Below are 57,671 nucleotides of genomic sequence, written 5' to 3'. Positions count from 1 at the left end.
CGGCGGCGTCATGAACAGCGCGTAGGGCACGGCCGCCCGCGTCGCGGTGCTGCGTTTGCCGTCGCCGTCCAGCTGTGACAGCACGACGCGGTAGTCGTCGAGCGAGATGTAGGTGAATTGCGGTCCGCCGTTGACGTCGCCGACGGCGAAAATGTGCGGCTGACTGCTACGCAGGTGGTGGTCGACGACGATGGCGCCCCTGGACGTGGTGTCGACCCCCGCGGCGTCCAGGCCGAGTCCGTCGGTGACAGGTTCCCGGCCCAGCGCCACCAGGATCGCGTCGCTGTCGACCTCGCGGCTGGCGCCGTCGACCTGGTAGGACACCGTGGAGCAGCCGGTATCGTTGCCGGACACTGAGGTGACCGATGCCGACGTGACGACGTCGATGCCGCGGGCGACGAGGATGTCGCGGGCGCAGTCGGCGACATCGGCGTCCTCGCGGCTCAGCACCCGCGGGCCGCGGTCGAGGATCGAGACCTGCGAGCCGTACGCGGCATACATCGCCGCAAACTCCAGACCGACATACCCGCCGCCCAGCACGGTCAGCCGCTTGGGCAGTTCGGCCGTGCCGAGCAGATCGGTACTCGTGTACACACCGGGCGCGTCGGCGAGCCCGGGAACCGGCGGCAGCACCGGCCGCGAACCGGTGCCGACCACGATCCATTTCGCGGCCACTGTAATTGCTTGTTCGTCAATGGTTTTGACATTCAGCGTATGAGGGTCGGTGAATTGCGCATGCCCGGTCAGCACCTTCACCGTGTCGATGCGATCCAGCGTCGCGAAGTTGATGTCACGCAAGGACGCGGTCAGCTGTCTGGTGGCGGCGACGGCGTCCCGGTAGCGATCGGGATGGGTGCTGGACGCGTCGAGATGCTCGGAGCGGAACACCATCGATTTCGTAGGGACGCAACCAATGTTGATACAGGTGCCGCCGTACATCAACGGCGACTGCTCGATCATCACCACCCGCCAGCCACGCTTACCCAGCGCGGCAGCGAGCGTCTTGCCGCCCTTGCCGAAGCCGACAACCGCCAGATCCACCTCGAGTGACGTCACGACAGCAGTGTATGGGCCCAATCCCTTTGATGCACAAGCTATTCGATTGGGCCGGAAAGCGCGGGTAAGGTGGTGTGCACCTGATGAACCCACGAAACGGCTTTCTGCGCCGCACGCCGACGCGATCCTTTAAGGACCGCCACGAAGCCGGTCGCGCGCTGGCCGAGCAGCTAACGTCTTACCGCGACAAGGACGACGTGTTGGTGCTCGGCTTGGCGCGCGGCGGCCTGCCGGTCGCCTGGGAGATCGCCGCGGCGCTGCACGCCGAGCTGGATGTGTTCCTGGTTCGCAAGCTGGGGGTGCCGCGCTGGTCGGAACTCGCGATGGGCGCGCTGGCCAGCGGTGGCGGCCTGGTGATGAACGACAACGTGGTCTCCAGCCTGCACATCACCGACGAGCAGGTGCGCGAGGTCATCGACAGCGAGACGGCCGAGCTGGCGCGGCGCGAGCACGCGTATCGGGGTGGCCGGCCCGTCGCCGACCCGCGGGGCAAGATCGTGATCCTGGTCGACGACGGCATCGCCACCGGCGCCAGCATGATGGCCGCCGTCCGGGCTATTCGGGCCGCCGGGCCGCAGTCCATCGTCGTCGCGGTCCCGGTCGGGCCGCAGTCTGTTTGCCACGACCTCGCGCGGGTGGCCGACGACGTCGTATGCACAACGATGCCGCCGGGATTCGAAGCCGTAGGACAGGTTTACGGCGACTTTCACCAGGTCAGCGATGATGAGGTGCGCCAGCTGCTGAGTACGCCGACGCGCTGAGGCTACTTGGCCGGATCCTCGCCGCGGGTGTCGGCCGGGACCGTCTCGTCGGCCGGCTGCTCAGCGGTTTCGTCCGAAACTTCTTCCGGGTAGTCGACTGCCTCTGCTTCGGCCTCTTCGGCCGGCTGCTCATCGCGCGCTTCGTCACTCGAGTCAGGGCGCTGCCGTTCCCGCAGTGCGTCGACGATCAGCAGCACGACACCCAGGACGCTGGCCCCGATGCACACCCAGGCGACCAGCTCGTTGCTCGTCACGACTGCGAACACCAGCGCGACAAGCCCGATCAGGGCCAATACCAGCGCAATGATCAGCATCGGTCATCCTCCAGCCGACGGGCGGGACTGCCAGGTCCAGTGCACATAAGTGTGCCGAACAGGGCGTCCGGCACTAATCCCGGCTAGTTATTACCCCGATTGAATTGGTCGAACCCACCGGCATCGGCGCTCGAGTCGACGGGAGCCGCCGATCCGCGCTGGCCGAGTTCCTCAAGCTGGGACTCGAGATAGGTCTTGAGGCGGGTGCGGTATTCGCGTTCAAAGGTGCGGAGCTGCTCGAGACGGCCTTCCAGCACGGTGCGCTGCTGGTTGATGGTGCCCATGATCTCGGAGTGCTTGCGTTCGGCGTCGGCCTGCAGAGCGTCGGCCTTCTCCTGCGCCTGACGCAACTGCGTCTCGGAGCGGGTTTGCGCGTCGGCCAGCATCGCGTCGGCGCGCTGACGAGCTTCGGTGACCGTGGTTTCGGCGGTCTGCCGGGCCTCGGTCAGAATCTGGTCGGCGTTGGCGCGAGCGTCGGACAGCAGCTTGTCCGACTCGGCCTGTGCGGTGCTGGTCAGCCGGTCCGCGGTGTCCTGGGCCAGGCTCAGCACGCGGGCCGCCTTGAGGGCCTGCTCCTCGTTGGTCCCGGTTGCGGCCGCCGGCGCGGGCGCCGCCTTGACCGGTTCCGGCTCGGGCTCGGGCTCGAAAACAGGGGCGACAGGGGCGGGTTGAGCAGCAGGGGCGGCAGCGGCGGCGCCGCCGCCGGCGGCCAATTCACGGTCCAGCTCCTCGACCCGCTGGCGCAGATCGGAATTCTCTTCGATGAGCCGCGTCAGCTCGTTTTCCACCAGGTCGAGGAACGCGTCGACCTCGTCCTCGTTGTAACCGCGCTTGCCAATAGGCGGCTTACTGAACGCCACATTGTGGACGTCGGCTGGTGTAAGCGGCATTGTTTCGTCCCCTCAAGTTCCCGTCAAACGTTCTCGAAAGTGTAGAACGGAGTGGCAGCGGTTGTGCAACTGCCGCCCATCCTGTCACACCAGACCCGGCGGTTGCCGATTAGCCCAATAAATAAGACCCAATTTCAAACACTAAGAGTCATAAAATCCCAATCCTTAGAATTTGCAAATCGCGCGCATCAAACCGAGGCCGATCCGTGGCCAAACCGTCGCTTAGGGCCGCCGACACATAACGCGGCTCACGCCGCAGCGCCGAAAGCGAGCTGCATGCCGATGAACGCGACCAGCAGCAGGACCATGATGGACAGGTCGAAGCGGACCGCTCCGATGGTGAGCTGAGGGATCAGTCGGCGCAGCAACTTCACCGGCGGGTCCGTGATCGACATGATGATCTCCAGAATCACCACGGTGAGGCCGGTGGGGTGCCAGTCACGGCTGAACGAGCGGATGAACTCGACGACGACCCGCGCGATGAGCAGCAGCCAGAAAATGAACAGCGCAAACCCAAGGATCTGAAAGAACAGCACCAACGAGAGCCCGACCTTAACCGATGAGACGTCAACCGCCGCGCGATAGCGCGGACATCGCAAGAGTACCGACTCACCCCTGAGCGGACATCTCAGATGCACCGCATCGGCGGCCGGGCGCCAACCATCTGACCCCGCGCTCGCGCGGGGACGATGGGGCTATTGGTAAGCGTAGAAGCCGGTTTCGGCGATCCGGCGGCGCTCCTCCGGCGAGACGTCGACGTCGGCGGGCGACAGCAGGAACACCTTCGTCGCCACCTTGTCGAACGAGCCACGCAGGGCGAACGCCAGCCCAGCCGCGAAGTCGACGAGCCGCTTGGCGTCCGCGTTGTCCATCGACACCAGGTCCATGATCACCGGGGTACCGTCGCGGAACCGCTCGCCGATGGTGCGGGCCTCGCTGTAGTCCTTGGGCCGCAGCGTCGTGATCTTCGACAGCGGGTGGCCGTCCTCGAACATCATCGCCATCCGGCGCGGATCCATGGCCAGGGCGCCACGGGTGCCGCCACCGCGGAGGAAGGACCCCAGCCGCGGGCGCCCCATCTCCGGGCGGTCGAACTCACGGCCCCGGAACGGCGGTGGCTCGTCGGCGTACCCACCGCGGTAGCCGGCCGGCGCGTAGTCGCCGGGCTCGCCGCGGGGGTCGTCGTATTCGGGGCGGTCATAGCCGCGGCCGTAATCCTCGTCGAAGCGAGCACGAGGGAATCCGCGCGACGGTGCGCGGTCGTCGTAGTACTCGTCCTCGTAGTCGTCCATCGGGGCCATACCGAAATAGGCCTTGACCTTATGCAGTGTGCTCATTGCGTACGACCCCTTCTAGCCCCTGGGATTTCTGTTGTCTGTGATGAAGGTGTGACTACAGTGACTACTCACGGTGACGGTAGCCGCCGTGGGCCCAATAGCGCGGTACCGACACGCACACACGTCGAACCGTGTTTTACGGCAATTTCGAAATCGTTGGACATGCCGGCAGACAGACCGGCGGCATTCGGGTGCGCTTCCAGCACCCGGCGATGTTCGGATTGCAGCCGCTCAAAGGCCGGTTCGGGATCGGCGTCCAGCGGCGGAATGCCCATCAGCCCGAGCAGTTCCAGGCCTCGTGACTCCTCGACCTGGGCACAAAGCTCGTCGAGGGGCCCCGGCGTCGTGATGTCGATGCCGCCGCGCGAGACGTCGCCGTCCAGACTGACCTGAACGTAGACGCGCAGCGGGTGCTCCCGGCCACCTTCGGCCAACGTTGCCGTCACCGCCCGTTCCAGTGCCGTTACCAGTTGCGGGCTGTCGACCGAATGAGCGGTGTGCGCCCAGCGGGACAGCGCGCGCGCCTTGTTGCGCTGAATCCGTCCAACCATGTGCCAGTGCAACTCTCGCGAATCCGGCTGCCCGGAAGTCGCGGAAGCACAAGCCAAGCGAGTGAGTTCCGCCACCTTTGCGGCCGCTTCTTGTTCCCGCGATTCGCCTACCGATCGACAACCCAATCGAGACAAAATCGCGACATCAGTTGCCGGAAAGAATTTCGTAATTGGAAGAAGTTCAATTTCGCCGACATTGCGTCCCGCCGCTTCCGCGGCCGCCGCTAGTCGCGAACGCACTGCGGCCAACGCGTGAGTCAATTCAGTTTCGCGACTCCCCTGACTCGACGCCGAGTCCGCCATTCCAACCGCCATCGCGGTCACTCCATCCAGACCAGCGACGCCAGCCGCCCGGTCGGGGCGTCCCGGCGATGACTGAACAGGGCGGCGTCGGCAACCGTGCAGCGCGGATCGATGTCGATCGATGTGACGCCCAAATCCTTTAGCTGGCAAGCGATTCCGGCCCGAAGGTCTAGCCCTGGCTTGCCGTTCGCGGTGGTGGCGCGGCTGCCCGGCAGGGCCGCCTCGACCTCGTCGGCCATCGCCGCGGGCACTTCGTAGTTGCGCCCGCTGACCGCCGGGCCGAGCAGCGCCGAGATGTCGCCGGCCTGCGCGCCCAGCGTGCGCATCGCCTCCACCGTGCGCGCCACCACTCCCCGCGCCGCGCCGACCCGTCCGGCGTGGATCGCCGCGACCACCCCCGCGCGCGCATCGGCCAGCAGCACCGGCACGCAGTCGGCCGTCACCACGGCCAACGCCAGCCGGGGTGTGCGCGTCACCAGTGCGTCGGTGTCGTCGAAGGCGGTTTCCCGCGGCTCGTCGACGACCTCGACCCGATCGCCGTGGACCTGGTTCATCCACACCACCCGATCGGCGCCCAGGCCGATGGCGCGGGCCAGCCGGGCGCGGTTGGCGGCCACCGCCGCGGGGTCGTCACCGACATGGTCGCCGAGGTTGAAGGTGTCGAAGGGCGGTTTCGAGACGCCGCCCGCGCGGGTCGTCGTCACTCGCCGGATGCGAACGCTCACGTGACCAGTATCCGGAGCGTCGCGTCTGCGCTGCTTCGCCTCAGCGGCGCATGAAGGGCGGCACATCGACGTCGTCGTCATCGCCACCGATACTCAGCGTCGCACCGTTGGTGTGCACCGGGACGCTGACGGCGTCGACCGGCTCGAACAGCGTCGAGGTGAGCTTGCCCGCCTTCGCCGACTCGATCCGGTGGGCACCGCCGGCCTTCTCCCCCTTGTCGGCGCTGCCGCCGACCACGGGTTTGCGCCCGGGTCCCTGCGCATCGAAGCCCGCGGCGATGACGGTGACGCGCACTTCGTCGCCCAGCGAGTCGTCGATCACGGTTCCGAAGATGATGTTGGCGTCCTGGTGGGCGGCGTCCTGCACCAGCGACGCCGCTTCGTTGATCTCGAACAGGCCCAGGTCGCTACCCCCGGCGATCGACATCAGCACGCCCTGGGCGCCCTCCATCGAGGCTTCCAGCAGCGGGGAGTTGATCGCGATCTCGGCGGCCTTGAGCGACCGGCCTTCACCGCGGGCCGAGCCGATGCCCATCAACGCCGTTCCGGCGCCGGACATGATGCCCTTGACGTCGGCGAAGTCGACGTTGATCAGACCGGGCGTGGTGATCAGGTCGGTGATGCCCTGGACGCCGTTGAGCAGTACCTCGTCGGCGCTGCGGAACGCGTCCATCAGCGATACCGCGGCATCGCCCATCTGCAGCAGTCGGTCGTTGGGGATCACGATCAGCGTGTCGCAGCTCTCGCGCAGCGAGTTGATGCCGTTTTCGGCCTGGTTGCTGCGCCGTTTGCCCTCGAACGAGAACGGCCGGGTGACCACGCCGACGGTCAGCGCGCCCAGCTTGCGCGCGATGCTGGCGACGACGGGCGCGCCGCCGGTACCCGTTCCGCCGCCCTCACCGGCGGTCACGAAGACCATGTCCGCACCGCGCAGCAGCTCTTCGATCTCGTCCTTGGCGTCCTCGGCGGCCTTGCGCCCGACCTCGGGATCGGCGCCGGCGCCCAATCCGCGGGTGGAGTCGCGGCCCACGTCGAGCTTGACGTCGGCGTCGCTCATCAAGAGTGCCTGCGCATCGGTGTTGATCGCGATGAACTCGACGCCCTTGAGGCCCTGTTCGATCATCCGGTTGACGGCGTTGACGCCGCCGCCACCGATACCCACAACCTTGATGACGGCCAGGTAGTTATGCGGGGGGGTCATCATCTCGTCTTCCTCCCTGGTGGGGATTCGGTTCTTACCGGTAAAGTCGCGGTTCCCCGTGGCAAACTCTCAACCTCAACCATAGAGTTAGAGTTATGTCAAGTAGTTCCGCGCAACCAGAACGGTATGGGTACTACGCGCACTAGCCCCGCAGGCGCGCCGACGCGCCGCGCGCAAATTTTGGTCAATTTCAGGCCCCGAGCGCGGGTCGTTACTTGACCGTGGGCAGATCGGGACTGGACACGTCGTAGGTCTTACCCGGCTGCGTGAGCAGGGCGGCGAGCTTTTCGGCCTTCTCGTCCGTGCGGTCGGTCGTCCCCCAAATCACCACTCGCCCATCGCCGAGGGTGAGCGTGATCGAGGCCAGCGACGGCGCCGCGATCCGGCCCACCTGGCCCGCGACCTCGGGGCGCAGAGCCAGCAACACCTGGAGCGCGGCCTTGGTGGTCGGGTCGGCCGGCCCGGGGTTGGCGACGTCGATATACGGCAGCGCCGGCGGCGGCGGCCCGGTCGCGAAGTCGACGCCGTCGCGGTCGAACAGGTGTGGCCCGTCGGGAAAGTCCTTCACCACGACGGGAATTCGCTCGACGATCGTGATCCGCAGCGCCGACGGATACTGGCGCTGCACCCGCGCGCTGGCCACCCGGCGGATCGCGGCCACCCGGTCGGCGACCTGGTTGGTGTTGATCTGCAGCAGCGGCGTGCCGACCCGCACCTGCGCGGCGTCGAGGACCTCTTCGCGGGTTACCGCGCCGGTGCCGGTGACCACGATGTTGCGCGCCGACATCACCGGGGTGAAGTAGAGGACCAGCGCCAGCCCGACCCCGACGACGACCAACATCACGGTCGCGAGCAGCATCTTGAGGCCCCGGACGACGCCGCGCGCAGGCTTTTTGGGGGCGTCGGGTCCGCCGCCGATGCGGCCGCTGGCCCGGCGCTTGGCTTCGCGGCGCGCTTCCTCGATCGCGATGGCCCGCTCCTGCGCGGCGCGGCGCTCGGCTCGCTCGCGGCGGGCCCGGCGGCGCGGTCCCTCGAATTCGACGTGCTCGTCCTCGGCGCGGCCGGCAACCGGGCGGGACTCTTCGACGGGGATCGGTTCGGTGACCGCGTTCTCGTCGGCCGGCGGGGGGAGTTCACCCGCGTCGGCGGCCAGGTCGTTGGGCTCGGTCATCGCAATACCCCGGGCTGGCCGGGCGCGCTGCGATTGGCGCGCACCCGCAGCGCATTCACGATTTCGGGACCCAGCAGCGTCACGTCGCCGGCCCCCATCGTCACGATCACGTCTCCGGGGCCGGCGGCCGCGGCGACCTGCTCGGCGACCGCGGACAAATCCGGCAGATAGCGCGCGGGCACGCTGACGTGCTCGGCGACGCTGGCCCCACTGACACCGGCCAACGGCTGTTCGCGCGCGCCGTACACGTCGAGCACGAACACCTCGTCGGCGGCGTCCAGGGCGTGGCCGAACTCGGCAGCGAAAGCCTTTGTCCGCGAATATAAGTGGGGCTGAAACACCACCAGCGAGCGACCCTCGCCGCCCTGCTCGACGACCGTGCGGACCGCCGCCAGCGTGGCACTGATCTCGGTCGGATGGTGGGCGTAGTCGTCGAACACCCGCACCGAGCCGACCGTTCCGACCAATTCGAAACGCCGACGCACGCCCTCGAACCCGGCCAGCCCGTCGAGCACCTCGTCGGTCGGGGCGCCGACCTCGATCGCGGCCAGCAACGCACCCAGCGCGTTGAGCGCCATATGCCGTCCGGGCACCGACAGGCGCATGGCGCGCACGGGTTCGTCACCCAACCGGATATGTGCGACCGCTCCGGTGCCCTGCTGCTCCCAGGACAGCAGCGTGCCGGCCAACTGCTGGTCGGGCGCGGATCCGTAGCGCAGCACCCGGATTCCCAGTTCGCTGCTGCGCCGCGCCAGCGCGGCGGCGCCCGGGTCGTCGGTGCAGACCACCAGCGCTCCGCCCGGGGCCAGCCGCTCGACGAACGCGTCGAAGACCGCGACGTAGGCGTCCTCGCTGCCGTAGAAATCCAGGTGATCGGTCTCGATGTTGGTGATCACCGCGACGTTGGGTGTGTATTCGAGCAGCGAGCCATCGCTTTCGTCGGCCTCGGCGACGAAGCAGTCGCCGCTGCCGTGGTGGGCGTTGGTGCCGGCCTCGCCGAGATCCCCGCCGACCGCGAACGACGGGTCGCGCCCGCAGTGCTGCAGCGCCACGATCAGCATCGACGTCGTCGTGGTCTTGCCGTGGGTGCCGGTGACCATCAGCGTGGTCCGTCCGTCCATCAGCTTGGCCAGCACGGTCGGCCGCAACACCACCGGAATGCCGCGGCGCCGGGCCTCGACCAGCTCGGGGTTGGTCTTCGGGATGGCGGCATGGGTGGTGATGACCGCGGTCGGGCCGCCGGGCAGCAGGTCCAGTGACGACGGGTCGTGCCCGATGCGGATCTGGGCGCCCCGGGCCCGCAGCGCGTGCACACCGCGGGATTCCTTGGCGTCGGAACCCGATACCTGGGCACCGCGGTCCAGCAGGATGCGGGCGATGCCCGACATACCGGCTCCCCCGATGCCCACCATGTGCACCCGGTGAAGCTCGGGGGGCAACTGGTCGGCGCTCATCGCGCTCCCCTGGCTGCCTGCCCCCTAACACGTGCTTGTCGCGCGATGTCCAGGGCCGCCGCGGCGACCTGACGCGCCGCGTCCGGATGCCCCACCCGGGCTGCGGCCGCGGTCATCGCCGCCAGCCGCGGCGGGTCGGTGAGCAGCCCGCTCACCTCCCGTGCCACCAGGTCCGGCGTCAGAACGGCGTCCGCGATGACCATGCCGCCGCCGGCGTTGACCACCGGCAGCGCATTGAGCCGCTGCTCACCGTTGCCGATCGGCAGCGGTACGTAGATGGCCGGCAGACCCACGGCCGACACCTCGGCGACCGTCATCGCCCCGGAACGGCAGATGGCCAGGTCAGCGGCGGCATACGCCAGGTCCATCCGGTCGAGATACGGCACCGCGCGGTAAGGCGGATCGCCGTCCTGGGGTTCGCGCAGCTCGAGGGTGTTCTTCGGCCCGTGCGCGTGCAGCACGGATACGCCCGCGGCGGCCAGCTCGGCGGCGGCCCCCGAGACCGCGCGGTTGAGCGAGACCGCGCCCTGCGAACCGCCGAACACCAGCAGCACCCGCGCGTCGTCGGCGAACCCGAAATGCCGCCGCGCCTGGGCCCGCAGCGCCGCGCGATCCAGCGAGGTGATCGTCGCGCGGACCGGCACCCCGACCACCTCGGCATGTCGCAGCCCGGAATCCGGCACCGCGGACAACACCCGGTCCGCCGAGCGGGCCCCGACGCGGTTCGCCAGCCCGGCGCGGGCGTTGGCCTCGTGAATGACCACCGGGATACGACGCCAGACCTTGGGGAAACCGCGGGCGGCGAGGTACGCCGGCAGGGCCACGTAGCCGCCGAAACCCACCACCACGTCCGCGTCGACGACGTCGAGCACCGAGCGGGTCTCGCGCACGGCGCGCCACACCCGCGGTGGCAGCCGGGCCAGGTCACCGCTGGGTTTACGGGGCAGCGGCACCGGGGTGATCAGCTCGAGGTGGTAGCCGCGTTCGGGCACCAGCCGGGTCTCGAGTCCGCGCGAGGTGCCCAGCGCGGTGATGCGGACCTGCGGATCCAGCGCGCTCAGGGCATCGGCGACGGCCATCGCGGGCTCCACATGGCCGGCAGTGCCGCCGCCGGCCAGTACGACCGACAAGGCACCGGCGGGCGAGGGACTAACCCCCTGCCCGCCGGTCGGCTCCTTGAACGTGTGATTCACCCGTAACGCTGACCTTCCAGTGCGCGAGCGCGCCGTGTTTGGCGCTGACCGGCTCCCTGTCTGGGGTAGCGCTGATCAGATCCATGATGCCTTGACCGGGGTTCGGTGCGAACAGCTGTCCGCGGAAAAACCGGGCGCAGCGGCGGCTCGGGCTCGCGGCGTCCCTTACGCGCGGGTGGCTCGGCTTTCCGGGCGGGGGCGTTGCGCCCACGCGCCGGGGCCGTCGGCCGCGGCGCTCGCGGCTGCGACTTCTTGCGGTCGCGGAACGACTCGAGGCGCGTCGGCGAGTACGGCTCCGGCAGCGGCAGCCGCAGCAGCCGGTTCATCTTGTCGTCGCGCCCGGCGCGCAGGGCGGCCACCGCCTCGGGCTCATGACGCGCCGCGTTACACATGATGCCGATCATGAAAAGCGTTGCGGCCGTCGATGTTCCGCCCGCTGATATCAATGGCAACTGCAGTCCGGTCACCGGCAGCACGCCGATCACGTAGCCGATGTTGATGAAGGCCTGACCGAGGATCCACATCGTGGTGGTGGCGGTCAGCAGCCGCAGGAACGGGTCGGCCGACCGGCGGGCGATCCGCATCCCGGTGTAGGCGAACAACCCGAACAGCGCCAGCAGCCCGAAGGCGCCGATGAAGCCCAACTCCTCGCCGATGATCGCGAAGATGAAGTCATTGTGGGCATTAGGCAGGTAGTTCCATTTCGCGGTGCCCTGGCCGAGGCCGTCGCCGAAGATGCCGCCGTGAGCCAGCGCGAACTTCGCCTGACGCGCCTGGTAACCGGTGTCCTGCGGGTCGTTCTCCGGGTTGATCCAGGAGCGCACCCGGTCCGACCGGTAACCGGCCGACATGGCCAGCACCGCGCCGGCCATGAAGACCGCGATCAGCGACGTCCCGAAGACTCGCAGCGGCAGGCCGGCGTACCAGAGCAGGGCCAGCAGAATGATGCCCATCGACACGGTCTGCCCGAGGTCGGGCTGGGCGACGATCAGCCCGAGCGCGATGACCGCCGCCGGCACCAGCGGGATCAGCATCTCGCGCAGCGAGGCCCGCTCCATGCGCCGCGACGCCAGCAGATGCGCCCCCCAGATGGCGAATGCGATCTTGGCCAGCTCAGAGGGCTGCATCGAGAAGCCCGCGACGACGAACCACTTCCGCGAGCCGTTGGCGAGGTTGCCGATGCCGGGAACGAGCACCAGGACCAGCAGGATGATGGTGACGACGTAGCCCGGGAAGGCCACCCGGCGCAGGAAGCGCACCGGCATCCGCATCGAGATATAGGCCCCGATGACCCCGATGACCGTCCACAACACCTGCTTGCCGAAGATCACCCACGCCGAGCCGTCGTCGCCGTAGGACCGCACACCCGAGGCCGACAGCACCATGGTCAGGCCCAGGGTGGTCAGCAAACCGGCGATCGCGACGATCAGGTGGAACGAGGTCATCGGCCGGTTCAGCCACGCACCGAACCGGGCGCGCGGGCTGTGCTGTGGATCCTTGACCTGCACTTTCGCCGCCGCCGGGGCCTTGTCAGGCGCTTCGTCCGGGCTGGTTTCGCAGGCATCGGACGGCTCGACGGCTTCCATCGCGTCCGTCGACTCCTCGGCATCCGTTACGGTGTCGGCCCGGGTGCTCTCCGGGACGGAACCGGCCGCCTCGACCGGCTCGGCCGGCGACTCGATGTTCTTCTTGTTCCGGCGTAGGCGCCGGGTCAGCGCGTTACCCACACCCGCCTACCGCAGCGCCGCGCGTACAGCGGCGGCGAATGCGTCACCACGGTTGGCGTAGCTGCTGAACTGGTCGAATGATGCCCCCGCCGGCGCCAGCAGCACCGTGTCTCCCGACTTGGCCAAATCACGAGCCGCCGCCACAGCAGCGGTCATTACGCGAGCGCCGAGACTATCCCCCACACTGTCAACTTTTGTCACATTAGTATCAGCAGTCGCATGCATACCAGCATCCTCGCCTGTCACAACCTGGACGACGGGGACATCGGGCGCGTGTCGCGATAACGCCTCGGCAACCTCTTGGCGGTCTCGGCCGATGAGTACCGCCCCGACCAGGCGAGATGCCATTCGGGCGACCTCCGCGTCCAGTGTGGCGCCCTTGAGCAAACCGCCGGCCACCCACACCACCCGCGGGTAAGCCATGACCGACGCCTCGGCGGCGTGCGGGTTGGTCGCCTTCGAATCGTCGACGTAGGTGATCCCGTCGGCCACCGCGACGACTTCGCTGCGGTGCCGTCCCGGCTGAAACGTCGAGATGGCGTCGGCGATCGCGGCGGCGGGCACGTCAACGCAGCGCGCCAGCGCCGCCGCGGCCAGGGTGTCGAGCACGCCGACCGGGCCCGGCACCGGGATGGCCGAGACCGGCAGCAAGGTCAGGCCGTCGGCAAACGCGCGGTCGACCAGCTGACCGTCGCGCACCCCGAGCTCGCCGGCGGCCGGCTCGCCGAGGCGGAAACCCACCCGCACCGGGGCCGCCGCGGTGCTCAGCAGGGCGGCGGCCCGGCTGTCGTCCAGCCCGACCACCGCGACCCGGCCGTCCAGGACGCGGGCCTTGGCGGCGGTGTACTCGGCCATCGACGCGTGCCAATCGAGGTGGTCCTCGGCGATGTTGAGCACCACGCCCGCCTCGGGCCGCAGCGACGGTGCCCAGAACAGCTGGAAGCTGGACAGTTCGACGGCCAGCAGATCGGCCGGCTGGTCCAGGACGTCGAGCACCGGGTCGCCGATGTTGCCGCACAGCAGGCTGCGTCGCCCGCCGGCGACCAACATGGCGTGCAGCATCGAAGTTGTCGTGGTCTTGCCGTTGGTGCCGGTCACGACCAGCCAGCGGCGCGGTGTGCCGTAACAGCCCGCGGCGTCCAGCCGCCAGGCCAGTTCCACGTCACCCCAGATCGGGATGCCCGCCGACGCGGCGGCGGCCAGCACCGGCGCCGACGGCTGGAATCCGGGGCTGGTGACCACCAGCGCATAGTCCGCGATCCGCTGCACCGCGGTCGCGGGATCGACTGTAAGAACCCCGTTTTCGGCGTAGGGCGCCAGCATGGCCGGATCGTCGTCGCACAGGGTGGCCACGGCGCCGAACCGGGTCAGCGCCCCCAGGATCGCCCGCCCGGTCACCCGGGCACCGGCGATCAGGACGGGCGCACCCGCCGCCAAGGGTTCGAGCCCGGACATGTCATGCGCCGATCGTGGCGAGCCACTCACCGTAGAACAGCGCCACTCCCAGCCCGCACGCGATCGCGGTGAGCAGCCAGAAGCGGATGATGACCGTTGTTTCGGCCCAGCCGCTCAACTCGAAATGGTGATGGAAGGGCGCCATCCGGAACACCCGGCGCCCGGTGGTCCGGAAGGTGAGGATCTGCAGCACCACCGAGACGACCTCGGCGACGAACAGCGAACCCAGCACCACCGCGAGCAGCTCGGTGCGGCTGGTGACCGACAGACCGGCGATGATGCCGCCCAGCGCCAGCGAACCGGTGTCGCCCATGAAGATCTTGGCGGGCGCGGCATTCCACCACAGAAATCCGATGCAGGCGCCGGCGGTCGCGGCCGCGACCAGGGCCAGGTCCAACGGGTCGCGCACGTTGTAGCAGCCCAAGCCCGGGGCGGTGGCGCACGCGTTGCGGTACTGCCAGAAGGTGATCAATACGTAAGCGCCGGTGACCATCGCCATGCAGCCCGCGGCCAGTCCGTCCAGGCCGTCGGTGAAGTTGACCGCGTTGGACCAGGCGCTGACGACGACGACGCAGAAAAGCACGAACAGGCCGGGAGCCAGTGTGACAGTAGCGATTTCACGCACGTAGGAAATGTTCGCGCTGGCCGGTGTCAGGTTGTTGGCATTGTGGAACTGCAGGACCAGCACACCGAACAGCACCGCGGCCACGATCTGGCCGACGGTCTTGGCCGTCTTGTTCAAGCCCAGGTTGCGCGAGCGGCGGATCTTGATCAGGTCGTCGAGGAAGCCGACGCCGCCCAGCATGGTGGCCAGACCCAGCACCAGCAGACCCGAGGCCGACGGGCCCTCGCCGTCGAACGCCAGCCCGGCGAGGTGCGTGCCCAGGTAGCCGGCCCAGATACCCGCCACGATCGCCACACCACCCATCGACGGGGTGCCGCGTTTGGTGTGGTGGCTCGGCGGGCCGTCCTCGCGGATCTGGTGGCCGAAGCCCTGCTTGGTGAACAGCCGGATCAGCGCGGGGGTCAGCAGAATCGACACGGTCAGGGCGATCGCGACGGCGACGAGGATCTGCCTCACGGACGGACCTCGTCGGCGGGTGCGTCGGCGACCAGCGCCTCGGCCAGCGCGCCGAGCCCGGCGGCGTTCGACGCCTTCACCAGGACCACGTCGCCGGGCCGCAGTTCGGCCCGCAACACGTCGAGGGCGGCCTCGCCGTCGGCCACCTGCACGACCCCTCTATCACCGGAAGCGCCCCAGGAGCCCTCCATGACCGCAGCGTGGTGCATGGCGGTTACCGACCTCCCCATTCCCACGACAACAAGTCGAGACACATCTAAGCGCACCGCCAGCCGGCCGATGGCATCGTGCTCGGTTATCGCGTCCTCCCCCAGCTCGGCCATCTCGCCGAGCACCGCCCAGCTCCTGCGCTTGGTGGCGGGGTCAGCCCCGCTAGCGCGGGCGATCTGAGCCAGCGCCTGCAGTCCCGCGCGCATCGAGTCCGGGTTGGCGTTGTAGGCGTCGTCGATCACCGTCACCCCGTCGGCGCGATTGGTCACCTGCATGCGGTGGCGCGACACCGGGCCCGCCGCGGCCAGCGATGCGGCGATCTGCTCGACACTGGCGCCGCACTGCAGGGCGACCGCGACGGCGCACAGCGCGTTGGTGACCTGGTGTTCGCCGTACACGCCCAGTTGCACCTCGACCTCCAGCGCGCCGCGTGCGTCCATCGCGTGCAGGGTAAAGCGCGGCCTGGCCAATTCGTCTAGCGACACGCCCTCCGCCCAGACGTCGCTGGGCCCCGAATCGGTCTCGCTGGATCGGCTGACCCGAACCACCCATCCCGCGCTGACGTGCGCCATCGCCGCCACCGATGGGTCGTCGACGTTGAGGATGACCACTCCGGTGGGCGGAACAGCTTGTGGCAGTTCGGATTTGGTGCGCGCAATCGCCTCGCGCGAGCCGAATTCGCCGAGGTGCGCGGTGCCGACGTTGAGCACCACGCCGATGGCGGGCGGGGCGATCTGCGCCAGCGCGGCGATATTGCCGGGATGGCGTGCCGACATCTCCAGCACCAGGTAGTCGGTGCGCCGGGTCGCCCGCAGCACCGTCCAGGGATGGCCCAGCTCGTTGTTGAACGAGCCCGGTGGCGCCACCACTTCACCCAGCGGCTGAAGCACCGCGGCCACCAGGTCCTTGGTCGACGTCTTGCCTGACGAGCCGGTAATCCCGATGATCGTCAACCCGCCCGCCACCAGCTCTTCGGCCACCGCCTTGGCCAGCTTGGCCAGCGCGTCGAGCACCGAAGCGCCCGAACCGTCCGGGTCGTGCTCGAGCACCCCGGCCCGCGAACCCGAAGCACCTTGTGGGGCAACGACGATGGCGGGCACCCCGACCGGCCGCGCGGCCAGCACCGCGACCGCACCGGCCGCGACCGCCGACGCCGCATGGTCGTGTCCGTCCGATCGGGCGCCGGGCAGCGCCAGGAAGAGTCCGCCTTGGCCGACGGCGCGGGAGTCGAATTCGACGGTCCCGGTGACGCGCAGTTCGGCGGCGTCTTGCGGCGTGATGTCGGACAGCGTGCCGCCGACGATTTCGGCGATCTGCGCGACGGTCAACTCGATCATCGGCGGTCTTCCAGCGCTTGGGCGAGTTCGACGCGGTCGTCGAACGGGCGGACGACATCTCCGGCGCGCTGCCCGGTTTCGTGGCCTTTGCCGGCGATGAGCACCACGTCGCCGGGGCCGGCCCAGCCGACCGCGTGCCTGATCGCCTCGCGACGGTCGCCGATCTCGACCACCTCGGCGCCGAACCCGGCTGCTCCGTTAAGGATTTCACGGCGGATGGACGCGGGGTCCTCGCCGCGCGGGTTGTCGTCGGTGACGACGACCAGGTCGGCCAGTTCGGCGGCGACGGCGCCCATCGGCCCCCGCTTGCCGGGGTCGCGATCGCCGCCGGCGCCGAACACCACCGCCAGCCGACGGCCCGGCCGCAGCAGGGTGGTCAACACCGCTCGCAGCGCGCCCGGCTTGTGGGCGTAGTCGACGAGGGCCAGGAAATCCTGGCCGCGGTCGATCTCTTCGAGCCGCCCCGGAACACGGGTGTTGCGCAGCCCGTCCGCCGCCTGCTCCGGCGAGACTCCGACCGCGTCGAGAATGGCCAGTGCCACAAGACAATTCGCGATATTGTAGGCACCCGTGAGGCGGATACCGATCCGGTGCTGAGCGCCGGCGGGGTCCACGGCGGTGAACTCTTGTCCCACGGCCAGCGGCGTCACGTCCGTCGCGCGCCAGTGCGCCGGCGCGCCGGTGGCACTGACGGTGATCGGATCGATGGCCCGCTCGGCCATCGCGCGCCCGGCCTCGTCGTCGATGCACACCACGGCCTTTGCCGCCCGCAGCGGCGAATTCGCATCGAACAGCAGGGCTTTGGCGTCAAAGTAGTCGGCCATGGTTGGGTGAAAGTCGAGATGGTCACGGGATAGGTTGGTGAAACCCCCTACCGCGAACCGGGTTCCGTCGACCCGGCCCAATGTCAGCGCGTGACTGGAGACTTCCATGACGACGGTGTCCACCCCGCGCTCGGCCATCGCGGCCAGCATCGCCTGCAGCGCGGGGGCCTCCGGAGTGGTCAGGGCGCTGGGGATGTCGGCGCCGTCGATGCGGATGCCGATGGTGCCGATCAGCCCGGCGGTGCGGCCGCCGGCGCGCAGACCGGACTCGACCAGATAGGTGGTGGTGGTCTTTCCCGACGTGCCGGTGATGCCGACGACCGTGACGGCCTCGGACGGATTTCCGTACACGGTGGCGGCCAGCCCGCCGAGCACGCTGCGCGGCGCTGGATGCACCAGCGTCGGCACCGCGGCTGGGCCCATCTGGTCGACTCCGGCAGCGTCGGTGAGCACCGCGACGGCGCCGCGGCCGATAGCGTCGCCGGCATAGCGGGCGCCGTGGGTGGCCGAGCCGGGCAGACCGGCGAACAGGTCGCCGGGCCGCACGTCCTGGGCACGCAGCGTCACGCCGGTGATCGGCAGGTCCGGGATGGCGCCGCCGTCGGCCGGCACCGCGCCCACCTGCGCCGCCAGCGCGGGCAGTCGCACCGCCGCGGTGATGCGGGGGCGCAACTCGGTGGGTACCGACACTTCCGTCACACCTCCCTGGGACGCCGCGCGATCGCGATGATCAGCCATGACACCCTACCGAGGCGGGCCGGGGCCGCGGGCACACCCGCGTTGCACAGGCGCGTGACGGGCGCCCTGGACGCGCACGCGGCGCGGCGCTTAGGTGGCCTGCAGGGTCAGCGGCGGCCCGGGGTCCGGTGACAGCGGCACGTTCTCACGCTGCATCAGCCAGCCGGCGATGTTGTGGAACAGCGGGGCCGCGGAGTGACCGGGCGTGCCGTCGGCGTTGCGGTCCGGGTTGTCCATCATGATGCCGATCACGTAGCGCGGATTGTCGACGGTGGCCATCCCGGCGAACGTGATCCAGTACACGTTGTCGAAGTAGCAGCCGCAGCCCGGGTTGATCTGCTGGGCGGTACCGGTCTTGCCGGCCATCTGGTAGCCGGGCACCGCGGCCGCGGGTCCGGTGCCCTGCTGGTAGCCCATCGGGTCGTGCTGCACGACGGCGCGCAGCATTCCCCGCACGGTCTGCGCGGTCTGCGGCGAGACCACCCGAACACCTTCCGGGCGCGCTTCTTCGGTGCGGGTGCCGTCAGCGGCGATGGTGGCCTTGATGATTCGCGGCGGTATCCGCACGCCATCGTTGGCGATCGTCTGGTACATGTCGGTCATCTGCAGCAGGGTCATCGAAAGACCTTGACCGATAGGCAAGTTGGAGAACGTGCTGCCCGACCACTGGTCGATCGGTGGCACCAGGCCGGCGCTCTCACCGGGCAACCCGACGTTGGTCCGCTGCCCCAGCCCGAACTTGCGGACCATGTCGTAAAACCGTTCCGGGCCAACGCGCTGGGCGAGCATCAGCGTTCCGACGTTGGACGACTTCCCGAACACGCCGGTGGTGGTGTAGGGCATCACGCCGTGCTCCCACGCGTCGTGCACGTTGACGCCGCCCATGTTGATCGAGCCCGGGACCTGCAGCACCTCGTCGGGGTTGGACAGGCCGTATTCGATGACCGAGGACGCGGTGACGATCTTGTTCACCGAGCCCGGCTCGAACGGCGAGGAGACCGCGAGGTTGCCCAGTTGCCGATCGCCCTGACGCCCGATGTCCTGCGACGGGTCGAAGGTGTTGTCGTTGGCCATGGCCAGCACGTCACCGGTCTTGGCGTCCAGCACGACGGCCGAAACATTGTGCGCCCCAGACATGTTCTTGGCTTGCTGAACCTGCTGCTGCACGTAGAACTGGATGTCGTCGTCGATGGTCAGCTGGACGGTCGAACCGTTGACCGCCTTGTGCCGGTTGCGGTAGCTGCCAGGAATGACCACGCCGTCCGAACCGCGGTCGTAGGTGACCGAACCGTCGGTTCCCGACAACACGGAGTCCATGCTGTCTTCGAGTCCGAGCAGGCCGTGGCCGTCCCAATCGATGCCGCCGACGATGTTGGCCGCCAGCGATCCGCCCGGATATTGGCGCAGATCCTGCCGTTCGGAGCCGACCTCGGGGTACTTGTCCGAGATCGCGCTGGCGACCGCCGGGTCGACGGCACGCGCCAAGTAGGCGAAATTGTCGTCGGTTTGCAGCTTCTTGAGCACCGTCGCATAGTCCGGCTTGTTGTTCAGCCGGCTGGAAACCTCTTTGGCGATGTCGCGCAGCCGCGCCTGCGGATCGGGAGCGGCCGGGTTCTTCTTCTTGGCCTCTTCCAATTGCTGGCGGATCTTCTTCGGCTGAAACGTCAGGGCACGCGACTCGATGGTGAACGCCAGCTGCTGGTTGTTGCGGTCAACGATGCTGCCGCGGATGGCCTTTGAGACATCGGTGACCTTGAGCTGGCCCGCGGCCTGGGCGCGCAGCTTCGGTGCGTTGGTGACCTGCAGAACGAACAACTGGGCGGCCGCCACCAGCGTCAGCGCCAAGATGACCACATTGCCGGCGCGATGACGGAAGACGAACGACGAGCCCCGGACGCTTGCCCCGACGACCTGCCGGGTGCGCCGCTGATTGGCCGAATGGCCCAGCGGCGCCTCGCCGGATTTCTTGACCTTGCGAAATCCCGTTGTTTCCTTCGTGTCTCGGTCCTGTTGCGCCTTTTCCGGCTTCCGGGCGCGGCCGGCTTGCCGGACATCCCTGGCGCCCTGTGGTTTACCCGGACCGCGCGTCGGTCGCGACCGGCGGGTGCGGCCGTCCTCGCCGCGACTCACCGGGCGAGCCCTGGCAACACGGCGGGCGGCGCGACGCTATTCGGTGCGATCGGCCCCGGCAGTCCGGGCGCGACCGGGACCGCGGCCTGCGGCGCCCGTTGCACGGGGACCGGTACTTCCGCCGGCAACGGCGCGGGAGGTACCGAAAGGGGCAGTCCACCAACGGGAATCGGCACTTCCGCAGGCACCGGAGCGACCGGCGCGGGCAGCCCCGGCATCGGCAGGCCCGGCGTGGGCATCCCTTGGGACGGCAACGGCTGTGCCGGAAGTCCTTGCGTCGGAAGTAATTGCGTGGGAAGTCCTTGGGTCGGCAGTCCTTGCGCCGGCAACCCCGGCGTCGGCAGCATACCCGGGAATTGGCCGCCGACCGGGCCACCGGGCACCCCCGGCGCGCCGGGTACCGGCGGCGCGGCCGGCGGCAGGTGCTGGCCGCCCACCGTCGTCGAACCGTCCGGAGCGCGCAGCAACGCTTCGGGCCCACCCGGCCGGCCCGGCACCAGGGCAGCACCCGGATCCGGTTGCACGCGGACCGGAACTTCCGGCGGGATCGCCGCCGGTTTGGGCGGCGGCTGCGGGCCTTCGTCGGGCAGCTTGGCGTTCAGCGGCGGCGGCGGAACGCCGTCGGCGGGCTTGGGCGTACCGACCACCACCCAGCTACCGGACGGGTCCTGGACCAGGTGCGCGGTGTCACGCGTCGGGATCATGCCCTGCTTGCGCGCGGCCTCGGCCAGCGCCGGCGCGGCCTCCGCCTCGCGCACGTCGCGTTCCAGTGCCTCCTTCTGCTGCTGCAGCATCCGGGTCTTCTCCCGCGCGGCACTCAATTGGTAGGAGCGTTCGGCGGAGTCGGTGGACAGCCACAGCGTCAGCGCCAGCCCGGCGCCGAGCGCGCCGATGATCAGCACGACGAACGGAACCTTGGCCACCCACGTCTGCGGCCGCAGGTCGATCGAGGCCAGCCGGATCGCAATTCGTTCGGTCAGCCGGGGCCGAATAACCTTGGGCGCCTTGGCCTTGCGTGCCTTGGCGCGGGCCTTGGCCTGACCGCTGCTCTTGGGGCGGGCCTTGCGCTCGACCGGCCGCGCATTCGGACTGGTCTGCGGGCCGGAATTCGACGCTCGCGCCTCGCGGCCGGTCGCCGCACCCCGCGCCGGCCGGGTGCGCCGCGCCGTCGAGTCCGCCGCGTTGCGCCGGGTCTTGCGGGCCGCGACGTCACGCCCACCGCGACGGTCGCTGCCGCCCCGGCGTTTCGGCGCCTCGCGCTTGGCTTTCGCTTTCATGAGTCGCCCTTCGTAGTCACCCGCTGCTGTGGTTGTCCCTCGGATTCCAGCCGTTGCAGGGCCCGTAGTCGCACGGCGGTGCTGCGAGGGTTACGTTCGATTTCGTCGGCGTCGGCGCGCTCGGCACCGCGGGTCAGCGATTGGAATCGCGGGCCGCCGCCGGGCAGCTCGAACGGAAGATCCAACGGCGTCCGGGAGGCCACCGCATCGGCGAACTCGCGCTTGACGATCCGGTCTTCCAGCGACTGGTAGGCCAGCACCACGATGCGCCCGGCGACACTGAGCGCGTCCAGCGCGGCCGGAATGGCCCGGCGCAGCGTGTCCAGCTCATCGTTGACCGCGATCCGCAGCGCCTGGAAGGTGCGCTTGGCCGGATGCCCGCCGGTGCGCCGGGCCGCGGCCGGAATGGCCTGATACAGCAACTCGACCAGCTCGGCGGTCGTGGTGAACGGGGTGCGGGCCCGCCAGCGGACGATGTGGGTGGCGATCCGGCGCGCGAACCGCTCCTCGCCGTAGCGGTGCAGGATGGTCGCCAGCTCGGCCTCGTCATAGGTGTTGACGATCTCGGCCGCGGTCAGCGGCGACGACGGATCCATCCGCATGTCCAGAGGCGCGTCCTGGGCATAGGCGAATCCCCGCTCGGCGCGGTCGAGTTGCATCGAGGAGACGCCCAGATCGAACAACACCCCGTCGACCGATTCGTGTGCGGCATAACCGCATTCGGCCAGCGCCTCGTCGATGCCGTCATACCGCGTGTGCACCAGGGTGATTCGGTCGGCGAATGGCGCCAGCCGCGCGCCGGCGATCTCCAGCGCGCTGGGATCGCGGTCGAGGCCGATCAGCTTCAGACCCGGAAGGTCGGTCAGGAATCGTTGCGCGTGGCCGCCCGCGCCGAGGGTGGCGTCGACGAGCACCGCGCCCGACCCGTCGGGGTGTTGGCGGGTCAAGGCTGGGGTGAGCAGTTCGACGCAGCGCTCCAGCAGCACGGGTACATGCCCGAAGTCCTTGTCAGCCACCGCAACACCTCCCCGGGTCTGGAGAAACTCGTCAGAACGAGGGACGGCCTTAGAAAGACGCGCCCCTGCACCGAGGTCCCTGTCCGAAGTTACGAACCAGGCGTTGGGGAAGTACGCCAGGGTCGGTTCGGGCAGAGGCCACGATGCACGGGCATGCGCCTCAGATGATGTCGCCGAGTGCTTCATCGCTGGCCGCGGAGAAGTTCTCTTCGTGCGTTTGCTGGTAGTCCTGCCAGGCCTGGGCATCCCAGATTTCCAGGTAGTCGACCGCACCGATCACCACGCAGTCCTTGGAGAGGTTCGCGTAGCGCCGGTGGTCGGACGACAGGGTGATGCGGCCCTGGGCGTCGGGATGCTGCTCATCGGTTCCGGCGGCCAGATTGCGCAGGAACGCCCTGGCCTCCGGGTTGCTTCGAGACGTCTTGCTCGCCCGGCGGGCCAGCTGCTCGAATTCCGCTCGCGGGTAGACGGCGAGGCTGTGGTCTTGGCTCTTGGTGACCATCAACCCCCCTGCCAGCGCGTCGCGGAACTTGGCGGGCAACGTCAGTCGCCCTTTGTCGTCGAGCTTGGGCGTGTAGGTGCCGAGAAACACCAGCTCACCTCCTGTCGAGGCCGGTTCTCGGCTCGCCCAAACACTTCAGCCACCATACCCCACAGTCCCCCACTTTGCCCCATAAAAGGGGTGTCGCGGGGGTGTTTCGCTGCTGATCTGCCACTACCGGCACGTCTGGCCGCATCCGAAGGACGCCGAGCTCGTCTCGCGACCCGCTCATGAGCCCGCAAACCCCCACTTCACGGGCTTAAAACCGGCGCGTGGGGACCGGTGGGGCAAGAGGTGGGGCGCAGTGGGGCACCGCCCACATACCGAAGACTCGATTGGGACTCAATCGGGAATCAGCGGCGCGACACAGCGAGAACGGGTGGCACCAAAAAACGGGGCAGCCGTTGGCTACCCCGTCTGGTCTGGCGTCCGGTTAGTCGTCGAAGCGGCGGCGGAAGCGATCCTCCATGCGGCTCGTGAACGAGCCCCCGCCACCCTTGTTGCGGCGTTGGCGCGAGCCCTGCACCGGCCCAGGCTGGTTGGGGCGCCCGGACATCCGTGGGCCGGTGATGGCGAACACCACACCACCGAACATCACAATGAAGCCTACGACGCTGAGAATCGGGAAGCTGCCAATCATCGTGGCCTTGAACGCCACGCCGGAAACCAGCATCGCCAGACCGATAACGAAGAGCGCCGCACCCTGCAGACGGCGCCGCGCGGTCGGTGCGCGGAACCCCCCACCCCGTACGCTCGAAGCGAACTTGGGATCCTCGGCGTAGAGAGCGCTCTCGATCTGATCGAGCATCCGCTGCTCATGATCGGAGAGTGGCATTCGTCCCTCCTTGCCGACAGACTGACACGTAACTATCGATAGCACGCGGATGCCCATTGTATGGGCAACTAAGTCAAATGATACGAGGTCAATCTGACCCGTACCACTGGTTCGTCCGCGATTCTATCTCCGTTGCTTCCCGACAATCATCGGGCCGCAACGCCGATGCGTTACAACACCCTTGCCGAAACCGACGCAGCGGCCGGCTGGTTGCCACCACCGCCCGTCCGCCGATCGGTCCCGGACCCGATAATGGCGATACGGGCACGGGGCCGACGACGACCGCAGTGCGCCAGGCCCGCTCACTGCGACGAGGAGGACAGCGCGAGTTGGCGATATTCCTCATCGATCTGCCGCCGAACGATATGGAGCGCCGTCTCAGTGAGGCCCTCGGGGTCTACGTCGACGCGATGCGCTACCCGCGCGGTACCGAGAATCAGCGTGCGGGCATGTGGCTCGAACACATCCGCCGGCGCGGTTGGCAGGCCGCGGCCGCGGTCGAGGCGGACGCGGCCGAGGGCGCCGGTGTGCCGTCGGCGTCCGAACTCAGCGATGCGCCGCTGCTCGGGGTGGCCTACGGCTATCCCGGGGCGCCGGGCCAATGGTGGCAGCAGCAGGTTGTCTTGGGCATGCAGCGCGGCGGTCTGCCGGCTCACGAGATCGCGCAGCTGATGAACAGCTATTTCGAACTGACCGAACTGCACATTCATCCGCGCGCCCAGGGCCGCGGCATCGGCGAGGCGCTGGCCCGCCGGCTGCTCGCCGGCCGCTGTGAGCGCAACGTCCTGCTCTCGACGCCGGAAACCAACGGGGAGGCCAATCGAGCCTGGCGGTTGTATCGGCGACTCGGCTTCAACGACATCGTCCGCCGCTACCACTTCGCCGGTGACCCACGGGCATTCGCGATCCTGGGCCGCTCGCTGCCGCTCTGACGGCACCGCCCGGCGCACCGGCAGGCCGACGACGTGGGCAAGCGTCACACCTGATCTGGCACGATAACCTGGTGCGCGCCAGCTCTCCCCCACGCCGACGTCGAGCAACCACTCGCGTGCTGGCCATCGCGATGCTGATGCTCCTGGTTCCCCTGGCGACCGGATGCCTGCGGGCCAGAGCCTCGCTGACGATCTCGCCCGACGACCTGGTGTCCGGGGAGATCATCGCGGCGGCCAAACCGAAGACGCCAAAGGACACCGGCCCGCAGCTGGACACCAACAACCTGCCCTTCAATCAGAAGGTCGCGGTGTCGAACTACGACAGCGACGGCTACGTCGGGTCGCAGGCGGTGTTCTCCGACCTGACGTTCGGGGAGTTGCCGCAGCTGGCGAACATGAACTCCGACGCGGCCGGCGTCAATGTCTCCCTGCGCCGCAACGGCAACGTGGTGATCCTGGAAGGCCGCGCGGATCTGACGTCGCTGACCGACCCGGATGCCGACGTCGAGCTGACCGTCGCCTTTCCCGGCGTCGTGACGTCGACCAACGGCGACCGCGTCGATCCCGACGCCGTGTCGTGGAAGCTCAAGCCGGGCGTAGTCAGCACGATGACCGCCCAGGCGCGCTACACCGATCCGAACACCCGTTCCTTCACCGGCGCCGGGGTATGGCTGGGCATCGCATCGTTCGCGGCGGCGGGCGTGGTCGCGCTCCTGGCCTGGATGAGCCGGGACCGCTCGGAGCGGTTCACCACCCCGGGCAATCAGCCGCCGAGTTAGACGCGCTGGGCCGGCGACCAGTAATCGATCATCTCGGCGAAGGTCGCAAAGGCCGGGCCGGACAACCCGTACGTCGCCTCCAGGTGAACGCTCAGCGGAAAACCAAGCTCGGCGACGCCGTCGATCACCCGCTTGTACAGGTCGAGCATCATCTGGCGCTTCTGCGGCGGTTCGCGACCCGCCAGCTGCTTGACGAACTCCTGCTCGGCGGCCACCGCGGCATTGCCCGGATCCTGGATAAGCCAATTGATCAGCCCGGTTTTGTTCTCCATCTTCGGCACGAAGCCGAACGACAGCAAGATCTCGGGCCGGTGATCGGTCGTCTTGGCGAACTCGGTCAAAAAGCCCACGATCGCATCGGAATACAGCAACTGGGTCATGCCGTAGGTGGCGCCCCGGTCGCACTTGAAGTTGAACCGGCCGTGTTCACCCTCGCGGGTCGGGATCAGGATCACGCCGCGGTTGGGCACCAGGTCGCGATAGATCGACAGCGCGTCGGTCGGCGCGACGCCGGAGCCCTCGCCGTCGTTCATCGTGCGCGGGACGCCGACGAACACGACGCCTTCCATGCCGGACTCGGTGAGCGAAGTCAGCCGCCCACGCAGCGTCGATTCGTCCAAGAACGCGGTGACCTGCGTGCAGAGGCCGCTGATCCCCGGCAGTTCGGGCTTGATCACCGACCAGAAGTCCAGGACGTCGAACTTTGGCTTCATCGCGATAGGACGGTCGTCGTCCTCGGCGATGATGCCGGGAATCATCACATGACGGATGCGGCCGGCCAGACCGGATTCCGCGGAGTACTGCAGGACCTTGCGCGCCTCGTCCAGCGCCCGCTCCCGACCCTCGTCCACGTTCGGCGGCACCAGCTCGAGCGCGACGGTGTTGAGAGTCACGCGGCTCCTTTCCCTCGGACGAACAGCACCTCGCCAGCATAGGGGCGCCGGGTTACCGCCCGGCCTGGCGGGGACCGGCGGTCATGGGGAGACGGCCATCACTATGACGGCGAATACACTGGTCGGGCCTAAAGAACACCGGAGCATGCCGAGGGAGAAAGGGGCGCCGCGCTGAGCCTGAAAACCCCAGCAGCAGCGGCAACCGTCGAGTTGACCGGCGCGATCGGCGAACAACTTCGCCGGTACCTGCACGCGCGGCGTGCGGAGACCGCCTACATCGGCGCCGACTACGCCGCGTTGATCTCCGCGCTCGAAGACTTCGTACTCAACGGGGGCAAGCGGCTACGGCCCGCCTTCGCGTATTGGGGATGGCGCGCGGTGGCCGACGCGGAACCCGACGCGCACGTGCTGCTGCTGTTTTCCGCGCTGGAGCTGCTGCAGGCCTGCGCACTGGTTCATGACGACGTCATCGACGACTCCGCCACCCGCCGGGGCCGGCCGACGGTGCACGTCCACTTCGCTGCGACGCACCGCGACCGCCAGTGGCGGGGCTCGGCGGAGCGGTTCGGAATCTCGGCGGCCATCCTGCTCGGCGACCTCGCCCTGGCCTGGGCCGACGACATCGTGTTCGGCGCCGACCTGCCCGCGGATACGCAGCGCCGGGTCCGGCGGGTCTGGGCCGATATCCGCACCGAGGTGCTCGGCGGGCAATACCTCGACATCGTCGCCGAAGCCAGCGCCTCGGAGTCGATCTCGTTGCCGATGAACGTCGCCACGTTCAAGACGGCGTGCTACACCGTGACACGACCGCTGCAGCTCGGCGCCGCGGTCGCCGCCGACCGGCCCGACGTGCAGGCCATCTTCGACCGGCTCGGCACCGACCTGGGCGTGGCGTTCCAGCTGCGCGACGACGTGCTGGGCGTATTCGGCGATCCGAAGGTGACCGGCAAGCCGTCGGGTGACGATCTGCGCTCCGGCAAGCGCACCGTGCTGCTGGCCGAGGCAATGGAGTTGGCGGATAAGTCAAACCCCTTGGCGGCCAGCCTGTTACGGAGTTCCATCGGCGCACCGTTGACCGAGTCCCAAGTGGCCGAGCTGCGCGACGTGATCGAGTCGGTGGGTGCGCTGGCCGCGGTCGAGCAGCGCATCGCCACGCTGACCCAGCGGGCGCTGGCCGAGCTCGCCGCCGCTCCCGTCAGCGATGCGGCCAAGGCGGGGCTCTGCGAACTGGCCAGGATGGCCACCGACCGGTCCGCCTGAGCCGATGACCACACCGGACACCGGAGCGCCCGCAGCGAAAAGAACTGTTGCGCAGCGATTTTCGGAGCTGAAGGAGTTCGCCTCCGCACCGCAGGCCCGCACCGCCAAGCTGGGCTTCCTGGGTTCGCTGCTGATCACCGCCGGCGGGCTGGGGGCCGGAAGCACCAAGCCACACGACCCACTACTGGAGTCAATCCACATGTCATGGCTGCGATTTGGCCACGGGCTGGTGCTGTCGTCGATCATGCTGTGGACGGGTGTGGCGCTGATGCTGATCGCGTGGCTGGCACTGGGCCGCCGCGTGGTAGCCGGCGAAACCACCGAATTCATGATGCGCGCCACCACCGGTTTCTGGCTGGCGCCGCTACTGCTCTCGGTGCCGGTCTTCAGCCGCGACACCTATTCCTACCTGGCCCAGGGCGCGCTGCTGCGCGACGGTTTCGATCCTTATGCCGTTGGTCCGGTGGCGAATCCGAATGTGTTGCTGGACAACGTAAGCCCGATTTGGACGATCACCACCGCTCCGTATGGTCCGGTGTTCATCCTGATAGCCAAGCTCGTCACGGTGGTGGCCGGGAATCACGTGATCCTCGGCACCATGCTGCTGCGGTTGTGCATGCTGCCGGGCCTGGCGCTGCTGATCTGGGCCGCTCCCCGACTGGCTCACCACATCGGCACCAGCGGCGCGACCGCGTTGTGGATTTGTGTGCTGAACCCGCTGGTGCTGATCCATCTGATGGGCGGGGTGCACAACGAGATGCTGATGGTGGGTTTGATGACCGCCGGTGTCGCGCTGACCTTCGCCCGCCGCCACGCCCTGGGCATCACCCTGGTCACGATCGCGGTGGCGGTCAAAGCCACCGCGGCACTGTCGTTGCCGTTTCTGGTCTGGGTGTGGATGCGGCACCTGCGCGACCAACGCGGCTACCGCCCACTGCGGGCCTTCGCGACGGCCACCGCGATGGGCCTGGTGATCTTCGTCGCGGTGTTCGCCATCTTGTCCGCGGTGGCCGGCGTCGGCCTGGGCTGGCTGACCGCGCTGGCCGGCTCGGTGAAGATCATCAACTGGCTGACCGTGCCGACGGCCGCTGCGAATGTGATCCATTGGGCCGTCAACGGTTTCGTCCCGGTCAACTTCTATGCCACGCTGCGCGTCACCCGCTTCATCGGCATCGTGATCATCGCGGTGTCCCTGCCGCTGCTGTGGTGGCGCTACCGTCGCGACGACCGGGGCGCGCTGACCGGGATGGCGTGGTCGATGCTGATCGTGGTGCTGTTCGTGCCGGCCGCCCTGCCGTGGTACTACTCCTGGCCGCTGGCGGTGGCTTCCCCGCTGGCGCAGTCGCGACGGTGGATCGCGGTCATCGGCGGGCTCTCGACCTGGGCCATGGTGATCTTCAAACCCGACGGGTCGCACGGCATGTATTCCTGGACGCACTTCGGGCTGGCCACGGCGGCCGCGCTGATTGCCTGGCGGGCGCTGTACCGCGCCCCGGAAGCGCCCGCTGAACAGGCCGAAGAGCCGCTGGCCGTGTAGTAGGCCGCTCAGTACGCCATGGCCTGGGCCCGGCGCAGCACCTCGCGGGCCTGATGGGCGTGCAACGCGTCGACGGGACGAGCGTTGCTGAGCGCATCCCGGCTGCCGTCGCGCGTCACCGTCAGCGACGCATCGGGGGTGAACAGCCAGCGGACGATCTCGGTCTCGTGATAGCCGCCGTCGTGCAGGATCGTCAGCAACCCCGGCAGGCTTTTGACCACCTCGCCGGAATTTGTGAAGAAGACCTGCGGTATCACCACGCCCCCGGCGCGTCGCACCGCAAGCAGGTGACCTTCTCGCAGCTGCTGCTGCACCTTGCTCACCGGCACGCCGAGCAACTCGGCGACCCGGGGCAGGTCGTAGGTTGGCTCGTCGGGATCCAGAACATCGTCGCCGGCCGGAATGCTGCCCACGGCGCAAGTGTAGGCGGTGGTAGCCGGTGCGGAGGTGCCTTGAGCGGATGTTCTCCTCGCCAACCGCCGGCCCGCACCTACGATGGCCCCGTGACCAGACCCGCGACGGGCGACCCGTTGGACGGCGCGTTGCTGGAGGGCCGCTACCTGGTCGAGGGCAAGATCGCCAGCGGCGGCACCTCGACGGTCTACCGCGGCATCGATGTCCGGCTGGACCGTCCGGTCGCACTGAAGGTGATGGATTCGCGGTATGCCGGCGACAGCCAGTTCCTGCACCGGTTTCAGCTCGAGGCACGCACGGTAGCCCGGCTGAAGAACCCGGGACTGGTCGCCGTCTATGACCAGGGCCTGGACGCGCGGCACCCGTTTCTGGTGATGGAGCTGATCGAGGGCGGCACCCTGCGCGAGTTGCTGGCCGAACGCGGCCCGATGCCACCCCATGCGGTGGTGGCGGTGCTGCGGCCGGTGCTGGGCGGGCTGGCCGCCGCGCACCGCGCCGGGCTGGTGCATCGCGACGTCAAGCCCGAGAACGTGCTGATCTCCGACGAGGGCGACGTCAAAATCGCCGATTTCGGGCTGGTGCGTGCAGTCGCGGCGGCCGGCATCACCTCGACCAGCGTCATCTTGGGCACCGCGGCCTACCTGTCGCCCGAACAGGTGCGCGACGGCAATGCCGGCCCGCGCAGCGACGTCTACTCCGCCGGGATCCTCACCTACGAGCTGCTGACCGGCGGTGTGCCGTTCACCGGCGACTCCCCGCTGTCGATCGCCTACCAGCGACTGGACCACGACGTCCCGCGTCCCGGCAGCGTGATCGAAGGCGTGCCCACGCAGTTCGACGACTTCGTGGCGTGCGCGACCGCGCGCGACCCGGCCGAGCGCTACGCCGACGCGATCGAGATGCTCGCCGACGTGGAGGCGATCGCCGAGGAGTTGGACCTGCCCGACTTCCGGGTGCCGGCACCGCGCAATTCCGCCCAGCACCGCTCGGCGGCGCTGCACCACAGCCGGCGCAGTGAACAGCCGCCCCCGGCGCCGCCTGCGCCGGCTCCGATCCGGCAGCCCACCCGTCAGCTGACGCGCGGACCCGCCGACTGGTCGGAGCCGCAACCCCGCGCCGAGGCCGACGCCGAACCCGAGGACGATTACGAAAACCAGCCCGTCACAGGCGAATTCGCCGGCATCGCGTTGAGCGAATTCGCGGTGGCACGTCAAAACAGCCGCCGTATGGTGCTGATCTGGGTGGCGCTGGTGCTGGCGTTGACGGGCCTGGCCGCGACGGCCGGATGGACGCTGGGCAGCAACCTGAGCGGCCTGCTGTGACCGGAGACGCGCGACCCACGGCTACTGGATACCTTTTCAATATCGGTTGAAATGATATGGTTCGCCCGTGTCCTCACCTGGGGAAATGACGAAGCGACGCGGCCGGCGCCAAGGTGAGCCGGTGTCGCGCGACACGGTCTTACGCGCGGCAAAGCGCCAGTTCGCGATCAACGGCTATGACAGGACGACCCTGCGAGCGATTGCCGACGACGCGGGAGTCGATCCGTCGATGGTCCTCTATCTGTTCGGCTCGAAGGCGGAGTTGTTTCGCGAGTCGATGAAGTTGGTGCTGCCGTCCGATCTGCTGACAAGCGTGCTCGCCGAGAAAGACGACGACTTGGGCTACCGCGTGCTACGGGCCTACCTGAGTATCTGGGAACAGCCCGATAGCGCCGCGAGCATGGCCTCGATCGTGCAGTCGGCGACGTCCAACAGCGATGCCAACGAAGCATTTCGCGGTTTCCTGCACGACTACCTGATGACCGCGGTGTCCGGCGCCATGGGCGGTGGCGACGAGACACGGCTGCGCGCGATGCTGGCCGCGACCAACCTCGTCGGCACCGCGATGCTGCGCTACATCATGCGCGTGCCGCCGCTGTCGTCGCTCGGGGTTGACGACGTGGTCCGGTTGTTGGGGCCGGTGGTGCACCGGTTCTTAACCGCCCCCGCCGATGAGCTGGGGCTGGACCTGCCATCGCAACAGCCGGCCAAGGCGCCGCGAAAGAAGGGGAAGCCGCGCGCGGCCACCCCGGCTACTCCGCGATCGCCTCGATGATGCTGAGCGGCGACACGGTCTCGACAACCCTGTTCAGCCGGAAACCGGCCTGATCGAATAGCCGGGCGTACTCGGCCGCGGTGCGTTCGCGCGCGCCGGCGACGACCAGCATCTCGATATCCACCCACTTGCCATGGAAGTCGCGGTGGTGGTCGGGAATGACGAACTCGCAGAGCAACAGTCGCGCGCCGGTGCGGGCCGCGGCACGGACGTTCTTCAGGATGCGTACCGCGTCTTCCTCGGCCCAGTCGTGGATGACGCTCTTGAGCACGTACGCGTCGGCGCCTTCCGGCACCGAATCGAAGAACGACCCCTCCTCGATCCGGACGCGGTCGTCGACTCCGTACTTGCGGAACAACGCCGGTGCGCCCGCCACGACCTCGGGAAGGTCGAACAGCACGCCGCGCGAATTCGGAGCAGCTTGGAGAATCGCCGCCAACAGCCGGCCGTGTCCGCCGCCGACATCGACGATCGTGCCGAAGGCACTGAAGTTGTAGGCCGCGGTCAGGGGCACGATCGCGAACTCGGACAGATTGGTCATGGCCGAGTTGAAGGTCTCTGCCAGCTCCGCCTCGTCGGCCAGGTATTCGAAAATCGGTTTTCCGCGAAGCTCGGGAACCACCGGCTGCCCGGTCCGGATCGCATCGGTCAGGTGGCTCCAATGCTCCCGATGCTGCGGCGACCCGACCCACCGCGCCATCCCCGCCATCGACACGGGCGCGTCGGTGCGCAGTGTTTCCGCCAGCGGAGTGAGTGCGTAACGCCCGTCGCGGCGCTGACGGAAAATGCCGATGCCGATCAGCGCCCGCAGGAGTCTGCGCACAGCGTCGGGGTCGGCGCCGACGCGGTTTGCCAGTTCCTCGGCGGACAGCGGGCCACCGGCCAAGGCGTCCGCCACGCCAAGATCGGCCGCCGACGCGATCGACTGAGCGACCCACGCGTTCAGAATCAATTCCATCATCACCGCCGCATGCGGAGCGGAACGTTGGCGCAGCCGCGACAGATGGTGGCGGGCCCGCTCAACGACTCGGGCAACCTGGGCCGGCGGAACCTTAGACGTCACGTGACTACCTTCCCTTTCACTTCCGCCACGATGACCAATCCCGTGGCCGAGTTCTCTGGTGGGCTCGGACAGCGGCGACAGTGCCGCGATGCCGGCGCTCGGCAGGCGTCTGCACCGCGGACCGAGCGCCAACGCGCCCAAAGGTACTTGTTCACCGCAACGCCCAGACGGACCCGTCCGCGTAGCACTATGCCCGCAAACTTTTCTTATTTCAATGGCTATTGAAAAAAAGGGGCGTTTGAGCTACCGTCCTTCCAGGAAGTCAGATGAACGGAGTCGTCATGTCAGGTCTAGCCACAAAGATCGTCGTCGCGGCGGTGCTCGCGTTCACCGCCGTCGCCGCGACCGGATGCGTTCCCACCGCGGCCAGTGTTGAACCGCCACTCGGGGTTGCAGCCGGGTAATCTGCTCCGCACCGAATACCTAAGCGGCACTTCGCAATACAGGAATAACACTCCCTTGACGGCTGCCCGCCCCTACCCCGGGCGGGGTGTACACCTCAATCGATCGAGCGTTCACCTACCGGGTGTCACCCGGTAGGTGAACGCGTCTTGCTCGCGGAGCACTTCGCGTCCGGTGTGACCGTCGACAGTCGACCGAGGTATCCGTTGGCCCGCGATCTTGAGCGTGCGGCATCGGTGAGTTTGAGCAAATGATCTTGACCGACCTACCTCAACCGGCAACCGCTTGCGCCCATTCCAGCAGCCCATCCACATTGAGCTGCGGCTGAATGGCCGCGGTGCCCGCCAGGCCCGGCGCGGCGAGCCCGCCCAACGGGGCGGCCCCCACTGCGCCCGACGAGCTGGGGACGACGGGGCTGACGGAGGCGATGGTGACCGTGCCGAACGCGTTGGTGATGGACGCACCCGCGGGGCCGGCGATTGCGGTGGCGGTGTTCGCGAAGGTCTGGATGGCGGTCTGCTCCACGCCGACACCGGGGAGGGTGGCGGAGCCGTTGATCAGGGTGACCAGAACCTCCTGAAAAGACCCGGGAGTCAGGACGACTGGGTCGGCTCCGGCACTGAAGTCAACGCCCGCGGGGACCAGAACGCCGTCCGCGGAGCAGTCGATGATCGTGTGAATTGTGCTGCCGGGGTTCATAATTACCGAGCCGTAGGTGATGAGGTTGGTGCCGGGGCCGGTGACTGTGATCTCGCCACTGTTGATCAACACGCCCGTGTCAGTGCCGACGTTGATCGTGCCGCCCGGCGACACGGTCACTGTCTGGCCCGGGGCGACGGGCCCGGTGGTGTCGGCCGTGGTGGAGCTCAGTGTGTGCATCGTGGCATTGCTGGTGGCCAGCTGCTGTGTGGCGTTGCCGGTCGCCTGCCCCACTGTCTGGGCCTGGGCGCCCTGGCCTGCCGGGTTGGTGGTCTGGGGCGGGTCGTCGAACGAGGTCAGGGTGCTGGCGATTTCGGAGTCGGCCGCATACCCGTACATAGCGGTGGCGTCCTGAACCCACATCTGCATGTATTGGGCTTCGGTGGCCGCGATCGCCGGGGTGTTCTGCCCGAAAAAATTGGTGGCGATCAACGCCATCAACTGCGCCCGGTTGGCCGCGATCACCGGCGGCGGCACCGTCATCGCAAACGCCGCCTCGTAAGCCGCCGCCGCCGCGCAGGCCTGCGCCGCGGTCTGCGCGGCCTGTGCCGCGGCAGTGGACAACCACTCCACATACGGCGTGGCCGCGGCGCTCATCAGCAGCGACGAGGGGCCCGACCACGCCTGGCCGGTCAATCCGGCCAGCTCGGCCGCATAGCCACTGGCGGTCGACTCCAGCTGCGCGGCCAACGCGTCCCAACCCGCCGCGGCAGCCAGCAACGGCCCCGACCCGGGGCCGGCGTACATGAGCCCGGAATTGACCTCCGGAGGTAGCAACGCGAAGTCCATGTGGTCAGGCCTCCCGAGCGCGCACGGTTATTTCAATAGTCATTGAATTTTTTTCAACGGCCATAGAATAACTGCGCTCGTGGCCGGGCGCCAGCAAAACGACGTAAACGCTGGGTGACAGCAAGGGCCGGCCGACGCGACGTCACGGTCGCGACACGAATCTTAAAGTAACCTCAGGAATCTCTTATTTTTCTTAATTTTCGTGTAGCGTATCGCTGCATGGGTTCGACAATGCTCAGCATTCACTCGCCGCACCGGCTCGGCGAACACGCGGTCGTACTGGGCGCCGGAATGGCGGGTTTACTTGCGGCGCGCGTACTTTCGGAGTTCTACGACTCGGTCAGCGTGATCGAAAGGGACAGGTTGCCGGACTACCCCTGCCACCGCAGGGGCATCCCCCAGGGCCGCCATGTGCATAACTTCCACAGCCGTGGCCTGCAGGTGCTGGACGAATTGTTTCCCGGACTATTAGAGGACCTCGCCCGAGCCGGGGCGGTAGTCGTCGACGACGGCGACCTGTCGAATTTCTATGTGCGCTTCGGGCGCTATGAGTTCAAGCGATCCGGCAGATTCGCCGATCCGGACGCGCTGGCCCTCTACCTGGCGAGCCGGCCGTTCGTGGAGTTTCATCTGCGCCGACGCGTCAAGGCCTTACCCAACGTCACGTTTCTCGACGGACACGACGTCGCCGAACTGGTCAACACCTCAGACATCGTCAATGGGGTGCGAATCATCAGACGCTACAACGGTTTTGTCACGACGCTGGACGCCGATCTGGTAGTGGACGCGATGGGCCGGGCCGCGCGCACCCCGGCGTTTCTAGAACGGCTGGGTTTCCCACGTCCCACCGAGGACCGGGAAGTGTCCAGGCTTGGCTACTCGAGCCAACACATAAGTGTCCCTGAGGGATCCATCGCCCAGCGGCTGGTGCTGTTCATTCCGGGTGACGGCAAGCCCGGTGGCCTGTTGCTGGCGTGCGAGCACGACACCTGGATGCTGGCGATCGGCCAGCACACCGACTCCGCAGAGCTGCCAACCGATTTCGCAGAGCTGCTCGAGTTGGCCACGCCCTCGCTGCCCCCGGCCATCGTCGAGGGTCTGCGCCAGGCGCACCCCATCGGGGAGGCCGTCACCTATCGCCACACCGCCGCCCTCTGGCGGCGCTACGACCAGATGCCCAGCTTCCCTTCGGGTCTGCTGGTGATCGGCGACGCGCTCTGCAGCCTCGACCCGACCCACGGTCAGGGCATGACGATTGCCGCGCTGGAAGCGCTGACCCTGCGCGAGTGCCTGAGCTCCGGCGGCAATACGGCCCTTGCGCAACGCTATTTTCGCGCCACGGCGCGCTACATCGGAGCGACCTGGGTCGCCAATCAGGCCCGGTCGCGAGTCCCTTCCCCGACTCGCGACCGAAAATCCGCCAGAACACGGCTGCGGGGCTGGCTATCCAACGCGGCACTGAACGCCGCTGCCCATGACGTCGTGCTGACCGAACGCTTCTTTCGCGTTTCGAACTTCGTCGACCCGCCGTCACGGCTGCGGGATCCCGCCCTGCTGCCCCGCATCATGTGGGGCAACGTGCGGGCGCGATTTTCCCGGAGAAAAAATCGTGCGGCCACGGCTTCGGTTGTGCCGCAACGGGAGCGAGCCGCCGCGCGAAGCTAGTCGCGCAGCATCTCGGCGACCAGGAACGCCAGCTCCAGCGACTGCTGAGTGTTCAGCCGCGGGTCGCATGCCGTTTCGTAACGGCCGCCCAGGTCGTGGTCCGAAATGTCTTGTGCCCCACCCAAACACTCGGTGACGTCCTCGCCGGTGATCTCGACGTGGATGCCGCCGGGATGGGTGCCCAGCGCGCGGTGCACCTCGAAGAAGCCCTGCACCTCGTCGACGATGCGGTCGAAGTGACGGGTCTTGTATCCGGTGGACGATTCATGGGTGTTGCCGTGCATCGGGTCGCACTGCCAGATCACCTGGTGACCGGTGGCCTGCACCTTCTCGATGATCGGCGGCAACAGGTCGCGGACCTTGTTGTTGCCCATCCGGCTGACCAGCGTGAGCCGGCCCGGCTTGTTGTGCGGGTCGAGGCGCTCGACGTACTCCATCGCCAGCTCGGGCGTCATCGTCGGGCCCAGCTTGACGCCGATCGGGTTCGCGATCACCTCCGCGAACGCGATATGCGCGCCGTCGAGCTGGCGGGTCCGCTCCCCGATCCACACCGTGTGCGCCGACAAGTCGTAGAGCTGCGGGTCGCCGTCTTCACTTTCCGACAGCCGCAGCATCGCGCGCTCGTAGTCGAGCACCAGCGCCTCGTGGCTGGCGTAGATCTCGGCGGTTTGCAGATTGCGGTCGGCCACGCCGCACGCGCTCATGAAGCTCAACGCGCGGTCGATTTCGGCCGCCAACGCCTCGTACCGGGCGCCCGCCGGCGAGGTGCGGACGAACTCCCGGTTCCAGTCGTGGACCCCGTGCAGCGAAGCCAGCCCCGACGACGTCAGCGCCCGCATCAGGTTCATCGCGGCGCTGGCGTTGGCGTAGGCACGGATCAGCCGCGACGGGTCATGCTCGCGCGCAGCGCCGTCCGGGGCGAAGCCGTTGATCATGTCGCCGCGGTAGGACTTCAGTCCCAGCGCGTCGATATCGGCCGACCGGGGCTTGGCGTACTGACCCGCGATGCGAGCCACCTTGACCACCGGCAGACTGGCGCCGTAGGTCAGCACCACCGCCATCTGCAGCAGGGTGCGCACGTTGCCGCGGATGTGCGGCTCGGTGTTGTCGACGAACGTCTCGGCGCAGTCGCCGCCCTGCAGGAGGAAGGCTTCACCCTTGGCGACCTGGGCGAGTTGGTCTTGCAGCCGCGCGACTTCGGACGGCACCGTTACGGGCGGAACGCTTTCCAGAACCGTGCGCATCGCGGCGGCCTGCTCGTCGGGCCACGACGGTTGCTGCGCGGCAGGCTTAGCCAGGGCAGCGTCCAGCCGCGTCCGCAGGTCAGCGGGCAGCGGCGGCAGCGCCGGCAGCTGGTCGATCGGTACGTCGACGGTCCAGTTCATCGGTCCATGATATCTGTGGCCAGCCAGGGCCAAGGCCATTCGTCAGTCGGGCTGGGGCTGCTTAGCAGAACGCTTTACGCGCCCACATCGTCGCCGGACACTATCAGCCGAAACCGGCGCATCTGATCGCGGGCGTCCACCAGCGCATCGTGGACGTCGCGGTGTCGCGGGGGTAGCCGCGGCGATCCCCGGTCCTCCCACAGTTGGCGCAGCTCCCGGGTGAAGCGCGGGATGGCTTTGGGCAGTCCCGGCATCGGGCCCCACAGCTGGCACAGCGCGACATGGTCGTAGGCCGCCACCCAGGCCCACAGCTCGATCGGTTCGGCGGCCTGGCCGCCGGCAATGCCGAAGAAAGCTTCCAGGTCGTGGCGAATCTGATTGCGCGAGCGCCACAGCTGCGAGGCGGGCGGTGGCAGCTTGGGCAACACGTTGGCACGCACCCAGGCCCCGGCGCGTTCGGGATTGAATTCGGTGGACACGGCGTAGTACTCGCGGCCGTCTTCGGCGACTACTCCGATCGAGACCAGCTCGATGGTGCGGCCGTCCTCGATGAATTCGGTGTCGTAGAAGTACCGCACGTGAGAAAGGCTAGCTGCCGATCAGGATGGGCTCGGTTCCCTCGGGCGGCGGTGCGGCGTGGACGTCGTGGTCGAGCTGAGCGTCGACCAGGCGTTCGTCGGGCAGCCGCGGCGTGCCGGCGATCGCGCACTGCAGCCACAGCTTGGCCCGCACGACGGGCCGGCGCCATTTGCGTTCCCGCTGCAGCGCGCGCCGCATCTTGTCCGGCGCCGTGGTGTATCGCCAGCGCGCCCACGGCGCGTGCGGACGCGACAGCCGGATCGCCCCGATGACCAGCAACACCACGATGAACATGCCGAGCAGCCCGGTCCACACCTTTCCCTTGAGCACCACCACCACCGCCAGCGGCAACGTCATCACCATCGAGGCGAGGACCGCGGCATGCCAGACGAACGAGTCGGTGCCGTGCCAGAACGGAAAGAAGAACGTCAACGGGTGCAGCCCCATGATCAGCAACCCGGCCACCGCCACGGCGGCGAACACCGCGTCCACCGAGCTGCGGCCGTCCTCTTCCCAGTAGACGTCGGACAGGTGCAGGATCAGCGCGTACTCGTCGAGCACCAATGCCGCACCGATACCGAACAATATTGCGGACAACGTGTTTTCGGGCTCCTGCCCGTTGACCGACAGCGCCACCAGCGACACTCCGGAAATCATCACCAGCACCACCCCGAACGTCACGTGGTGGATGTGCACTCCCCCGACGTGGACGTTGCGCGGTTGCCACCATCTGGCCGGGCGCCCGGCAGCGACGCGGTGCCGGATGAAGCGCACGAAAGACCGGGTGACGAAGAAGGTCAAGATGAAGGCGACCAGGCAGCAGAGCAGGGGCAGCCGGCCGCCGTGGACGATGTCGTGCGAGAACCAGTGAGCCACTCTGGGCGCGAACCAGTGGAACACCTTTGCAACCTACGCCCGCATCTCGCAGCGACGCGGGAGCCGCGCTGCGCGACATCGCGACCATCGACACCGATTACGCTGATGTACAACATGAGTAATTCGCAGGCGCCCATTGTGGGCAGCCGACCGGGGCGGGCGTTGTTGTGGGGCTTGTTGTGGCTGCTGGCCGCGGCGGCCCTGGGCTACGCGGCCTGGGGCTTGTTCGCGCACACGCCGTACCGCATCGACATCGACATCTATCAGATGGGCGGCCAGACCTGGCTGGACGGACGTCCGCTGTACCGCGGCGATGTGTTGTTCCACACACCGATCGGGCTGAATTTGCCGTTCACCTACCCGCCGCTGGCCGCGATCGTGTTCTGCCCGTTCGCCTGGTTGCACATGCCGGCGGCCAGCGTCGCGATCACGGTGTTGACCCTGGTGCTGCTGATCGTGTCGACGGTCATCGTGCTGACCCGCCTCGACGTGTGGAACACCTCGACGCTGGTGCCCGGGCCGGCCTGGCTGCGCCGCTGGTGGCTGGCCGTCGTGGTGGTGGCGCCGGCCTCGATCTGGCTGGAGCCCATCGCCTCGAACTTCGCGTTCGGCCAGATCAACGTCGTGCTGATGACGCTGGTCATCGCCGACTGCGTGCCGCGCCGCACGCCCTGGCCGCGCGGGCTGCTGCTGGGGCTGGGCATGGCGCTCAAACTCACCCCCGCGGTGTTCCTGCTGTATTTCCTGGTGCGCCGCGACTTCCGCGCCGCACTGACGGCCATGACGTCGTTCGCGATCTGGACGCTCGTCGGGTTCATCCTGGCCTGGGACGACTCCTGGGAGTACTGGACGCACACCGTGCACCACACCGACCGGATCGGCTCCGCAGCGCTGAACACCGACCAGAACATCGCGGGTGCGCTGGCCCGCATCGGGCTTTCCGAGCACCTGCGTTTCCTGCTCTGGGTGGGCCTGTGCCTGGCCGTGCTGGCCTTGACCACCTGGGCGATGCGGCGGGTGTTACAGGCCGGCGAGACGACGCTCGCGGTCATCTGCGTGGCCCTGTTCGGACTGATGGTGTCGCCGGTGTCGTGGTCACACCACTGGGTATGGGTGCTGCCGACGCTGCTGGTGACCGCGGTCCTGGGCTGGCGGCGCCGCAACATCGCGCTGGCTGTCGTGACGCTGGCCGGAGTGGCGCTGTTGTACATCGACTGGACACCGATCGAGCTGATGCCCAAGCACCATGAGGAGACCGCCAACTGGTGGCGTCAGCTGCTCGGGATGGGCTACGTGTGGTGGGCGCTGGCCGTGCTGGTGACGGTGGGGCTCACGGTCACCGCCCGGGTCGCGGCGCGGGATTCGCAGGGGCGCAGTGCTGCCGGCACCGGCCATGAGCTGCTGCGCGACGCGAACGTCGCGACCTAGCCGACCGCGGTCTCGGGGATCCGCGCGGCCTCGTCGTCCGGCCCCTGACCGTTGGAGCCGTTGCTGCGGTTCTTGACCGTCGCGGCGTAGACGTCGACGTACTCCTGACCGGACAGACCCATCAGCTCGTAGATGACCTCGTCGGCGACGGCCCGCTCGATGAACCGGTTACCGGCCAGACCCTCGAATCGGGAGAAGTCCATCGGCTTGCCGAACCGGACCGTCACCTTGCCGAAGCGCAGCATCGTGGTGCCCGGCGGGTTGACGACGTCGGTGCCGATCATCGCGACCGGAATCACCGGCACCCCGGTCTCCAGCGCCAGCCTGGCCAGCCCGGTCTTGCCCTTGTACAGCCGGCCGTCGGGCGACCGGGTGCCCTCGGGGTACATGCCCATCAACTTGCCCTCGCCCAGCAGGCGCTGGGCGGTGTGCAGTGCGGCCTGTGCAGCGTCGGCGTTGGTGCGGTCGATCGGCACCTGGCCGACGGCGGTGAAAAACCAGCGGCTGAACCAGCCCTTGATTCCGGTGCCGGTGAAATATTCGGACTTCGCCAGGAAGGTGATGCGCCGCCGCACCACCAGCGGCAAAAAGAAGCTGTCCATCACCGCGAGGTGGTTACTGGCCAGGATCGCCGGGCCCGTGCTCGGAACATATTGCAGGCCTTCGACTTTCGGCCGGCCAAGCAATTGCAACAGCGGGCCTAGGAGGATGTACTTGAATAGCCAGTACGCCATGGCCCTCCCTCTCGCCCGAAACCCGCCGGTGTTCTGCGCCAACTGTACCCATCCGCGATCCAGGGGACCACTTCCAAACCCTGAGGATCAGTCTTCGACTGTGACCGGGATGGGCTGATAGCGAGTCCGCACTTCGGCCTCGCCCGCGGTGGTGCCCTCGGCCCCGCCGGGCGGACCGTCCGGAGGCGGTGGCGGTGTTGGTCCGGACGAGCGGTCCAGGTCGTCGACGATCGCGCGGATCACCTCGAGCAGCGCGATGCTGTGATCGGCGATCACGGTCAGCAGCGGGTGCTGCTCGCCGGTCGCCAGCGCGGCCAGCGCGCACACCGGACACCAGATCTGCTGACACTTGCCGGTGCCGACGCCGTTGCCCGCGGTCAGCGCCGCGGCCATGCGCACGGCGGGATCGATTCCGTTCAGAATCGCCTCGGCCAGTTTGCGTAGTTCCGGCGCGATATCGGGGTGCGGCTTGCTCACTTAGGCCACACCTCCGGATCTGGTCGAAAACGAACTGTTAGCTCACCGCCCCGCAGATGCGCGTCGAGCACCGTGCAGCGCCGTAGTACCGACGCCAACCGAACCCGGCGCCGCAACCCGCCGGCGCTGATGATCAGGTCGTCGTCCACCCGGCCCAGGGACAGCGATCCGGGGTCGAGCTGGGGCAACGTTAGCCGCATCCGGTAGATCGACCCAAGTCCCGACCCCGACTCGAGATCCACAATAGGGCGCAACGGCCCTGGTGGGGCGGCTCCACGCCGAAGACGCGCGCTGTCGAGCAACCCACCCAGTGCCTTGGGACCGATCGGCTCACCCGCCAAGTGCGGGGTCATCACGAGCGCCACGTCACCGATCGTGGCATCGAGCTCCTCGAGTACCGCGCGCTGCTCGGAAATCCGCTCGCCGTACCAGTAGAACGCCGGGTGCTCGGGCAGGTTGCGGTATTCGTAGGACTCGTCCTCGACCAGCACCTGGTTGATGATCAGCTCCTCGACGCGTACCCCCATCAGCGACAACGAGCCCAGCGTCCGGACCGCCTCGGCGGCCACCACGCGCTCGGGCGTCAGCACCAGGTGCGCGCTGACCAGATCCCCGTCGGTGAGCAGTGCGCTGAGCCGCTCGACGCTGGAGCTGATGCGTTCGATCAGCTCCACCACCGCGGCCGAGCGCGCGTCTTCGGCGGTGATGGACAGCCGGCGATGGCGCGGCCAGGCGCGCTCGACGTAGAGCCCGAACGTGGCCGGCAGGGTCAGCATGCGCAGCGCGTCCGCGGTCGAGGCGCAGTCGACGACGACGCGATCCCATCGTCTCGACGCCGCGAGTTCGCCGACCGCGTGCAGGCCGAGCACCTCCTGGATGCCCGGCAACGCCGAAAGTTCTTCGGGGGCAATACTGCTCAGCTCGGAGTCGGGGAACCGGCGATCCAGCGCGGTGACCACCTCCTGCCAGCGGGCCTCGAGCAGGGCTAAAGTGTCCAGCGCCAACGCGTCGAGCGATCCGTTGCCCGTCTCGGCGGCTCCCCCAGTTTCCAGGCCGGCAAGCACCCGAACCGGTTCGCCGCGTCCGCTCGGCGGGACGGGGATGCCGAGCACGTCGCCCAGCGAGTGCGCCTGGTCGGTTGAGACCACCAGCACGCGCTGCCCTTCGATCGCGTCACAGACCGCGGTGGCAGCAGCGAGGGTGGATTTTCCTACCCCGCCCTTCCCAACGAAGAGGCTGATCCGGGCGCCGGTAACGGGAGGGGTGGGTGAAACGGACTCACTCAGCCTCGACTCGTTTCTTCAGATCCTTTAATGCGGTGTCGGTCAGCCTGCGCTCGGCTTTGCGCTTGAGCAACCCGATCATCGGGATAGCCAGATCGACCGAGAGTTCGTAGGTGACATCTGTTCCAGAATCCTTGGCCGCCAACCGATATGACCCTTCAAGCGAGCGCAGCAGCGAGCTGGAGACCAGGGTCCAGCTCAGCGACTTGTGGTCGGCCGGCCACTGGTAGGACATCACCATGGTGTCCTTGATGACACCGGCGTCCATCACGAAGCGGACGGTCTTCGGGTAGCCGTCGTCCCCGCGCTCCTGAACCTCGGCTTCCTTGTACTCCGAGATCCAGTCCGGGTACGAATCGATGTCGGCGATCACCTGCAACACCGTGCCGGGGTCTGCCTCGATGTGAATCGTCTGGGTCGTCTTTTCCGCCACCTGGCCGCTACCTTCTCTCCGCGAGGGGGCACCCGCCCGGTCCTGTCCGGTAGTACCCCGCCTTCGGACCGAAACGCTACTCTTCGGGCGAACCTTGACCGGAGTTAAGCTACCGGAGAAACGCCGACCGGTCGTGACCGTTCCACTGTCGCCTTGACCTCGAAAGCCATCTTCTTACCCGCCACCCGACGGCGGTGCGTCATTTTCGCCAAGTTCAGTTTGGCCAGCTGGTGGGCCGCCACGCCAGTGGGTTCGGCATGCACGAAGTAGTGCAGCACCACCCCGTCCAGCGAAGGCTCCAGCCACACCTCCATCGTGCCGGTCAGCGCCCCGGTGACCGCCCAGCGAATTCCCTTTTCGGCCCGGTCCTCGACGACCTGCAACCGCAGATCCGGCCACCACCGTTTCCAGCACGCCCGGTCGCCGATCGCGGCGCCGACCAGTGCACCGTCGGCGGCGACATACGTCTGGTCCGCGATCTGGATGCTGTGCATCGTGTCAGCTTCACATATCAATGTGCGCCACACGTCGCCGAGGGCATGCCGGCGCCGTGGGCGCCCGCGACCGCAATCAGTGACGCCGCCCAACCGACTGCTTGGTTGCTGCGCGAATACCGCGATTAGTCTGAGTTACAGCAAGCCGGCCACCAGTCACCAGACCAATCGGAGTCAAAAGAGTGCGTGAGTACAGCGTTCCTGCCCGCTTCTCCGTCGGCGAGCACGACAACATCGCGGCCATGGTCTTCGAGCACGAGCGCGACGACCCCAGCTTGGTCATCTATCAACGTCAGATCGATGGGGTGTGGACCGACGTCACGTGCGCCGAGGCCGCCCAGCAGATTCGCTCCGCGGCATTGGGCCTGATCTCGCTGGGCGTGGAACCCGGCGACCGGGTGTCGATCTTCTCGGCCACCCGCTACGAGTGGGCGATCCTCGACCTGGCCATCCTGGCGATCGGCGCCGTCACCGTCCCGATCTACGAAACCTCGTCGGCCGAGCAGGTGCGCTGGGTGCTGAAGGACTCCGAAGCCGTGGTGGCGTTCGCCGAAACCGACGCGCACGCCGCGACGGTCACCGAACTCACCGGCGAACTTCCCGCCCTGCGCCGGGTGCTGCACATCGACGGGTCGGGCCCCAAGGCACTCGAACAGCTCGTCGAGGCCGGCGCGTCGGCCGACCCCGAGGAGCTGGTCGCCCGCCAAGCGGCGTTGCGCTCGGAGCATCCCGCGACGCTGATCTACACGTCGGGAACCACCGGACGTCCCAAAGGTTGCCAGCTCACCCATTCCAACCTGCTCTACGAGACACGGGGCGCCAAGGAGTGCCTGCCTACCCTGCTGGACGAGGGGCAACGGCTGCTGATCTTCCTGCCCCTGGCCCATGTGCTGGCCCGCTCGCTGACGCTGTCCGCGTTCGCCAACAAGGTGACCGTCGGCTTCACCAGCGACATCAAGAACCTGTTGCCGATGTTCGCGGTGTTCAAGCCGACGGTCGTGGTCTCGGTGCCGCGGGTGTTCGAGAAGGTCTACAACACGGCCGAGCAGAACGCCGCCAACGACGGCAAGGGACCGATCTTCGCCCGCGCCGTGCAAACCGCGGTCGACTGGAGCGAGGCGCAGGAAAACGGCGGACCCGGGCTGCTGCTGCGCGCCAAGCACGCGCTGTTCGACCGGTTGGTCTACCACAAGCTGCGCGCCGCGCTGGGCGGCGACTGCCACGCGTCGGTGTCCGGCGGCGCGCCGCTGGGCGCCCGGCTGGGGCACTTCTACCGGGGTGTGGGCCTGACCATCCACGAGGGCTACGGCCTGACCGAGACCAGCTCGGCGATCACGGTCAACCAGGTCGGCAGGGTCAAGATCGGGACCGTCGGAACATTGTTGCCGGGCAACAGCATGCGCATCGCCGACGACGGTGAACTGTTGGTGCGCGGCGGCGTGGTGTTCAGCGGCTACTGGCGCAACGAGCAGGCCACCGCCGATGCGTTCGCCGACGGCTGGTTCAAGACCGGCGACCTCGGCGCGCTCGACGAGGACGGCTTCCTGAAGATCACCGGCCGTAAGAAGGAGATCATCGTCACCGCCGGCGGCAAGAACGTCGCGCCCGCCGTGCTGGAAGACCAACTGCGGGCGCACCCGTTGATCAGCCAGGCGATGGTGGTCGGGGACGCCAAACCCTTTGTCGGAGCACTGATCACGATCGACCCGGAGGCCTTCGACGGCTGGAAGCAGCGCAACAGCAAAGGCGAGGGCTCATCCGTCGGCGATCTGGCCACCGATCCGGATCTGGTCGCCGAGATCGACGCCGCGGTCAAACAGGCCAACCTGTCGGTGTCGCATGCCGAGTCGATCCGCAAGTTCCGCATCCTGCCGGTCGACTTCACCGAGGACACCGGCGAGCTGACCCCGACGATGAAGCTCAAGCGCAACGTGGTGGCCGAGAAGTTCGCCTCCGACATCGAGGCGCTCTACGAGAAGGACTAGCGGGCCGTCCCCCGCGAGCGGGCGGTGCCCCCAGCGCGGCCCACATCGTCGGCTCGCAGAAGGTCGGCCAGCCGGGCCGCCAGCGTGTCCCAGCGCCAGTGCGTGGTCACCCAATCGCGTCCGGCCGCGCCCATCAGCGCGGCCCGGTCCGGGTCGGCCAGCAGTTCGGTGACGGCGTCGCCGATCATGCGCACCGAGTTCCCGTCGACGACGAGTCCAGTCTTGTTGTGCTGCACGGCTTCTGGAGCTCCGCCCGAATCGCCGGCGATCACCGGGACGCCGGTCGCCGAGGCCTCCAGGAAAACGATGCCGAGGCCCTCGACGTCCATGCCCGCGCCGCGAGTGCGGCACGGCATCGCGAACACGTCGGCCAGTGCGTAGTGGGCGGGCAGTTCGGCCGAGGGCACCGCGCCGGTGAACCTCACGTGGTCGGCCACGCCGCAGCCCTGCGCCAGCTTGCGCAGCGTGTCCAGGTACGGTCCGCTGCCGACGATCACCAGGGCGGCGCCGTCGACGCGTTGCCGGATCGACGGCAGCGCCTTGATCAGCATGTCCTGGCCCTTGCGCGGGACCAGGCGGGACAGGCACACGACGGTGGGCCGCTCGCCCAGTCCGTAGCGGTTGCGCAGCTCGGTGCGCCCGGCCGGGTCCGGGCGGAACCGGTCGGTGTCGACTCCTGACGGCAGGTATTCCAGCGAGGCCGCGGGCCCGAACGCCGTCGCGAACCGGGACCGGGTGTAGCGGCTGACGAACGTCACCACGTCGGTGTCGTTGCCGATGCGACGCAGCACCGACCGCGCCACCGGAAGCATCGACCACCCCACCTCATGACCGTGCGTGCTGGCCAGCACCCGGGTTGCGCCGGCCTGCCGGGCCCGCGCCGCCAGCAGCGCCAGCGGTGCGGCCGCGCCGAACCACACGGTGTCGATGCCGTGATCGCCGATCAGCCGGCGCATCCGGGCATCGACGGCCGGCCCCGGCAGCATCAGCGTCCCCGGATGGCGCACCACCCGATAGCCGGCCGCTTCGGCGTCGAAGGCGTCCGCGCCCTTCCATTGCGGCGCGTACACCAGCACCGCGTGCGACCCGGTGTTCACCAGCCGGCCGACGAATTCGCGCAGGTAGGACTGGATGCCGCCACGCCGCGGCGGAAAGTCGTTGGTTACCAGCAGAACCCGGCTCACTTGCCTTAGGCTAGCCGACCATCCATTGCTGCCAGCGCGCGAGCAGGCCTGCCGGGTCGATATCCAGTACGTCGCGGCCGGCGGTGTACGGGTCGGCGCGGGTGACGCCGCAGACGGCGAGATAGTAGGCGCGCAGCTTCGGCGTCCCGAAGGTATCGGCGACGAAGCGGGCGAACCACCAGGCGCGGTCGTAGGCCAGCGAGCGCTGCGGTCCCGGGGTGTCCAGGTCGAAGTCCGACGGTAACGACACGGGCCGCGAGCGCTGTCCGGCGGGGACCGGGCCACTGGGCCGGGCAATGAAATCGGCGACGCCTTCGGCCAGCCATCGCGGCGCGTCGAGCGCGGTGTCGGCGCGTGACGCATAGTGAAAAAGCTCGTGGGTCAACACAATTCGCAACGCCGAGTCGCTCATGGTCGCAGCACCCGGGGCGAACACGATGCGCTGGCCGACGACCACCCGATGCGCGGGATCGACGCGATCGGCGACGGTGATCGCGGCGATGTCCGCCCACTGCTCCGGCGTGCCACCACCGGCGGCGGCACGGAACTGATCGTCGGAGCCGGCGACCACCACCGAGATGTCGCGCGACCAGTCGACTCCCCAGAATGCCTCGACCTTGTCGATCGCGGTGTGCACCTGCGCCGCGATACGGGCCAGCAGGCGGTCGGCGGCCGCACCGCCCAGGCCGATCAGGCGGACCTGGCGGTCACCGACGATCAGCGGCGCCCGCCCGGCGATCGGTTGGCTGCGCGCGGGCGCCACCAGCTGTGCGGGTCTTATCCGGCCATCGCGGGCATCTAGCCCTGCGGCGGCCACCACGATCTCAACGACAAAGACCCAGGCCAGCAGGATCGGCAGCCATCGGCGCCACCGACGGAATTGCCTGGACTGAAAACGGTCAGTAACGGCGGGCGTCGTGAATCGGGCCCGCGGCATTCATCGGCACCACCCGCACCGGCACGCCGTAGGTGGACGAGTGAATCACCATGCCGTCGCCGACGTAGATGCCGCTGTGTGACGCGTCGGAATAGAAGGTCACCACGTCGCCGGGCTGCAGGTCCGACAACGCCACCGGCTGGCCGCCATTGGCCTGCGCCTGGCTCGAGTGCGGCAACGAGACACCGGCCTGCTGGAAGGCCCACATGACCAGCCCGGAGCAGTCGAACCCGCCAGGTGCGGCGCCACCCCACGAGTACGGCGTTCCCACCTGGGTCAGCGCCGCCTGAACGACGTTGGCGCGATCACCGCCGGGGCCACCCGGACCGCCGGGAGCCATTCCGGGAATGCCGGGCATCATCCCAGCCGGCTGCGGAACCTCGCCGGGCGGCAGCGCGCCGGGTGCCGGCGGTGCACCGGGCGGCAACGCCTCCGGCGCGGGCGCACCCGGAAGCGGCGCGCCGGCCGGCATCGGCCCGGGGTCGGCCAGCGCGGTGCGCTGCTCCGGCGACAGGGATACGTACTGCGATTTGACGACCGCGATCTGAACCTGCAGCTGGCTCTGCTTGGACTGCAGGCTGGCCCGCACCGCGGCGGCCTGCTCGGCCGCGCTCTTGGCCTCAGCGGCGGACTTGGCCGATGCCTGCTCCGCCTTGGCGGCTTGCTCACTGGCCACCCGGAAACTTGCCATCTGCGTGGACATTTGGGTCGCCATCACGCGCTGCACGGCCAGCTTGTCGATCAAGCCCTGCGGCGATTGCGCGGTCAGCATCGCCTCCATGCCGTCGACGCGGCCGCCCATATAGGTCGCGGCGGCCAGCTTGTTGACGGCGGTTTGGAAGGTGGCCAGCCGAGCCCGCGCCCCATCGACGGCGGCCTGGTCGTCCGAGTGCTTCTTGTCGGCGGCCTGCTGTGCGGCGAGCTTCTCGTTGAGATCGAGCTGCGCGCTGTGCATGGCCTCGGTGGTCTGCTCCGCCTGCCGGGATAGCTCGGTGAGCTTTGCCAGGGCGTCGTCGGCCGGGTCGGCCGCCACATTGGCGGCACAGACACCCGATAAGACCGTGAGGCCTGCCAGCGTCCCGATGACTGACCGCGTGATGACACGCGAGATCGAATGCGCGGAGCCGAAACTCAAAGTATTGCTTCCTTAAACTGCCATCGACGTTCGAGGTCGAGCTGGGTTTAGGTCTCAAACAGGTTACGAAACGATATCGGCGTTTGTCCAAACCAGATCGTTAAGAAAATGGAAAGATTTATGACATAAGTATGTGAACGAGGCCGGGTGAGCGCGGCGGTCCTGGGGTTTTGACACTCGAGGCCGTTAGGCGACACCGGACCCGCGATTTCGATGAATCGGCACCAAACGCAACCGCGGTGCCATCCCCACCTCCGCGAGCACCTCGAGTGCGGCCCGCTCGTCCTCCATCAAAGTTTCCGGTACCCCGAGTAGCACGCTGACCACACAGTCCCGGCATCCCGGGCCGCGCGCCGCGCAGTCGTCGCAGTCGATCACCACCGGTGCACCCGGTCCTGAGGTGGCGACACCTTTGCTCTCGGTTGGTCTGCTGTGGGCCATCGGAATCGGTCCTCTCATCCGGCTTGTCGTGCTCGGCCCGAACGCTAACCGCGGGCACCGACATCTTTTGGCGCGCGCGACCCCGGCGGCGCAACGCCGCGAATGTCGGCGCTGTTGCCTAACGTCACGCCCATGGGTGTGACTGGTGGGACTCAACTGAGTTTTGCCGACTTGGGCACGGATCGGGAATCCGGTGGCGACCCGAGCTGGACGGCCACCGACGAAACCCCGTTGCGCGAGACCACCTTCGTCGTCGTCGACCTGGAGACGACCGGCGGACGCAGCCGCGCGAAGGACGGAGCGGCTGCCGACGCCATCACCGAGATCGGGGCGGTCAAAGTCCGCGGCGGCGTCGTGCTCGGCGAGTTCGGCACCCTGGTGGACCCGCAGCGCAGTATCCCGCCGCAGATCGTGCAGCTCACCGGCATCACGACGGCGATGGTGTGCGACGCCCCGACCATCGACGCCGTGCTGCCGATGTTCCTGGAGTTCGCCGGGGACGCGGTGCTGGTCGCCCACAACGCGGGGTTCGACATCGGGTTTCTGCGGGCCGCCGCGCAGCGCTGCGAAATCGCTTGGCCGCGACCGCAAGTGCTGTGCACGGTGCGGCTGGCACGCCGCGTGCTGAGCCGCGAGGAGGCCCCCAGCGTGCGACTGGGCGCCCTGGCGCGGCTGTTCGCCGTCGCCACCCAACCCACCCACCGCGCGCTGGACGACGCCCGCGCCACCGTCGACGTGCTGCACGCGCTGATCGAGCGGGTGGGCAACCAGGGTGTGCACACCTACGCCGATCTGCGCGCGTATCTGCCGAACGTGACACCGACCCAGCGCCGCAAGCGCGTGCTCGCCGACCACCTGCCGCACCGGCCCGGCGTGTACCTGTTCCGCGGCCCGTCGGGCGAGGTGCTCTACGTGGGCACCGCCGTCGACCTGCGGCGCCGGGTCAGCCAATACTTCACCGGCGCCGACCCCCGCGGCCGGATGAAGGAGATGGTGACGCTGGCCGGCGCCGTCGACTATGTCGAGTGTGCCCATGCCCTGGAGGCCGGAGTCCGGGAGCTGCGGATGCTGGCCGCGCACGCGCCGCCGTACAACCGCCGCTCGAGGTTCCCGCAGCGGTGGTGGTGGGTGACGCTGAGCGACGAGGCGTTCCCCCGGCTGTCGGTGGTACGGGCCCCGCGACATGATCGCGCCATCGGGCCGTTTCGGTCCCGCACCGACGCCGCCGACACCGCGCGGCTGCTGGCGCGGTTCACCGGGATCCGGACCTGCACAACGCGACTCGGCCGTTCAGCCCGCCACGGTCCGGCCTGCCCCCAGGTCGAGGTGTCGCCCTGTCCGGCCGCGCGCGACCTGAGCGCGACGCAGTACGCCGCGGCCACGCAGCGCGCTGCGGCCCTGATCGACGGCACGGACGACCGCGCGCTGGGCGCCGCCGTCGAACAGGTCGGCGTGCTGGCCAGCCATCACCACTTCGAGAGCGCCGCGCGACTGCGCGACCGCACCGCCACGACCGTCGAGGTGCTGTGGCGGGGGCAGCGGCTGCGGGCACTGGCCGCGCTGCCCGAGCTGATCGCCGCGGCCCCGGACGGCGGCGGGGGCTATCACCTCGCCGTGATCCGCTACGGGCAGCTCGCCTCGGCGGGCACCGCCCGGCGTGGGGTGCCGCCGATGCCGGTAGTCGACGCCATTGTGGCCGGGGCACAAACGATTTTGCCGACCGCTGCCCCGCTGGGGGGTGCGCTGGTGGAAGAGACCGCGCTGATCGCGCGCTGGCTGGTCGCCCCGGGAGTGCGCATCGTGCGGGTCGCCGACGACATCGGCTGGGCCTCGCCGCTGCGATCGGCCGGCGCCTGGTCGGGGTGGGCCGCGACGGCCCGCTCGGCGCGGCTGGCCTCGCAACAGGTCGCGCGAGAGCTGGACTCAGGCCTGCTGGCTGAACCGCACCCAACGCGCGAGCAACTCTTCGGCGGCCCCGGAGTCGATGGCCCTGCCGGCACGCTCCAGCCCGTCCTCCCACGCCGGCAACCATTCAGCGCGGCTGGATAGGCCCGCGTGCGCGACGATCGCGCCGGCGGCGTTGAGCACGACGGCGTCGCGGACCGCGCCCTTGGCGCCGCCCAGCACGGCGCGCACCTCCGCGGCGTTGGCGTACGCGTCGCCGCCCAGCAGCTGGCCGAGATCGGCACGAGCGAACCCGAATCCCGCCGGATCGAACGTCAGCTTGTCCACCGTGCCGGCCTGCACGCGCCAGATCGTGCTGGTGGTGGTCGTGGTCAATTCGTCCAGGCCGTCGTCGCCGTGCACGACCAGCACGCTGGCGCGGCGAGCGGCGAACACCCCGGCCATCACCTCGGCGAGGTTGGCGAACGCGCAGCCGATCAGACCTGCCCGCGGCAACGCCGGGTTGGTAAGCGGCCCAAGGAGATTGAAGACCGTCGGTATCCCGATCTCGCGGCGCACCGCGGACGCGTGCCGGTAGGACGGATGGAACGTGGGCGCGAAGCAGAACCCGATCCCGACCTCGGCGAGACTGCGCGCAACCTGATCGGGCCCCAGGTCGATGCGCACGCCGAGCGCTTCGAGCGTGTCGGCGCCACCAGACAGCGACGACGCCGCGCGGTTGCCGTGTTTGACCACCGGCACCCCGGCGGCGGCGACCACGATCGCGGCCATCGTGGACAGGTTGACGGTGTTGACGCCGTCACCGCCGGTACCGACGATGTCGACGGCGTCACCGCGGATCGCTTCGGCCGGGATGCGCAGCGCGTGACTGAGCATCACGTCGGCCAGCTCGCTGACCTCGGCGGCGGTGGGCACCTTCATCTTCATCGCGACCGCGAAGGCGGCGATCTGGGCCGGGCGCGCATTGCCGGTCATGATCTGGTCCATCGCCCACGCGGCCTGACCGCGGGCCAGCTGCTGCCCGTCGGTCAACCGGCCCAGCAGCTGCGGCCAGGACGGCGTAACCCCGGAAGCCGTCGCGGAAAACGCCCGGGGCGATCCAGCCTCAGATGATGCAGCCACGCGCCGATGGTCCCACGTGGACCAACCGACACCCAACCGTCGTTTCCCGGCCCGGAAAAGTTCCACAAAAGCGACGCGCGGAGGCGAATTTCCGCCCCGGGTAGAGTTCAACAACTACAAAGCGTCATACTTGCGGATGTGACGAGTGCTGTAGGGACCTCGGGGACCGCGATCACGTCGCGAGTTCATTCGCTGAATCGGCCCAACATGGTCAGTGTCGGCACCATAGTGTGGCTGTCCAGCGAGCTCATGTTCTTTGCTGGCCTGTTCGCGTTCTATTTCACGGCGCGGGCGCAGGCGGGCGGGAACTGGCCGCCGCCGCCCACGGAGCTGAATCTGTACCAGGCCGTGCCGGTGACGTTGGTGTTGATCGCGTCGTCGTTCACCTGTCAGATGGGCGTGTTCGCCGCCGAGCGCGGCGACGTGTTCGGGCTGCGCCGGTGGTACGTGATCACCTTCCTGATGGGACTGTTCTTCGTCCTCGGGCAGGCCTACGAGTACTACCACCTGGCCACCCACGGGACGACCATCCACGGCAGCGCCTACGGCAGCGTCTTCTATCTGGCCACCGGCTTCCACGGCCTGCACGTGACCGGCGGGCTCATCGCCTTCATATTCCTGCTGGCCCGCACCGGGATGAGTAAGTTCACCCCGGCGCAGGCGACGGCCAGCATCGTCGTCTCCTACTACTGGCATTTCGTCGACATCGTGTGGATCGCGCTGTTCACCGTGATCTATTTCATCCGATGAGCCGACGGCTCCGAATACAGGGAAATAGACAGGAGTGCTCGGTTGAAGAACCTGGGGTTCATCCGATCCCGCGGCCGTAAGCCGCAGAGTCAGCCACGCAAAAAAGCCCTGCAGGAGCAGAGCCGGCGGCGTCTCCGCCGTCGGCTGTCCGGCGGGCTGCTGCTGATGATCGCGCTGACCATCTCCGGCGGGCTGGCCGCGGTGCTGACCCCCACCCCACAGGTCGCGGTGGCCGACGAGTCGAATTCGGCGCTGCTGCGCAACGGCAAGCAGCTGTTCGACACCTCCTGTGTGTCCTGTCACGGCGCCAACCTGCAGGGCGTGCCGGACCACGGGCCGAGCCTGATCGGCGTCGGCGAGGCGGCGGTGTACTTCCAGGTGTCCAGCGGCCGCATGCCGGCCATGCGCGGCGAGGCCCAGGCCCCGCGTAAAGCGCCGATCTTCGACGAGGCCCAAATCGACGCGCTCGGGGCCTACGTCCAGGCCAACGGTGGCGGGCCCACCGTGGTGCGCAATCCCGACGGCAGCATCGCGATGCACTCGCTGCGCGGCGAGGACCTGGGCCGCGGTGGCGATCTGTTCCGTCTCAACTGCGCCTCGTGCCACAACTTCACCGGTAAGGGCGGCGCGCTGTCGTCGGGCAAGTTCGCACCCGACCTGGGCGAGGCCAACGAGCAGCAGATCCTGACGGCGATGCTGACCGGCCCGCAGAACATGCCGAAGTTCGCCGACCGCCAGCTTTCCTTCGAAGCCAAGAAGGACATCATCGGCTACGTCAAGAACGTCACCGAGGAGCGGTCGCCGGGTGGCTACGGCCTGGGCGGGTTCGGGCCGGCACCCGAGGGCATGGCGATCTGGATCATCGGGATGGTCGCGGCCATCGCGTTGGCATTGTGGATTGGGGCACGGGCATGAGCTCGGAAAGCACCGGCGTCGGTAAAGAACCGGACCAGGCCGCACTGGCGGCGATGTCCAACCAGGAACTGCTCGAGCTGGGCGGCAAGATCGACGGCGTCGAGACCGTCTTCAAGGAGCCGCGCTGGCCGGTCGAGGGCACCAAGGCCGAGAAGCGTGCCGAGCGCGGCGTGGCCCTGTGGCTTTTGCTGGGCGGCGGATTCGGGTTGGCACTCCTGCTGATCTTCTTGTTCTGGCCGTGGGAGTACAAGGGCGACGGGCAGGCGGGCAACTTCCTCTACTCGCTGGCCACGCCGCTGTACGGCTTCACGTTCGGGATGTCGGTCCTGTCGATCGCCATCGGCGCGATCCTGTACCAGAAACGCTTTATCCCGGAAGAGATTTCGATTCAGGACCGCCATGACGGCGTCTCGCGTGACATCGACCGCAAGACGGTCGTCGCGAACCTGACGGATGCCTACGAGACGTCGACGATCGGGCGCCGCAAGCTGATCGGAGCGTCGTTCGGGCTGGGCATGGGCGCGTTCGGCCTCGGCACCCTGGTGGCGTTTGCCGGCGGCTTGATCAAGAACCCGTGGAAGCCGGTCGTGCCCACCGCCGACGGCATGAAAGCGGTGCTGTGGACCTCGGGCTGGACCCCGCGCTACCACGGCGAGACGATCTTCCTGGCGCGCGCCACCGGTGCCACCGAGGGTGCCCCGTTCGTGAAGATGCGCCCCGAGGACATGGACGCCGGCGGCATGGAGACCGTGTTCCCGTGGCGGGAGTCCGACGGCGACGGCACCACGGTGGAATCGCACGAAAAGCTGATCGGCATCAAGATGGGGGTCCGTAATCCCGTGATGCTCATCCGAATTCGGCCCACCGACATGCCACGGGTGGTCAAGCGTCAGAACCAGGAAAGCTTCAACTTCGGCGAGTTCTTCGCGTTCACCAAGGTCTGCTCGCACCTGGGCTGCCCGTCGTCGCTGTACGAGCAGCAGTCCTACCGAATCCTGTGCCCCTGCCACCAATCGCAGTTCGACGCCCTGCATTTCGCCAAGCCGATCTTCGGCCCGGCGGCCCGTGCGTTGGCGCAACTGCCGATCACCATTGACTCAAACGGGTATCTGGTTGCCAACGGCGACTTCATCGAGCCCGTCGGTCCTGCGTTCTGGGAGAGGACGACAACATGAGTCCGAAACTGAGTCCCCCGAAGATCGGTGATGTCCTGGCCCGCCAGGGCGAGGACATCGACAGCCGGTATCACCCGTCGGCCGCGGTCCGCCGGCAGCTCAACAAGGTCTTCCCGACGCACTGGTCGTTCCTGCTCGGTGAGATCGCGATGTACAGCTTCTTCGTGCTGCTGATCACCGGCGTGTACCTGACGCTGTTCTTCGACCCGTCGATGGTCGACGTCACCTACAACGGCGTGTACCAGCCGCTGCGCGGCGTCGAGATGTCGCGGGCCTACCAGTCGGCGCTCGACATCTCCTTCGAGGTCCGCGGTGGCCTGTTCGTCCGCCAGATCCACCACTGGGCCGCGCTGATGTTCTCGGCGTCGATCATGGTGCACCTGGCGCGCATCTTCTTCACCGGCGCCTTCCGCCGGCCCCGCGAGGCCAACTGGGTGATCGGCTCGCTGCTGCTGATCCTGTCGATGTTCGAGGGCTACTTCGGCTACTCACTGCCCGACGACCTGCTCTCCGGCATCGGTCTGCGGGCCGCGCTCTCGTCGATCACGCTGGGCATGCCGGTGATCGGAACCTGGCTGCACTGGGCACTTTTCGGCGGTGACTTCCCCGGCACCATCCTGATCCCCCGGATGTATGCCCTGCACATCCTGCTGATCCCGGGCATCATCCTGGCACTGATCGGGCTGCACCTGGCCATGGTGTGGTTCCAGAAGCACACCCAGTTCCCCGGTCCGGGACGCACCGAGCACAACGTCGTCGGCGTGCGCGTCATGCCGGTGTTCGCGGTCAAGTCCGGCGCGTTCTTCGCGGCCATCGTCGGCGTGCTGGGCCTGATGGGCGGCCTGCTGCAGATCAACCCGATCTGGAACCTGGGACCCTACAAGCCATCTCAGGTGTCGGCCGGCTCGCAGCCCGACTTCTACATGATGTGGACCGAAGGCCTGGCGCGTATCTGGCCGCCGTGGGAGTTCTACTTCTGGCACCACACCATTCCGGCCGTGGTCTGGGTGGCCCTGATCATGGGTGGCGTTTTCATCCTGCTGATCATCTACCCGTTCCTGGAGAAGCGGTTCAGCGGCGACAAGGCCCACCACAACCTGCTGCAGCGGCCGCGCGACGTGCCGGTGCGGACCTCGATCGGCGCGATGGCGATCGCGTTCTACATGCTGCTGACGCTGTGCGCGATGAACGACATCATCGCGTTCACGTTCCACATCTCGCTGAACGCGACGACGTGGATCGGGCGTATCGGCATGGTGATCCTGCCGCCGCTCGTCTTCTTCATCAGCTACCGCTGGTGCATTGGGCTGCAGCGCAGCGACCGGGCGCTGCTTGAGCACGGCGTCGAGACCGGCATCATCAAGCGGTTGCCGCACGGTGCCTACATCGAGCTGCATCAGCCGCTCGGCCCGGTTGACGACCACGGCCACCCGATTCCGCTGGAATACGCGGGCGCGGCGATTCCCAACAAGATGAACAAGCTGGGCTCGGCCGGTACGCCGGGCAGCGGCAGCTTCTTGTTCGCCGACCCGGCGTCCGAGGATGCGGCGCTGCGCGAGGCGGCCCACGCCTCGGAGCAACGCGCGCTGACCGCGCTGCGCGAACGCCAGGAAACCAACGGATCGACCAACGGCGAGCACTAGCCGCCGGCTGTGGCTAGCTTCAGCCGGCGGTGCGCTGCTGTTGGGCGGCGCGCAGGATCGACCCTGCGGTCACAAAGGCGGGCTTCTCCCGGTCAGCGGCACAAACCGGCAGGTCAGCGGCGCAGCGTAATAC

General features: G+C 68.2%; 52 protein-coding genes and 3 pseudogenes (2 of these 55 only partly in view). 16 read left to right on the top strand and 39 right to left on the bottom strand.

Annotated elements, in window-relative coordinates; genetic code table 11:
• Positions 1 to 1,056, bottom strand: the 5' portion of a protein-coding gene (locus AAHS21_RS25175; RefSeq protein ID WP_342930242.1) for an FAD-dependent oxidoreductase. It extends 318 nt beyond the left edge of the window; 1,056 of the gene's 1,374 nt are visible here — the first part of the coding sequence; it begins with the start codon at positions 1,054 to 1,056; its stop codon lies beyond the left edge, outside the window.
• 83 nt (positions 1,057 to 1,139) lie between these two features.
• On the opposite strand from AAHS21_RS25175, the pseudogene AAHS21_RS25170 reads away from it, so the two are divergent.
• Positions 1,140 to 1,817 (top strand): annotated as a pseudogene (locus AAHS21_RS25170) (phosphoribosyltransferase); the annotation flags it as partial.
• A 2-nt stretch (positions 1,818 to 1,819) separates the two neighbouring features.
• On the opposite strand, the gene AAHS21_RS25165 reads toward AAHS21_RS25170, so the two are convergent.
• The 20 genes and pseudogenes from AAHS21_RS25165 to AAHS21_RS25070 form a co-directional block, all read right to left on the bottom strand.
• Positions 1,820 to 2,131, bottom strand: coding sequence for a hypothetical protein (locus tag AAHS21_RS25165; RefSeq protein WP_342930241.1), 312 nt, complete (start codon positions 2,129 to 2,131; stop codon positions 1,820 to 1,822).
• An 83-nt stretch (positions 2,132 to 2,214) separates the two neighbouring features.
• Positions 2,215 to 3,021, bottom strand: coding sequence for a DivIVA domain-containing protein (locus AAHS21_RS25160; RefSeq protein ID WP_342930240.1), 807 nt, complete (start codon positions 3,019 to 3,021; stop codon positions 2,215 to 2,217).
• Positions 3,022 to 3,269: 248 nt separating this feature from the next.
• A complete protein-coding gene (locus AAHS21_RS25155; protein WP_044506515.1) occupies positions 3,270 to 3,560 on the bottom strand; it encodes a YggT family protein in 291 nt (96 codons plus the stop codon).
• Positions 3,561 to 3,716: 156 nt separating this feature from the next.
• Positions 3,717 to 4,358, bottom strand: coding sequence for a cell division protein SepF (locus tag AAHS21_RS25150; RefSeq protein ID WP_342930239.1), 642 nt, complete (start codon positions 4,356 to 4,358; stop codon positions 3,717 to 3,719).
• A 68-nt stretch (positions 4,359 to 4,426) separates the two neighbouring features.
• Positions 4,427 to 5,212, bottom strand: a complete 786-nt coding sequence (locus AAHS21_RS25145) for a YggS family pyridoxal phosphate-dependent enzyme (protein ID WP_342930262.1) — start codon at positions 5,210 to 5,212, stop codon at positions 4,427 to 4,429.
• A gap of 17 nt (positions 5,213 to 5,229) precedes the next feature.
• Entirely contained in the window at positions 5,230 to 5,937 is a 708-nt protein-coding gene (gene pgeF, locus AAHS21_RS25140) for a peptidoglycan editing factor PgeF (RefSeq protein ID WP_342930238.1), read from the bottom strand.
• Positions 5,938 to 5,977: 40 nt separating this feature from the next.
• Entirely contained in the window at positions 5,978 to 7,138 is a 1,161-nt protein-coding gene (ftsZ, locus tag AAHS21_RS25135; RefSeq protein WP_342930261.1) for a cell division protein FtsZ, read from the bottom strand.
• A gap of 211 nt (positions 7,139 to 7,349) precedes the next feature.
• A complete protein-coding gene (locus AAHS21_RS25130; RefSeq protein WP_342930237.1) occupies positions 7,350 to 8,309 on the bottom strand; it encodes a cell division protein FtsQ/DivIB in 960 nt (319 codons plus the stop codon).
• Positions 8,306 to 9,763, bottom strand: coding sequence for a UDP-N-acetylmuramate--L-alanine ligase (gene murC, locus AAHS21_RS25125; RefSeq protein ID WP_342930236.1), 1,458 nt, complete (start codon positions 9,761 to 9,763; stop codon positions 8,306 to 8,308). Before murC ends, AAHS21_RS25130 begins: the two co-directional genes overlap by 4 nt.
• Positions 9,760 to 10,956 (bottom strand): undecaprenyldiphospho-muramoylpentapeptide beta-N-acetylglucosaminyltransferase, encoded by a 1,197-nt coding sequence (gene murG / locus AAHS21_RS25120; protein WP_342930235.1) that lies wholly within the window; start codon positions 10,954 to 10,956, stop codon positions 9,760 to 9,762. Before murG ends, murC begins: the two co-directional genes overlap by 4 nt.
• Positions 10,953 to 12,542: a putative lipid II flippase FtsW gene (gene ftsW / locus AAHS21_RS25115; RefSeq protein WP_342930260.1), complete on the bottom strand. Its 1,590-nt coding sequence runs from the start codon at positions 12,540 to 12,542 to the stop codon at positions 10,953 to 10,955. The genes murG and ftsW overlap by 4 nt, the downstream gene beginning before the upstream one ends.
• A 147-nt stretch (positions 12,543 to 12,689) precedes the next feature.
• Positions 12,690 to 14,138, bottom strand: coding sequence for a UDP-N-acetylmuramoyl-L-alanine--D-glutamate ligase (gene murD, locus AAHS21_RS25110; RefSeq protein WP_342930234.1), 1,449 nt, complete (start codon positions 14,136 to 14,138; stop codon positions 12,690 to 12,692).
• Between the two features lies 1 nt (position 14,139).
• Complete coding sequence (gene mraY, locus AAHS21_RS25105) at positions 14,140 to 15,219, bottom strand: phospho-N-acetylmuramoyl-pentapeptide-transferase (RefSeq protein ID WP_342930233.1); 1,080 nt, start codon at positions 15,217 to 15,219, stop codon at positions 14,140 to 14,142.
• Positions 15,216 to 16,766, bottom strand: a complete 1,551-nt coding sequence (murF, locus tag AAHS21_RS25100; protein ID WP_342930232.1) for a UDP-N-acetylmuramoyl-tripeptide--D-alanyl-D-alanine ligase — start codon at positions 16,764 to 16,766, stop codon at positions 15,216 to 15,218. The genes mraY and murF overlap by 4 nt, the downstream gene beginning before the upstream one ends.
• A pseudogene (locus tag AAHS21_RS25095) lies at positions 16,763 to 18,333 on the bottom strand (UDP-N-acetylmuramoyl-L-alanyl-D-glutamate--2,6-diaminopimelate ligase). Before AAHS21_RS25095 ends, murF begins: the two are co-directional and overlap by 4 nt.
• Before the next feature lie 85 nt (positions 18,334 to 18,418).
• Positions 18,419 to 20,458 (bottom strand): penicillin-binding protein 2, encoded by a 2,040-nt coding sequence (locus AAHS21_RS25090; RefSeq protein WP_342930231.1) that lies wholly within the window; start codon positions 20,456 to 20,458, stop codon positions 18,419 to 18,421.
• The gene (locus tag AAHS21_RS25085; protein WP_342930230.1) at positions 20,455 to 21,735 is read right to left on the bottom strand and encodes a hypothetical protein; all 1,281 of its coding nucleotides are present in this window, start codon (positions 21,733 to 21,735) and stop codon (positions 20,455 to 20,457) included. The genes AAHS21_RS25090 and AAHS21_RS25085 overlap by 4 nt, the downstream gene beginning before the upstream one ends.
• On the bottom strand, positions 21,732 to 22,937 hold the full coding sequence (gene rsmH / locus AAHS21_RS25080; RefSeq protein WP_342930229.1) for a 16S rRNA (cytosine(1402)-N(4))-methyltransferase RsmH: 1,206 nt from the start codon (positions 22,935 to 22,937) through the stop codon (positions 21,732 to 21,734). The genes AAHS21_RS25085 and rsmH overlap by 4 nt, the downstream gene beginning before the upstream one ends.
• Positions 22,912 to 23,343 (bottom strand): division/cell wall cluster transcriptional repressor MraZ, encoded by a 432-nt coding sequence (gene mraZ, locus AAHS21_RS25075; RefSeq protein WP_067233643.1) that lies wholly within the window; start codon positions 23,341 to 23,343, stop codon positions 22,912 to 22,914. The genes rsmH and mraZ overlap by 26 nt, the downstream gene beginning before the upstream one ends.
• Positions 23,344 to 23,725: 382 nt before the next feature.
• Entirely contained in the window at positions 23,726 to 24,127 is a 402-nt protein-coding gene (locus AAHS21_RS25070) for a DUF3040 domain-containing protein (protein ID WP_342930228.1), read from the bottom strand.
• A gap of 329 nt (positions 24,128 to 24,456) precedes the next feature.
• Between AAHS21_RS25070 and AAHS21_RS25065 the strand changes: the two genes are divergently transcribed.
• Positions 24,457 to 25,059: an N-acetyltransferase gene (locus AAHS21_RS25065; RefSeq protein ID WP_342930227.1), complete on the top strand. Its 603-nt coding sequence runs from the start codon at positions 24,457 to 24,459 to the stop codon at positions 25,057 to 25,059.
• A gap of 131 nt (positions 25,060 to 25,190) precedes the next feature.
• Positions 25,191 to 25,838 (top strand): DUF3153 domain-containing protein, encoded by a 648-nt coding sequence (locus tag AAHS21_RS25060; RefSeq protein WP_090609195.1) that lies wholly within the window; start codon positions 25,191 to 25,193, stop codon positions 25,836 to 25,838.
• Here the strand turns inward: AAHS21_RS25060 and AAHS21_RS25055 are convergent.
• Positions 25,835 to 26,731, bottom strand: a complete 897-nt coding sequence (locus AAHS21_RS25055) for a mycobacterial-type methylenetetrahydrofolate reductase (RefSeq protein WP_342930226.1) — start codon at positions 26,729 to 26,731, stop codon at positions 25,835 to 25,837. The genes AAHS21_RS25060 and AAHS21_RS25055 overlap by 4 nt on opposite strands.
• Positions 26,732 to 26,941: 210 nt before the next feature.
• On the opposite strand from AAHS21_RS25055, the gene idsA2 reads away from it, so the two are divergent.
• Together idsA2 and AAHS21_RS25045 are read left to right on the top strand one after the other, a co-directional pair.
• A complete protein-coding gene (gene idsA2 / locus AAHS21_RS25050) occupies positions 26,942 to 27,991 on the top strand; it encodes a bifunctional (2E,6E)-farnesyl/geranyl diphosphate synthase (RefSeq protein WP_342930225.1) in 1,050 nt (349 codons plus the stop codon).
• Between the two features lie 4 nt (positions 27,992 to 27,995).
• Complete coding sequence (locus AAHS21_RS25045) at positions 27,996 to 29,528, top strand: alpha-(1->6)-mannopyranosyltransferase A (RefSeq protein ID WP_342930224.1); 1,533 nt, start codon at positions 27,996 to 27,998, stop codon at positions 29,526 to 29,528.
• A gap of 8 nt (positions 29,529 to 29,536) precedes the next feature.
• Here AAHS21_RS25045 and AAHS21_RS25040 read toward each other — a convergent pair whose 3' ends face one another.
• Entirely contained in the window at positions 29,537 to 29,941 is a 405-nt protein-coding gene (locus tag AAHS21_RS25040) for an Rv2175c family DNA-binding protein (protein WP_096288606.1), read from the bottom strand.
• Between the two features lie 90 nt (positions 29,942 to 30,031).
• Here AAHS21_RS25040 and AAHS21_RS25035 point away from each other — a divergent pair, with 90 nt between their 5' ends.
• Both AAHS21_RS25035 and AAHS21_RS25030 read left to right on the top strand, forming a co-directional pair.
• Positions 30,032 to 31,264 carry a protein kinase gene (locus tag AAHS21_RS25035; RefSeq protein WP_342930223.1) on the top strand — a complete coding sequence of 411 codons (1,233 nt, stop codon included), beginning with the start codon at positions 30,032 to 30,034 and terminating at the stop codon, positions 31,262 to 31,264.
• An 85-nt stretch (positions 31,265 to 31,349) separates the two neighbouring features.
• Positions 31,350 to 32,039, top strand: a complete 690-nt coding sequence (locus AAHS21_RS25030) for a TetR family transcriptional regulator (protein WP_342930222.1) — start codon at positions 31,350 to 31,352, stop codon at positions 32,037 to 32,039.
• On the opposite strand, the gene AAHS21_RS25025 is transcribed toward AAHS21_RS25030, so the two are convergent.
• Positions 32,017 to 33,102 carry a methyltransferase gene (locus AAHS21_RS25025; protein WP_342930221.1) on the bottom strand — a complete coding sequence of 362 codons (1,086 nt, stop codon included), beginning with the start codon at positions 33,100 to 33,102 and terminating at the stop codon, positions 32,017 to 32,019. The two genes, AAHS21_RS25030 and AAHS21_RS25025, sit on opposite strands and share 23 nt — an antisense overlap.
• 281 nt (positions 33,103 to 33,383) lie before the next feature.
• Between AAHS21_RS25025 and AAHS21_RS25020 the strand changes: the two genes are divergently transcribed.
• Positions 33,384 to 33,506 (top strand): hypothetical protein, encoded by a 123-nt coding sequence (locus tag AAHS21_RS25020; RefSeq protein WP_279304506.1) that lies wholly within the window; start codon positions 33,384 to 33,386, stop codon positions 33,504 to 33,506.
• Positions 33,507 to 33,774: 268 nt separating this feature from the next.
• Here AAHS21_RS25020 and AAHS21_RS25015 read toward each other — a convergent pair whose 3' ends face one another.
• Positions 33,775 to 34,992: a PPE family protein gene (locus AAHS21_RS25015; protein WP_342930220.1), complete on the bottom strand. Its 1,218-nt coding sequence runs from the start codon at positions 34,990 to 34,992 to the stop codon at positions 33,775 to 33,777.
• Positions 34,993 to 35,211: 219 nt separating this feature from the next.
• Here AAHS21_RS25015 and AAHS21_RS25010 point away from each other — a divergent pair, with 219 nt between their 5' ends.
• On the top strand, positions 35,212 to 36,657 hold the full coding sequence (locus AAHS21_RS25010) for an FAD-dependent monooxygenase (protein WP_342930219.1): 1,446 nt from the start codon (positions 35,212 to 35,214) through the stop codon (positions 36,655 to 36,657).
• Here AAHS21_RS25010 and AAHS21_RS25005 read toward each other — a convergent pair.
• The 3 genes from AAHS21_RS25005 to AAHS21_RS24995 all read right to left on the bottom strand — a co-directional run bounded on the left by AAHS21_RS25005 (position 36,654) and on the right by AAHS21_RS24995 (position 39,497).
• Complete coding sequence (locus AAHS21_RS25005) at positions 36,654 to 38,042, bottom strand: 3-deoxy-7-phosphoheptulonate synthase class II (RefSeq protein WP_342930218.1); 1,389 nt, start codon at positions 38,040 to 38,042, stop codon at positions 36,654 to 36,656. The two genes, AAHS21_RS25010 and AAHS21_RS25005, sit on opposite strands and share 4 nt — an antisense overlap.
• A gap of 74 nt (positions 38,043 to 38,116) precedes the next feature.
• Entirely contained in the window at positions 38,117 to 38,620 is a 504-nt protein-coding gene (locus AAHS21_RS25000; RefSeq protein WP_342930217.1) for a polyadenylate-specific 3'-exoribonuclease AS, read from the bottom strand.
• Between the two features lie 10 nt (positions 38,621 to 38,630).
• Positions 38,631 to 39,497 carry a hypothetical protein gene (locus AAHS21_RS24995; protein ID WP_342930259.1) on the bottom strand — a complete coding sequence of 289 codons (867 nt, stop codon included), beginning with the start codon at positions 39,495 to 39,497 and terminating at the stop codon, positions 38,631 to 38,633.
• Positions 39,498 to 39,611: 114 nt separating this feature from the next.
• Between AAHS21_RS24995 and AAHS21_RS24990 the strand changes: the two genes are divergently transcribed.
• Entirely contained in the window at positions 39,612 to 40,925 is a 1,314-nt protein-coding gene (locus AAHS21_RS24990) for a glycosyltransferase 87 family protein (RefSeq protein ID WP_342930216.1), read from the top strand.
• Here the strand turns inward: AAHS21_RS24990 and AAHS21_RS24985 are convergent.
• The 5 genes from AAHS21_RS24985 to AAHS21_RS24965 form a co-directional block, all read right to left on the bottom strand.
• Positions 40,922 to 41,659, bottom strand: a complete 738-nt coding sequence (locus AAHS21_RS24985; protein WP_342930215.1) for a lysophospholipid acyltransferase family protein — start codon at positions 41,657 to 41,659, stop codon at positions 40,922 to 40,924. The genes AAHS21_RS24990 and AAHS21_RS24985 overlap by 4 nt on opposite strands.
• A gap of 87 nt (positions 41,660 to 41,746) precedes the next feature.
• Positions 41,747 to 42,136, bottom strand: a complete 390-nt coding sequence (locus tag AAHS21_RS24980; protein WP_342930214.1) for a hypothetical protein — start codon at positions 42,134 to 42,136, stop codon at positions 41,747 to 41,749.
• Positions 42,133 to 43,422, bottom strand: a complete 1,290-nt coding sequence (locus AAHS21_RS24975) for an ArsA family ATPase (protein ID WP_342930258.1) — start codon at positions 43,420 to 43,422, stop codon at positions 42,133 to 42,135. The genes AAHS21_RS24980 and AAHS21_RS24975 overlap by 4 nt, the downstream gene beginning before the upstream one ends.
• Complete coding sequence (locus tag AAHS21_RS24970; protein WP_342930213.1) at positions 43,415 to 43,852, bottom strand: SRPBCC family protein; 438 nt, start codon at positions 43,850 to 43,852, stop codon at positions 43,415 to 43,417. The genes AAHS21_RS24975 and AAHS21_RS24970 overlap by 8 nt, the downstream gene beginning before the upstream one ends.
• Positions 43,853 to 43,956: 104 nt before the next feature.
• Positions 43,957 to 44,346: a polyketide cyclase / dehydrase and lipid transport gene (locus AAHS21_RS24965; protein WP_342930212.1), complete on the bottom strand. Its 390-nt coding sequence runs from the start codon at positions 44,344 to 44,346 to the stop codon at positions 43,957 to 43,959.
• A gap of 182 nt (positions 44,347 to 44,528) precedes the next feature.
• On the opposite strand from AAHS21_RS24965, the gene AAHS21_RS24960 reads away from it, so the two are divergent.
• Positions 44,529 to 46,331, top strand: a complete 1,803-nt coding sequence (locus tag AAHS21_RS24960) for a long-chain fatty acid--CoA ligase (RefSeq protein ID WP_342930211.1) — start codon at positions 44,529 to 44,531, stop codon at positions 46,329 to 46,331.
• On the opposite strand, the gene pimB is transcribed toward AAHS21_RS24960, so the two are convergent.
• The 4 genes from pimB to AAHS21_RS24940 all read right to left on the bottom strand — a co-directional run bounded on the left by pimB (position 46,328) and on the right by AAHS21_RS24940 (position 50,028).
• Complete coding sequence (gene pimB, locus AAHS21_RS24955; RefSeq protein WP_342930210.1) at positions 46,328 to 47,515, bottom strand: GDP-mannose-dependent alpha-(1-6)-phosphatidylinositol monomannoside mannosyltransferase; 1,188 nt, start codon at positions 47,513 to 47,515, stop codon at positions 46,328 to 46,330. The two genes, AAHS21_RS24960 and pimB, sit on opposite strands and share 4 nt — an antisense overlap.
• 10 nt (positions 47,516 to 47,525) lie before the next feature.
• A complete protein-coding gene (locus tag AAHS21_RS24950) occupies positions 47,526 to 48,365 on the bottom strand; it encodes a hypothetical protein (protein ID WP_342930257.1) in 840 nt (279 codons plus the stop codon).
• 49 nt (positions 48,366 to 48,414) lie between these two features.
• Complete coding sequence (gene ripC / locus AAHS21_RS24945) at positions 48,415 to 49,587, bottom strand: peptidoglycan hydrolase RipC (protein ID WP_342930209.1); 1,173 nt, start codon at positions 49,585 to 49,587, stop codon at positions 48,415 to 48,417.
• A 186-nt stretch (positions 49,588 to 49,773) separates the two neighbouring features.
• On the bottom strand, positions 49,774 to 50,028 hold the full coding sequence (locus AAHS21_RS24940) for a hypothetical protein (protein ID WP_342930208.1): 255 nt from the start codon (positions 50,026 to 50,028) through the stop codon (positions 49,774 to 49,776).
• A 102-nt stretch (positions 50,029 to 50,130) separates the two neighbouring features.
• On the opposite strand from AAHS21_RS24940, the pseudogene AAHS21_RS24935 reads away from it, so the two are divergent.
• Positions 50,131 to 52,014 (top strand): annotated as a pseudogene (locus AAHS21_RS24935) (DEDD exonuclease domain-containing protein); the annotation flags it as partial.
• Here AAHS21_RS24935 and trpD read toward each other — a convergent pair.
• Entirely contained in the window at positions 51,952 to 53,055 is a 1,104-nt protein-coding gene (gene trpD / locus AAHS21_RS24930) for an anthranilate phosphoribosyltransferase (RefSeq protein WP_342930207.1), read from the bottom strand. The pseudogene AAHS21_RS24935 and the gene trpD overlap by 63 nt on opposite strands.
• A 138-nt stretch (positions 53,056 to 53,193) precedes the next feature.
• On the opposite strand from trpD, the gene AAHS21_RS24925 reads away from it, so the two are divergent.
• From AAHS21_RS24925 to AAHS21_RS24910, 4 genes are read left to right on the top strand one after another with little or no spacing between them, the layout of a single operon-like run.
• The gene (locus tag AAHS21_RS24925) at positions 53,194 to 53,805 is read left to right on the top strand and encodes a heme-copper oxidase subunit III (protein WP_096288648.1); all 612 of its coding nucleotides are present in this window, start codon (positions 53,194 to 53,196) and stop codon (positions 53,803 to 53,805) included.
• A 60-nt stretch (positions 53,806 to 53,865) separates the two neighbouring features.
• Positions 53,866 to 54,720, top strand: coding sequence for a cytochrome c (locus AAHS21_RS24920; RefSeq protein WP_342930256.1), 855 nt, complete (start codon positions 53,866 to 53,868; stop codon positions 54,718 to 54,720).
• Positions 54,717 to 55,895 carry a ubiquinol-cytochrome c reductase iron-sulfur subunit gene (locus tag AAHS21_RS24915; RefSeq protein WP_096288650.1) on the top strand — a complete coding sequence of 393 codons (1,179 nt, stop codon included), beginning with the start codon at positions 54,717 to 54,719 and terminating at the stop codon, positions 55,893 to 55,895. The genes AAHS21_RS24920 and AAHS21_RS24915 overlap by 4 nt, the downstream gene beginning before the upstream one ends.
• Positions 55,892 to 57,538, top strand: a complete 1,647-nt coding sequence (locus tag AAHS21_RS24910; protein ID WP_342930206.1) for a cytochrome bc complex cytochrome b subunit — start codon at positions 55,892 to 55,894, stop codon at positions 57,536 to 57,538. The genes AAHS21_RS24915 and AAHS21_RS24910 overlap by 4 nt, the downstream gene beginning before the upstream one ends.
• A 19-nt stretch (positions 57,539 to 57,557) precedes the next feature.
• Here the strand turns inward: AAHS21_RS24910 and AAHS21_RS24905 are convergent, their stop codons facing one another.
• A protein-coding gene (locus AAHS21_RS24905) for a DUF5994 family protein (protein WP_342930205.1) crosses the window boundary here: on the bottom strand, positions 57,558 to 57,671 show its final stretch. Its footprint extends 327 nt past the window's final position; only the last 114 of its 441 coding nucleotides appear in the window; its start codon lies off the right edge, out of view; the stop codon is at positions 57,558 to 57,560.

The organism is Mycobacterium sp. 050272 (assembly GCF_039023525.1).
Taxonomy (GTDB): Bacteria; Actinomycetota; Actinomycetes; order Mycobacteriales; family Mycobacteriaceae; genus Mycobacterium.
Note: the sequence above shows the minus strand (reverse complement) of the source record. Positions and strands in the feature narration are given on the sequence as shown.

Coding starts and splice junctions, on each gene's coding strand:
- AAHS21_RS25165 (WP_342930241.1), bottom strand. CDS start 2,131: ATGCTGATCATTGCGCTGGTATTGGCCCTGATCGGGCTTGTCGCGCTG.
- AAHS21_RS25160 (WP_342930240.1), bottom strand. CDS start 3,021: ATGCCGCTTACACCAGCCGACGTCCACAATGTGGCGTTCAGTAAGCCG.
- AAHS21_RS25150 (WP_342930239.1), bottom strand. CDS start 4,358: ATGAGCACACTGCATAAGGTCAAGGCCTATTTCGGTATGGCCCCGATG.
- AAHS21_RS25145 (WP_342930262.1), bottom strand. CDS start 5,212: ATGGCGGACTCGGCGTCGAGTCAGGGGAGTCGCGAAACTGAATTGACT.
- ftsZ (WP_342930261.1), bottom strand. CDS start 7,138: ATGACCCCCCCGCATAACTACCTGGCCGTCATCAAGGTTGTGGGTATC.
- AAHS21_RS25130 (WP_342930237.1), bottom strand. CDS start 8,309: ATGACCGAGCCCAACGACCTGGCCGCCGACGCGGGTGAACTCCCCCCG.
- murC (WP_342930236.1), bottom strand. CDS start 9,763: ATGAGCGCCGACCAGTTGCCCCCCGAGCTTCACCGGGTGCACATGGTG.
- ftsW (WP_342930260.1), bottom strand. CDS start 12,542: ATGGAAGCCGTCGAGCCGTCCGATGCCTGCGAAACCAGCCCGGACGAA.
- murD (WP_342930234.1), bottom strand. CDS start 14,138: ATGTCCGGGCTCGAACCCTTGGCGGCGGGTGCGCCCGTCCTGATCGCC.
- murF (WP_342930232.1), bottom strand. CDS start 16,766: ATGATCGAGTTGACCGTCGCGCAGATCGCCGAAATCGTCGGCGGCACG.
- AAHS21_RS25085 (WP_342930230.1), bottom strand. CDS start 21,735: ATGAAAGCGAAAGCCAAGCGCGAGGCGCCGAAACGCCGGGGCGGCAGC.
- rsmH (WP_342930229.1), bottom strand. CDS start 22,937: ATGAAGCACTCGGCGACATCATCTGAGGCGCATGCCCGTGCATCGTGG.
- AAHS21_RS25070 (WP_342930228.1), bottom strand. CDS start 24,127: ATGCCACTCTCCGATCATGAGCAGCGGATGCTCGATCAGATCGAGAGC.
- AAHS21_RS25060 (WP_090609195.1), top strand. CDS start 25,191: ATGCTGATGCTCCTGGTTCCCCTGGCGACCGGATGCCTGCGGGCCAGA.
- AAHS21_RS25045 (WP_342930224.1), top strand. CDS start 27,996: ATGACCACACCGGACACCGGAGCGCCCGCAGCGAAAAGAACTGTTGCG.
- AAHS21_RS25030 (WP_342930222.1), top strand. CDS start 31,350: ATGACGAAGCGACGCGGCCGGCGCCAAGGTGAGCCGGTGTCGCGCGAC.
- AAHS21_RS25020 (WP_279304506.1), top strand. CDS start 33,384: ATGTCAGGTCTAGCCACAAAGATCGTCGTCGCGGCGGTGCTCGCGTTC.
- AAHS21_RS25015 (WP_342930220.1), bottom strand. CDS start 34,992: ATGGACTTCGCGTTGCTACCTCCGGAGGTCAATTCCGGGCTCATGTAC.
- AAHS21_RS25010 (WP_342930219.1), top strand. CDS start 35,212: ATGGGTTCGACAATGCTCAGCATTCACTCGCCGCACCGGCTCGGCGAA.
- AAHS21_RS25005 (WP_342930218.1), bottom strand. CDS start 38,042: ATGAACTGGACCGTCGACGTACCGATCGACCAGCTGCCGGCGCTGCCG.
- AAHS21_RS24990 (WP_342930216.1), top strand. CDS start 39,612: ATGAGTAATTCGCAGGCGCCCATTGTGGGCAGCCGACCGGGGCGGGCG.
- AAHS21_RS24985 (WP_342930215.1), bottom strand. CDS start 41,659: ATGGCGTACTGGCTATTCAAGTACATCCTCCTAGGCCCGCTGTTGCAA.
- AAHS21_RS24965 (WP_342930212.1), bottom strand. CDS start 44,346: ATGCACAGCATCCAGATCGCGGACCAGACGTATGTCGCCGCCGACGGT.
- AAHS21_RS24940 (WP_342930208.1), bottom strand. CDS start 50,028: ATGGCCCACAGCAGACCAACCGAGAGCAAAGGTGTCGCCACCTCAGGA.
- AAHS21_RS24915 (WP_096288650.1), top strand. CDS start 54,717: ATGAGCTCGGAAAGCACCGGCGTCGGTAAAGAACCGGACCAGGCCGCA.
- AAHS21_RS24910 (WP_342930206.1), top strand. CDS start 55,892: ATGAGTCCGAAACTGAGTCCCCCGAAGATCGGTGATGTCCTGGCCCGC.